This window comes from Amycolatopsis sp. NPDC059235 (genome assembly GCF_042754125.1).
GTDB classification, from domain to species: domain Bacteria; phylum Actinomycetota; class Actinomycetes; order Mycobacteriales; family Pseudonocardiaceae; genus Amycolatopsis; species Amycolatopsis albidoflava.
In genome coordinates, this window is sequence record NZ_JBHZAG010000018.1 from 1 (window position 1) to 57,671 (window position 57,671).

Below are 57,671 nucleotides of genomic sequence, written 5' to 3' on the forward strand. Positions count from 1 at the left end.
TTCGCGGGCCGGCGTGTTCACCGGGCTGGCCCCGGGCGCGCAGCCGGCCCCGGGCGCTCTCGCGCTCGGCGACGACGTCCCGCAGCCCGGGCAGCACCGGCCGGCAGCAACCGGCGCTGACTCGAAGGCCGAGCTGGCAGCACCGCCGGACGTGCCGGCCGCCGGTGTCAGTTCGTCGCGGTCGGGTGCCGGGAAGCGGCCCGCGGCCCGGCGGGAGAGCCCGCTGGCCGACGGTTCGGGATTGCCCGTGGTTCCGCGCCGGCGGCCCAGCGAGCAGATCCCACCCCTGGGCTCGGTGCCGGAGACGGCCGAACTGATGCACTACCCGCATCGGCCGGACGCCCCCGCTTCGCCGGATGCCCCTGCGGAGCCCGGTTCGGAAGGGACCGCCGAGCCGCCCGGCTGGGTCTCGCAGCTCCCGTCCTACTTGCGCGAAAACCTGACCGCGGGACCGTCAAAACAGGATGGACCAGTGGTCGGAGCCGACCTGTTGGACGGGCCGGCCGGCCTGTACTCGCTGGTGCCCGAACTGCGCGACAACGAGGTCGTGCTGGGCGCGCAGGAGGACATCATCAGCAACGTCACGGACCTCATCGGCAAGAACGCCACGGCTCCGTACCGGATCAGAGCCGGCAACGAGAACTACGAGCTGACGATCAAGGCGGAGTTCCGGTGGGACGACGCGACGATGCCGGACGCCGGAGCCGATCCGACCGCGGCGAAGGCGAAGGGGAAGACGAAGAGTTCGGTGACGGATGCGCAGAGCAGTTCGCGCGAACAGCATCTCGACCTCTCGGCCGCTATCGGGAGCATTCCGGTCGCGCCGCCGGTGTCGGTGTTCGTTACCGCGCAGCTTCCGATTGGGCCGAACAGCGCCGCCGAGGGCGGTACGGAGCGCGGAGTGGAGGTTGAGAACACCGTCGAGACCAAGTCCCTTCGCAAGGTGGAGGTGCCGGTCAAGATCACCTACGCGCTGACCGACTCCGGCGGGCGGAAGATCGAGCCGGTCGGCCGGTCCGGGGAAGAGATGTCGGTGATCGGACAGGTGCGGGTCAAGGTGCCGACCGGGTTCCGCGAGCCCGACGACGAGGCCAGTCCGCCGGTTCCGGTCACGCGGCCGTTGCCGAAGGACGCGCCGCCGGAAGCGGTGTACTCCCGCACTCCGGGCAGCAGTTTCTACGACCAGGTCGCCGAGGGTTTGCCCACGGCGTTGACCGAGGTCGGCGCGGCGGGCAGGGAGACCCTGCAGAACTTCTTCAGCGACGCGAACCTCAAAGCGCGGTGGCCGGAGATGGCGGTGTTCGTCGACCCTGGCGACCCGGATTCCGCCAACCTGGGGTGGGTGCGCTCGGACGACGTCGCGAAAGGCCCGTACAGCAAGCGCTGGTTCGGCCGGCCGACGAGGTTCGAGATGCGAGCTGTCGCACAGACTGTGCAGGTCGTCGAATCGCTGGCGGAAGCGGAGAGCACCACGACGAATACCGTCGAAGACACTGTGACGAAACAGACCTCGACGAAACGGCCGCTGGGCGGCACTGCCTTGATCGCGGCCACCCCGGCCAGCGGGCTGGGCGGGGTGGCCCTCGGCGTCGGTCCCGGCGTCGGGATGTCCTTCGCCGCTGAGCACGGGCAGGAGAACCGGCGCAAGATGTCCCTAGCCGACTCGGTCGTGACGACCGGGCAGGTCATTCGCTTCAAGACAGTGCACCGGCTGGAAGTCCGGCAGCTTGGGCACGAGCCGTTCACGCTGGACGGCTGGATCGAGGCATTCCAGACGGCACCCTGGCACAGCGTCGAGCGCGCCGGTCTCCAGAGCGGAACCGGCTCGCTCGCGGCTGGCGACGCGCAACCTGGCCTCGGAGGCGAGCACCGGGAAACCTTCTTGGATTCGTCGAGTGAGAGTTCTGGGGATGGGCCGACCTTCTTGGATTCGTCGAGTGAGAGTTCTGGGGATGGGCCGACCTTCTTGGATTCGTCGAGTGAGAGTTCTGGGGACGGGCCGGCTTTCTTGGACTCCAGTAAGGCTTCTGCCAATGGGCCCGCATTCCTGGACTCCAGTAAGGCTTCCGGAAATCAGTCGGCCTTCCACGGCTCTGCGAGCGAATCGACCGGTACCGGCGCACTGCGCGACGCGGATGGCGAAACGACGGAAACCGCTGCCCCACGCCAGGTCTACGCGCCACGCCACATCGAGGAACTCACTTCCGTCGGGGGTGCCTTCGTCGAAGATCTCGGGCTCCGCGACGCGCTCTACAACCGGATCGCCGATGTGCTGCGGCGCGTTCCCGGCCGGCGGTGGTACCACCTGACGCGCGGCGGCTTTCTCGTCGAGTTCGACGACCCGAAGCTCAGCGGAGGATTGAAGTCGACGGTCGAGGTATTGCTCAAACGTCGCGACTCCGCGAAGGCGCACCTGTCGGAGGAACAGCTGAGCCGTCTGGTCGACACCATGCTCACCGGCCGCGGACTGTCGTTCCGGCTGGTCAAGGACGGGACTTTCCGGGACTACGTGGCCACCGTGACGCTGAAGGCCACGATGGACGACCTGCGCGATTTGCCGGAGGCCCCGGCCGGCACCACGTTCAGCAGGAAGACGAAGTCCGCCGAACTCATCGGCTTGAGCTCCGCGAAGAAATGGGATACGAAGGTTGGTCCGAAGGCCTCGGCCTTTATGGTGAAATTCATCGGGGCGCTCCTCCCGGGATGGGAGTCGACGATCTCCCGAGGCTGGTCGTGGAGCAGGTCCACCGCGGTGCGCACCGAGACAGAGAGTTCCACGACCCGGACGCACGGCGACCGCCTCACCGACGCGGGCAAAGTCGGCTCTCAGGGCATGCAGCCGTTCTCGGCCAACCTGACGATCAAGGCCCGGGTGACCGCCTACCACCGCATGGCTGCCGGCGTCCGCCGCGGGTTGCCCGGCTCGCCGGGCAGGACCGTGCCCAAGCTGACCAGAATCGGCCGGGGCCGGCTGCGCCCGCTCACGGTGCCCATTCGGTTCGGCGTGCCCGAGCTGCTGACCTCGACGGTCCCGCCGGAGCCGTTGCCGTCGGCAGTACGGCAGAACGTGCGGATCATGCGGGAAGTGCCGGGCATCAACGAAGTGTCCCGGCGTGTGCCCGTGGAGCTGGACGAGGTGGAGGTGCTCGCGGTGCGGGGCGCCGACCAGTTGCGCGACGCAGTGGACACGTTCTTCCATGTCGCGTCCGGCGACCCGATCGACGCGGTGGACGAGCAGGACAGGGCGGTGTTCCCGCACGCGAGCGCGAGCCAGGACGAGCTCCAACTGACTCCGGACGCCCTCCGGCGCAATCCCACGCCGTTCGAGCCGATCCGGATCAACCGTCGGTGGGGACGGCGGCTGCGCGACCTGAACGACAATGCCGTTGTCCTGCTGACCCCGCGCAGCTGGACGCTCGCGTCATCCGACGAGTTCCAGCAGATCGAAAAGTCGTCCTCCACCCTGACCGGAATCGGCCGGTCGGCAGGAGCGGCTTCGGCATCGGCGCTGGAGATTAATCCGATGTTCTACCTGTTCGCCCCCGGGCCGGGCCCCGGTCCGGTGGTCCGTCAGCGGATCACCGGCACGGTCTCGGCCGAAGTGTTGTCCCGGCGCAAGGGCACGCAGTCCGAAGCAGAGCTCAGCCTGGCGGAGGAAGGAACCGTCAAGGACGCGGTCCCGGTAAAGGAGACGCTGGTCTGGGTGGATGCGGCCGCCGAGGTCGTCACCGAAGCCTCGACCGTCGGCAATATCGACAGGTTCGGCATTTTCCGCCGCCGGGCTCCCCGCCGGGCCGGAGTCGGCTTCGACGTGCCGCGCTTCTGGCTGATGTGGGCCACCGACGAGCAGCTGGCCGCGATGAGCCCGGCAGCCGGAGGGCGGGCCGCTTCGGACGCGGAGCCGGAGCCCGTCGGCACCGCCGAGCCGCCGGCGGTTCCGGGTGCGGACGAGATCAGGGTTGCGCTGACGACGTCGGCCGCGGTGCCGGCGTCGTCGGCTGGGGCGCAGGCCGCCGGGCCGGGATCGTCGGCCCCGCGTGCGCGGACGATGCCCGCACCCGCGGCGCTGACCCAGTCGACGGGGACGTCCCTGGGGCTCAGCGCGATCACCACCAGGATCGATCTCCGCGACCGGATTCCCGACCTGCGCCGCCAGCTGATCGACAGCCTGGGCGAACAGAAAGCGCTGCGGCTGCTGCCGGCGTCGCCTTCCGGCCATCCGCACGACAACTTCCGGCGGGTGGACGAGTTCCTTCGGGACGTCAGTGCCGCGGCGGGCGGGGCGCTGAACGGCGGGCAGGCCATCACGCTGCGGCTGGAGGGCTTCGTCGGCGAGACCTATCACCTCACGCTCGACGCGGCTCTCGTGGGCGAGCTGGCGTTCGCCGGTGTCGAACATGTCGACAAGTTGTCGGTCGGCCAGAAGATGGATGCCAAGGGCGCGAACTCCAAGACTTCAGGGCGCACACGTGCCGCGCTCAGCGCCTCGCTGAGCGCCGTCTGGCGCTTTGGCCAGATCGGCGGCAATGCGCCGCGCAGCCTCGCACCGAAGACCGGCGGCATCAACACGCCCGGGCTGCCGACCTTGTCGGTCAAGATGGCCAAGCTCGGCGAGCGAGACGTGAAGAGCACCGGTACCCGCAAACAGAAGTACAACCAGTCGGCGTCGGTCACCGGGCCGGTGGCCGCCTACGACGGCAGGGTCGGTTTCCACCTCAAGATCGAGCGGGAACTGGGACTGGACCAGCACGGCGGCGAGGCGGCCGGAACGGTCGCGGCGAGCGATTCTATGCCGTGGCGCGACGTCCGCCTCCTGCGGCTGAGCGAGGCGTCCTACCCCGCGCCGGCGGACGGGCGAGCCCGGCTGGGCGAAGCCGAACCGGACACGTTGTCGACCCGGCGGCGCAGACCGCGCCTGGTGCGCTGGAACACCCCGGCGCACCGGCGAGCCGACGCCGCGGAGTCCCGGGCCTGGCGCGAGCAGCCCGGGTACCTCAAGGTTTCGCCGAGAGGGACCGTGCCCGACCCGGCGGCAGTCGACCCGACGTATGAGGAAGGCGCGTTCCAGGCCGAGGACTACTTCGGTGCCGTGCGGGACCTTCGGGAGAGCGCGTCACGAGCGATCCGCGAGGCCGGTGCCGACGTGGACTCGACGGTCATTCTCGAGCTGAAGCAGACTCTGACGCTGCCGTCGGTGAAGATGCTGCAGTCGATGATGCGCGGCACCTTCGTGATCCCCATGGCGGACGTGGAACTGGAAGTACACGCCCGGGTGCCGGACACCGGACGGCTGGCGTATGTCAGCGCGGGGGTGGACCTTGAGTCGAAGTCCGAGGTCAAGCGTTCCGGCGAGGCGGGGCTCCTGCCAGGAGGCATCGGCAGGCCCGAGGCCAGTCCGGAGAAGGCCACCGACACCGAAGACAAGATCACTCAGGTCGACCTGCACGACGTCGAGTTCCGCTTCGTCGCCCGGCCGAAACGGGCGTTGCTGCGGAAGGTCGGTGCTTGGGCGAAGACCGGGATCGTCGACCGGGTCGTGCGCGACGCCTACGGGATCCGGCACCGGCCGACCGCCGCGCGCCCGCTTCCGCAAGCGCTGGTCGACGCCGCGAAGCAGCGCGAGGACGCTGCGAAAGCCTGGACCGCCGCGGTCAAGGCGGAAGCCGGCCTGCGGCACCAGACAGCCCCCCTGACCGAGACCGGACATCAAGCGCTGCTCGCGGCGCCGGCCGTCACTGCCGCCGCGGCCCGCAACTGGTGGGCGGCGAAGGACAGTTACGACCGGGAACTTGCGAGTGCGCGGTCGGCGGACTGGGAACTCGCCAGTGCGCGTCCGGCCGAGGCTGCGGACGAGCAAACGGCACCTGCAACGTACGGCCCGTACGGGCAGACGGCATCTGGAGGGGACGGTCCGTACGGCCCGTACGGGCAGACGGCATCTGGAGGGGACGGTCCGTACGGCCCGTACGGGCAGACGGCATCTGCAGAGGACGGTCCGTACGGGCACGTTGTTCCGGGCGCGAGCGGCCGCCGGGCCGTGAGTGTCCGTCCGGAGGGTTCCGCGCCTCGCTCCGTGTCGGGCGATGCGGTTCTCGAGCCGTCCGGGAGAGCCGCCGATGTCCTGGCGCAAGGCGCGCCCCTGCCAGACGCCGCCCGGTCGAGCCAGGAGTCGCGGCCGGGTTCGACTGGGGACCCGCTGCCCGAACGGCGAAGGGAGCTGCGGAGCGCTCGGGCAGTCCTCCAGGCACTTGCCCGGGAGGAGCGCCAGCTGCTTTACCGGCAGGCAACGCGGATCGTCGGCCGGGACGTTCCGGGTGGACTGTTGTCTTCCCCGGACCCCGAACGTGCGGCACAGATCCAGGCGATCCGTGACTTGGTAGCTGCTCAGCTCCGTACGGATGACGACCATCCGCGGCGGCGGCCGTTTGCCGAGCAGCTGGCTCGCGACGTGTGGGCCGAATTGATCGATCCGGTCGACCCGCTTCCGGGCCGAGCGGCAGAACTCGAGGAGGCACGGCGCTCGTTGTCGCGTCCGAAGGCACCCGCCGGGCGCGTGCGCGATGCGCGGCGGCTGGCCGCGGAAATGGTTGACGACGTACTGCAAACGCGCCCGCCGGTGACGTCCCCGGTCGCGCAGGCTCGGCGCGACATTCAGCGGCAGGCGATGGTCGACCTGGTAGCCGGCCGACTCCTGAGCGATGGGCCGGATCGTGCCGGTCGGCTGTCGCACGCCCGAAACCTGGCGGCGCTGCTGAGGGAGGAGGCCGGCGGCGGCAGCCGACCCGTTCCAGCCGGCACCCGGACGCGCGCCCGGTCTGGCGCGAGCGAGACGAGGCGACGCGGGGACTCGGCGAGCATCGCGACGAATCGGTCCGACACCAGCTCGATCACCTTCCCCCCGGTCGGCGGTGCATCCGGCGGGGTGACCTTCTCGAGAGAATCGCGCGCGCTCGCGGATCAGAGCGTGATTTATTCGGCGCTGTCGCCCAGCGCCGACGACGGACGGCCGCAGCCGTTCGTCGTGTTCGTCACGCTCTCAGACGACGGCCGCCCGGTCCTCGGGGGGGAAGCCCTCGACTGGGCGGACTACGGAAACCACCTTCTCGCCAGCGCCGGATATCAGCAGCACGTGGCCGGGCATCCCGACGCAACCGTCAAGATCGTCCCCGACCGATCCGTGCCCGCGGCGGTGTTCGACACCGACATTCGGAGCCTGGGCGAGCTATTGCGCAATGGCCAGGCGTTCCCCGCGATCGAGATCGCCGCGGCGGCCGCGGTGGACGAATCCGGCCGGGTCCGAATGGGCGGCGAAGTCCGCCAGCTGCCGGTCGGTGCCGCTGGCCGTTCCGGGCCGGGAGAGAACCGGACCAGCCTTCCGGAGATCCCGTCCGAGGGCACGACATTCGTAGCGGACCTGTTCGCCGATCTCGACCGGCGCCTGCGACCGGACCCGGGGCTGTGGCGCACCGGCGACACGACCCGCGCCACACCGGTGACCGCGGACGAAGCGGAGTCGGTGTGGCACATTCCGAAGGAGGACCAGCGTCTTCTCCAGTCGGCGCTGGACCGGTTCGGGTTCCGGCTGGAAGTGCGTCCGAGCGAGTGGGCTGCGGTGCGGTGGAGCCGGCGCGGTGCGATCCGGAAGCCGCCGGAGCTCCGGGCGACGACGATCGACGAGCTCGACTCGTACCTGGGCGTCCCCGCCGACTATCAAGGTCTGGTCGGGTTTTTCGCGCCGGTGCGGCCGGCTCGGGAGTCGGTGTCGGCGGACCGGTGGGAGGCGGTGCAGGCCCGATACCGGCAGCGTGCACAGGAACAGCGCGATCTCGCGGACAGCATGGGCGAACTGGCGGCGCAGGGGAAGATCCGGCTCGCCGGCGGACTGGTCGAATGGCGCACCGAGGACGGCGGGTTTGCCAAGGTCGCCGGGGCCGGCGACCCGTTCCGGCTGGTGACCGCGGACGGCGAACCGCTCGCGCCGGAGCAGGACGAGCTGTTCCGGCGGCTTATCCGGTACCGGACCGGAATCGCGCGTCCGGCGGGCCTCGGCGAGGAAACCCCGACTCTGGGCGGGCGGCGCGCGGACGATGCGATCGTGGCCCGGCATCGGGCCGCAGAGCCGGTTCTCTGGTTCCAGCCGGGAAGGCCGCCGGTCCTGGTGCGTTCCGGGGCCGGTTCCGAACCGGTGCGGCCGCTTTCGCCGCAGGGTGCCGGACCGGCGGAGACACATCCGCCGCTTGATCCGGCACTGGTCGGCGCGGGAGCGTCGGTGTCCCGTCCGGCGACGGGTTCCTTGACGGCGGAGGAGGCGTTGCGTTTGCCGCCGGGCTCGGTGGTGACGGGGGACGGGTTTGTTTCCGAGGCGGAGAGGCGGCGGTTCTACGCGGTGCATGTGCCGTGGGCGGTCGGGGTGAATCCGGAGGGGCTGTTAGACAATTGTCTAGAGACCCAGGTGCAGGGCGGGTTCTCGATTCTGGAGAAGCGGACGTATCGGGTGGGGGCGAGCGGCCGGACGAAGGTGCGGCAGGCCAACGAGCTGGCGCACACGCTCATGCGGCATGCGACGGCGGGGCAGATTTTCGAGCACATGCGGGCTCAGCCCGGCGGGGCGCAGGGATTGGTGTATCTGGGGGGCGGGCGCGAGGACGGGCATTATCTGCTGATACGCAAGGCTCCGGCGGAGGAGGGCGGTCTGATCACGCTGCTGGACGTGCAGTCGGAGACGGTGGGGTCCGTGTCGCGGCACACGCCGGTAGTCGGGTTTCTGCCGTTGCCTTGGACCGGCGCAGCCGCGATGGCCCCGCGGCGGGCGTTGAACCCCAACTTGACTGCACGCGGCAGTGACGGCGGCGACGGCGGCGACCATTTTGCTTATGTCATGAACCATCCGGTGTTGCGGCGGTGGCGGGAGGAGACCGGACCCGGTCCCGTCGTCCGTGCGCATGTCTCGCGCAAGGATCTGGCCGCGGCGCTGGAGGAAAACAGGTTCGTTTCGCGTATCAAGGGCATTTTCGGCAAAGCGAAGAACGAAGTGAAAATTTCGTTCTACGCGAAGGACGTGTGGAGCGCGCCGCTCAAGTGCAAGGGCATGCCGGTTGGCGTCGTCTTCAATTTCACGGATTTCCACGGGGATCAGGATTGGGCGATAGCTGAGGGCAATCGCGGCCAATACACCTGGCTGTCGCCCGGGCTGATGAGCTGGGAGCAGTACAAGGAAATGGACTCGATCCGACGGGAGTTTGGATACGTCGTACGGGTCGAGGCTCCGGGGTCGGAGGACTCCGCGCGCTATCGGAGCGGGCCGATCGAGGTGGGAGCGCATGGGGCCGAGGAGGGGGTGGCCGAGGCATGGTTGCCAGCGGGGACGCGGCTGGCCGACGGCCGCCGGCTCCGGAAACACCTGAGGATGCGGCTGCGTGGTGCTGAGTTCGTTCAGGCGCTCGACAATTCGGAGTCGTTCCGTTACGCGTATAGGTCCCGCCCGGGCGCGTCTCTGCGGTGGATCGTGTGCCATGCCGCGTCGTCCGGTCTGGGGCGCGAGTCAGCGGAAAAGCTCCGCAGCTTGGGTTACACGAATCGCAGCCATTTCCCGGACGGCGGGGTGACGCTTGGCCACGGCAAAGTTCACGGGGAGATCTTTGTAAATGGGGGCTTGGAGTGGGTGACGGATTCGCCGGGCGAGGACGGTGCTCTGGCGAGGGAGGCGCATGAGGAGACGGTCTATCCGCAGTTCGCGAAGCACGGGATATTCGCGTTGCATTCGTGGGGTGATGCGGTGGCGCGGCGGCAGGCGCAGCGGGATGCGCGGGCGGCGTTCGCGGCGCATGTGGACTATCGGCACGGGGTGGGGATCAACGGACCGGAGTTCGGCGGGGGTCGGAAGGGGCGGGTGCGGAACACATTCGCGTCGGTCATGGCGTTGTCGAGGTCGATTGTCGAAGGCCGGAGGGTACTGGCCGAGCCGGGTGGTCCGGTGACGGTGGGCGAGGTGGGGGCGGCTCTGGGGACGGCGTTGGTGGAGGCGTCGTTGGCGGAGATCACGGAGCACATGGAGGGGCAGCAGAACGGGGCGCAGGGGGTGGTGTTCCTCGACGGGAACTTGTTGCTGGTGCACAAGGACCGGTTCGGCAAAGTGAATTACCTGGATGCTCGCCGGGAGACGATGGCCGATCTGGAGGTCAGGCTGGGGCGGGCTGCGGACGGGACGCCGATCACGGGCACGTCCGGGTTCGCGCCGCTGACAGGCACGGGCGCGGCTCCGCTCGATCAGCGTCCGCCGCTTGATCCGGCGCTGGTCGGCGGGGCCTCGCCGGCCGCCTCGGCAGCTTCCGCGTCGTCGGAAGACCTCCCCCGGCCGAGCACGGCGCGTTCGTTCTTCCGTCGCCGCTCGACCGCCTCCGCGCAGCTGTCGGCCACGGATTCGTACAATCCGGCCCGCTTCGCAAGCGAAGCGGAGGCCATCTTGGAGGACTATCGCCAGGCCAGCGCCGGACTGAACCGTCTCGCGCTGCCGGAACCGGAGGTGCGCGGGTGGATCGCCGATGCGGTCGCTCTCGGCCAGCCTGGCGAGGCAGAGCGGCATGCGTTGCCGGCAGGCACTCGCGAGCGGCTCCAGGTCATCGACGACAACCTGAGCGCGGTGCACGATCCAGCGGCGCGCGAGCGGATTCGCGGGCTGGTCAACGACGCGGTCCTCGCCACGATGCTGGCGCCGGGCCGAGTGGACGCCGCCGGCCCCGGCACCGGCAGGCAGTCCATCCGGCCGATCGCTCCCGACCGGCTCACCCAGCTGCTCGACGACATCCGTGCCGACCTGCAGGCCGGGCGAAACCCGTTCGACCGCGAGGCGTCGATGGTGCATGGCGTCGACTGGACCTCCGGGCGGCCGCTCCCGGTCCGGCTGGCCGTTCTCGGAACCCTCAATCTGAGCGGCGAAGCTCGTGCCGGGCTGAGTTCCAGCGCGCTGTTCCGCACTCTGCTGGCCAACCCCGAGGCACTGGCCGAATCGCTGTTCGCCGGAACCGGGCAGATTGAGCAGTACTTCTTGTCGACCTGTGCCGTTGCGGCGGTCAACACCGGATTGCGTGGCGGGGTGCCGACGATCGCCTCGCTTCTCCACATTGGCCGCGCCGCTGCCGACGAGCTCGACAAGGTGTCCGAACACCTGGATCCGCGCACGCGTGCCCGGCGCAATCGGCCGTGGGGCCGGACCGCATACCAACGAGCTGCGGCGCGTGTGGCGTCCGCACGCGGGGAGTTCAACAATCTCGAACGGCGGGCCCTGGAGCTTGCTGGTGCGGACTCGCGGGATGCCGCTGCCTGGCGTGGCCTTACCGAGAGCTGGTCGCGAACGATGGAGAAACTGGGATCCGCCGATCCTCGCCAGCCTCGAATTTCAGTGCTCACGCCGATGCCCGTGCGACGGAACTGGCAGCTCAGTGTCGCACTGGTATCGCCGGTCCTGCTCAACCGGCCGGCCGCCCGGCTGCAGGATGTCGATATCGGGAACTACCTGAGCCTCCTCGAACGCCAGCTGGCGAAAGAACCGCACGGCACCCTGCTCGGCGCAGAGACGCCTGCGGTCGACGGTCCGAGAATCCGAGTGGCTCCGCGGATAGCCCGCAGGTCCGGTGCGCTGGCCCTGTGGGAGCGGCTGGCTCGGGGATCCGGCCGACTGCTCTTTCCGCTGCTCCACGTGGTGCACGTGCAGGCGACCAGAATTGCCGGGCAGCCCAGGTTCGTGGTCAGCGATTCCATTGCGGCGACATCCATCACTCAGACTCCGGACGAGTTCGCAAGGTGGGCTGCCCGGGTGAAGCTCACCGCCCCGGACGACCTGTTCGACGAGCCAGCCAGCGCGCCGGAGTCGCCGGATGTGGTGTCCTACTCGGCATTGCTGGTCAACGGCGAGCTGGATCTGACGGGTGTGCTGATGCGCCCGTGCGCGACCGGCGACGGCAGCCGGGTGGGAACCTTGTTCCCGTCGCCGGAGGACGTGCGGTCCGGGCGGGCTGACAAGGCGGTGGCCGGGTTCGCGGCGGGAGCGGCGCCAGCCGATTCGTATTCGATGCTGATGCACTCGGTGAAGGACGCCGCCGGGCGTGCCGCCGGGTTCACGCTGTGGCAGGAGAAACCCGGACTGCCCGGGCAGTATCGCCGGGTGCAGGTCGGCCCGTCCGGATGGCTGCGGTTGTTGTCGGCGGTGGCTGGCCCGGAGAACGCGCAGCGCGCGTTGCTGGTGGCGTGGTCGTGCGGTGTGGCGCCGGAGTCGGGTGGTTTGCTGCGGCAGTTGCAGGCGCTGGTTGACGGGGCAGGTCGCGGGCAGCGGGTGGTGGGTCCGGATACGCGGGTGAAGATCGAGCCGTCGGGTCGGGTGCTGTTCGATCCGGGTGGTTCGTTGCGGGAGATAGGGGAGGGTGGCAGGACAGTCCCGTCGGCGGTGCGGTTGCCGGATTCGGCGGTGTCGGATTCGCTTCTCGAGGGTCCTGGTCTGGTTTTGGAGCATCCGGTTGTTCGGCCGACGGTGGCGGCGCTTGACCGGATGGCGGACGAGCTGGCGGTGCCGGAGCCGGGGCAGGAGCTGCTCGGGCCGGATGTGCTGCAGGTGCGGAGGCGGAAGCCGCCGATGCCGGCGTTGCGCGGGTTGAACGTGCCGGGGTTGAGCGCCCGGCAGGGTGCCGGTCTTCTGCTGACGCTGGACATGTTGCGGGGTGCGGTTCCGAGGCCGGAGGAGACGACGCCGGAGGCGCTGGATCGCGCGGGTGCCGGGGTGGAGGTGCTGCGGGCGGAGTACCCGCCTGCGATCAGGCAGCACTGGGCGACCGTGCTCGGTGTTCCGGTCGATGCGATGCCGACGCACTGGGAGCTGCCGAAGACGGTGTACGGGATCTGGCTGGGCGGTTCGCTGCGTGCGGGGGAGTTCTGGGACAATTTCGGTGCTGCGGCCGACCGGTTCGACCGGGTTCCGTTCGTGTTGTTCACCGACGTTCCCCGCTGGCAGATCGAGGCGGTCCTGGCGGGGGACGAGGCGGACGAGTTGGCGGGCGTCCGCGAGATGGTCACGCATGCGAAAACGCACAATGTCAAATTGGTCAATATCGACGAGATTTCGCATTCCGAAATGCCGATGCCGTCGCATCCGCTCGTCGTGACCGAGCGGAGCAAGGAGTCTGGGCTTGGGTATGCGCCGTCGAGCGACATTCTCCGGGTTCAGCTCCTGCATCTGTTCGGTGGCGTTCATACCGACGGTGACAATGTCGTAGAGGATCTTTCTCAAGCGTGGGCTGTCGTGACCCGGCATGGATTCGCCGCCCTTGAGCGAATCATTCGGAACGGGACGGAGGAGCGCCGCACGCAAAACACCTCCGCTATTGTGATGACGAAGGGTAATCCGGCTGGCGCCGGTTGGCTGCATGCAATTGCTGAGAACTACCGAAAGACCAGAAGGGAACTGTTTTACCGCGCTCCTGCCCTGATGGATTTTGTGGAAGCGAATCTTGACACTCGGCAGGGGTATAATCGCCGTAATTCCACTATCTGGCGAACCAGTCCTGTTCCTATTGAGTTCGAACGATTTACAGGTTACAAGAATCTCCCCGCATTCGGGGGGATCAAGACCGGCTACGCGCAGAGTTGGGTTCCGTCCGGTGCGCCGGTGCGGCCGGATGTGGTGGTCGGTGTTGACGATCAGGCGGGGACGGTTGCGTTGACGGCGAAGGTGGTGCACACGCTGGTGTGGCAGTTGCACAACCGGGAGGGGGAGCTGGATCTGTTCGCGGTGGAGCGGGCGATCGTCAAGCACGAGGTTCCGGAGCTGGTTTTGACTGCGGCGGTGCGGTTCATCGCGGCGAGGCCGGGGTTGGCGTCGTTGGTGAAGTTCGTGACTGATCATCGCTATGAGAACGGTGCGATCCGGGCGTTCCCGATTCCGGATGCGGTGCGTGCGCTGCTGGCGTATGTGCCTGGTTCGCCGAGGTGGTTCCTGGGCGAGTGGTCGAGCCCGGTGCGGATGATCGCGCCTGGCGACGCGGCGGGCTTGCCCCGACCGGAAGTGGTGGCGCAGTCGGCGTTGATCGTGGGCGGGAAGGTGGATCTGACCGGTGTGCTGATGCGGCCGTGCGTGTCCGACGACGGTACGCGGTTGGGGACGTTGTTCCCGTCGCCGGAGGACATCCAGTCCGAGCGGGACGACGAAGCGGTGGCCGGGTTCGAGGCGGGTGCGGCGCCGGCGGGCTCGTATTCGATGGCGATGCATGCGGTGAAGGACGCCGGCGGGCGGGTGACCGGGTTCTCGATCTGGAAGGAGAAGCCGGGCTCGCCCGGACAGTATCGCCGGATTCTGCTGAGTCCGGGCGGGTGGTTCGCGGTGTTGTTGGCGGTGGCCGGTCCGGAGGGGGCGGCGAGGTCGTGGTTGATCGCGTTCTCGTGCGGCGTGGCGCCGGTGTCCGGCGGTCTGCTGCGGCAGTTGCAGGCGCTGGCCGACCGGGCGGGGCGCGGGCAGCGCGTGGTGGGTCCGGATACGCGGGTGAAGATCGAGCCGTCCGGACGGGTGCTGTTCGAGCCGGGCGGTTCGCTGCGGAAGATGAGCCAGGACCGCAAGACCCTCGAGTCTGCGGGCCGGCCGCCGAACAGCGCCGAATCCGCCACGCTCGAGGAAGGCCCGGGATTGGTCCTCGCCGACGGGGCCGCGCTGCCGGTCTGGGGCCTGTTCGGGAACCCCGCCGAGTGGAGCGGCGGAGTGCCGCCGGAACTGGTGAAGCGGGTGCTGTCCGCGCACCAGCGGCATCTGGACGACTGGATGCGCAGAGGTTACGGGTCGGCGGATCTGCAGGCGGAGTTCGAACGGCGGTGGCGCGACCCGAGGCTTGTCCGCCTGCGGGCTCAGCTGCAGCAAGCGGTGGACGTGGCGCGGGGCCGTGCTCCGGGAGAGTGGGCGACCGTCTCCGACGAGGCGATCGGGGCGATGCGGGATTGGTCGAGGTGGCGGCAGGAGCTGCGCGCGGCAGCTGAGCCGGAGGCCGCGCTGGACGAGTCGGACCTGGCAGTTATGGCGGCCACGGTGCTGCCCCCCGGTGTGCCGGCGCCGTTCGAGCTCTCGGCCGCTGAGCTGGAGTTGTTGCTGGACCTCCTCAAACTGATGGCGAGCCGGCACCCGGATTGGCACCGCGATCCGGCACCGGTGCGCGTTCTCGCCGGCCAGTTGTGGTCGGAGTTCGCGGCGTTGAGCCGCGAGGTCGACATCCCCGCGAGCGTCGCGCTGGACCGGGCGCTGCTGGAGCGATGGTCGGGCCTGATCGAGGGGACGGAGGACAGTGTCGCCGGTCTGAAAGCGAACGGGCAGGACTGGAACGCCGCTGAGCGAATGGCGGAGGCGGCGCTGGGCGAACCCGGCGAGTCCGCGTCGGCGAGGGCGATCTTCGACATCCACGCCGTGCTGGCGCATGCCTGGGCGGTCGGAGAGGGGGATTCCCCTTACCGTGCGGAGACCTTCGAGGCGTTGTGGGCCGTGCCGGTCATGGAGGAGATGCGGACGGCCCGCGCCGGGCGGGCAGCCGCGGCGGACGACTTCACGGTGTCGGTGTTCCGCGACCATTCGGCGCGCTGGGTTTCCCGTGTGCTCGAAATTGCGGCGGAAAGCGGACCCGGGACCGACAACGACGCCCACCGGTGGCGCGTCCTGGCCGCCCAGCGGCTTGGCTTTGACCAGCCGCCCGGAGCGAAGCTGACCGGGACCGCGGCGCGGCTGAGGATGCGCCTGTACCGGTCCTTGACCGAACGGATGGCTTACCACCTGGCGCGCCTGGACCATCTGAACGGCCTTGGTCAGGCCGACCGCGTCGCCTTTGAGGAAGACCGGATCGACGCCGTCGGCAGGGAAGCCGCGCGCCTGGCAGGCGAAAGCCAACTGGTGGAGCTGGCTCTGGAGACCGGCGGGGATATTGACGCCTGGCTGGCCGCATGGGCGGCGTGGGAAACCCGAGCCGAGCCTGCCCGGACAGTGGCGCAGCTCGGGCTGGAGACGCTCGCCGCATCGGACTGGCCCCAGATGCGGGAGCTATTGGACCACGAACTGGCGACTGTGGCACCGGGGACGCTCACGCCGGCCGAGGCACAACACGCGGACGACATGACGAGCCTGTTGGAAATCGCCCGGCGTCAGGGAACGCCGGCCTGGATTCTCGAAAACCTTGCCGAGACGCTCGCCGAGGATTTCGCGGAGCTGCGTCGTACCGGCAATCCCCCGGTTCCGGTTGCCATGGCACGGGTGGAGGAGGCCGCGCGCGCGGCTCGCACGCGGGCGTTGGCCTCGGGAGAATGGTCGTCGATCGGGGATGCCGAGCTGTCCTCGGAACCGGTCATACCGCAACTGAAGGAACGGCCGATCTTGTCGTCGGGCGAGGCGGCCCGGATCGACCGGTTCCGGGACCGGCATCGGGCGCGGCTGGATCGGTTGTGGAAGGCGGTGGGTTCGGCGGTCCCGGCAGCTTCCGCCGCTCAGTTCGACCTCGGCCAGCGGGTGGCCGGGTCCATCGACGGGCTGCGAGGCCCGGCGAGAGACCTCGCGGAAGACGTGCTCGTGGCGCACGTTTCGGTGATGACCGCCGAAGCGGCCGGCGCGCGAACCGATGAGTGGCTGCGCGCTGTGTGGAGCGATCCGCTGCTGAAGGAGCTGCGATCGCTGGCAGGCGAGGTTCTGGCCCCGAAGCTGCCCGCGTCCGAGCTGGCGCTCGAGCTGAGCCGTCAGGGCCGTCTCTGGGGGTCCGCGATCGCCGGTTTGGAGGCACAGCCGGCAGCGACTGCGGCGCAGTGGCATGCGGATTCCGCGAGCCTGCTGGGGCCGCCTTATCTCGACGGAGCGGCCGGTGCGCGGGCGAAGACACTGTATGACGAGCTGGTGGATGCGGTCGCGTTCGTGTCGTGGGAGCGAGACCGTCGGCCGGGATGGAACGCGGAGGCAGTGCCGGCGGCGTGGCTGCGGCAGGTCCGTCAGGATTTCGAGGAACTGTGGAAGTCCGGGGCATTCGAGACGGAGGCTGACCCTCGGGTGGCGCAGTTCCGGACCGACTTCGCCGCCGGATTCCGCGGTGCGTTCGATCGCGAGCCGCCGGGGCCGGGGGCTGGCCCCACCGCCGAGGACGTCTTGGCACGGTGGCTGGACCGGGGGCGGAAACTGGTGCGGGCCAACAATCCTGACCACTCGCACAGCGTTGCCGAGCTCGCGCATCTCGACCTCCTTGCGATCGCGGTCGCCCGTCAGGACGTCGTCGTGGCTGACATGCGGGACCGGGCTGTCGCAGCCGCCGGCGGATGGGTCGATGCGGGAGAAGGCGGACAGAATGATCCGCAGTGGCTGGAGCTCCACGCGAGCCTGCTGGCCGGCTGGGTCCTCGGCGGCGAGGAAATGCAGCGCTGGGATGCCGGGCAGCGGGAGCCCTTGCAGACTGCTCTGCGCGAGGATCCGGCGGTCGCGCAGTGGTTCAATGCTGTTGCCGGCAAGCGCGCGGCGGACGCCGGCGGGCACGAGGCGCTGGTCAAAGAAGTGCGGGAGCGGTTGGAACTGGCTGACGAACCGCAGTTGTCGCAGTGGCGGGCGGAAGGCCAGCGGCTGCTCGGCTCCGACGGCTGGGCGGCATTGGCGACCCCGTGGCTGCGGTGGCTGGGCCTGCGGCTGGACGATCAGCAGGCGGCGGAATGGCTGCTCAACGTCGTCGGCAACAAGGCGGAAGGGAACAAGCCAGAGCAGGAGAAACGCCTCGCCGAAGCGGTCAAAGCCGGATTGGCGGCGTTGGCCTCGACGGACGAGCGGCAGCGCGGGCGGTGGCTTCGCGAAGGGCGTCGGCTGCTGGACCTGCATCCCGGCGGCTCCGCCCAGTCGGACACGGTGGCCATGCTGGTCGGGCGCCGGGCCTTGAACTATCTCGGGTCGACGTGGGTCCCCGATCTGGCCCGACTGGCGCGAGCGACGATCGGCCAGCTCCGCACGTTGCGGTACGACCCGCCGCTCGGCATCGTGCGGGAGACGCTGCAGCAGTGGAGCCGGCAGCAGGCGCTGTCGCCCGCTGCGCCAGCGGAGTCCGGAGGCTCTGCGGCACTGCTGCCGGGACAGACGGGATCGGCTCCGACCGCGATGCCGCCGGCTGCCCAGCCCGCTGCGCCCGGGCCGGAACAGCCCGAGGCAGCGAAGGTCGCCGCGCCGGAGAATGTCGGCCTCCCCGCCTCGCCCGTCACGGAAAGCGCGGCCGCACCGCCGGTCCAGGACACCGAGACGGCGGATGCGGTCGAGGATTTCGAGGACATGTTCGAAACGGACTTAGCGGAGGGCGACGCGTACCTGCGCGATGGCGGCGGAGTCGCGTTGCCGAGCGCGCGGCGGCTCTTGGACGAGCGGCCTGCGCCGCTCGCCGAGCGGGGCCCCTCGCCGCGGGCGCAGGAGCTGCTGTGGCAGCGCGCGGAAGCAGCAGTCGCGGTTCGGATCGAGGAGGAAGCCCGGAATCAAGCGCAGCTGATCGGCCGCGGCGGCCCGGTCGCTGCCCTCGCCGGGCCGGAAGCCGTTGCGCGGCTTGGCATCGACGCGGACGAGACGGCGGCGGCGCTGGCCGAGATCGAGCGGCAGTATGGTGGCGAATTCGTGGCCGGGCTGCGCGACGCTGCGGCGAAGGCGGTGGCCGAGCTCACCGACACGTCCGATTTCGAGGCGGTTTCGCCGGTCGTGCGGGACGCGATCGCCGCGCGGACGAAGCTCGGCCCGGCGGAGAGACTGGCCCGGGTGATGGCGCGGCGTTTGAACAGGCTCCACCAGGCCGAGACCTCCTTCCACCGTCTGGTGCGCGCTTACGAGTCCTTCCAAAGCGAAATCCACACCGCGACCACCGTGACCTTGCCGGAGGCGGAGGCGCGCGAAGGGCTCGAAGCCGCAGACAGCCTTCGCCGCCATGCCAAAGCGCTGCTGGGCGAAATGCCGGAAGTCGTGCCGGGAGTCGGTCCCGATGAGACAGCACAGCGGCAGATGTACGCGGATCTGGTCGCAGTCCTGGCCGCCCGGCTGTATTCGGCGAACGACGCTACGACGGCATGGAATGAGACCCGGCCGTTGCGAGCGGCGGCGGAAGAGCTGCGCTCGTGGACTCGGAACGGGACCGTGCCCACGGCCCCGGGCGACGGGTGGGTCGCGCTGGGGTACCAGCGGATGGAAAGCATCGGGCTCACCGCGGCGGGCAGCGAGCTCCGCCGGACGCTGGCCGCGTTCACCGCCCGGTGGAACCCCCTCCTGCAGCCCGGCCTGGACGCTTTGGCCGGCTTGGACGACCCGACTCGCGACCGGGTGCTCGCCGAAGCCCGGCGTCTGGTCAGGGAGGAGCGGGAGCTGGAGAATCTCGCCCGCCCCGACTCCGCCTGGGACGACGAGGGAAACCCGATGCCGGGAGTGGCGTGGCGAACTGCGGACGGCGCACTGGAGCCGGTCCGGACGAAGGCCCAGGAACCCCGTGGCACGCGAGAGCTGGTGTGGGCGGTCGGCCAGCACGGCGAACCGGACCTGTGGATCGGCCTCCCCGACAGCCGGGTGCAGGAATTGCTGGACGAGATGGCTCACGTGCTGGTGCCCGATGTCATCGCTCTGCAACGGTTGCGCGACGAGGAGGCTCGGCTGAGCGCTGAGCTCGCCGAGCGCGCCCGGGAAGTGCTGAACGGCCGGGACAGCGCCCCTGGCACCGGGTTCCGCGACCTCGACCTGCACGACGCCGACGCGGTCCGGAGGTTTGCGCAGCAGTGGGCCGACAAGGCACGCACTGGCCGCGACGAGATGGAGCGGCTCCCCTCCGCCGAACAAGCCCGGCTCCTCGACAAGGCGTGGCAGCAACTCGGCCTCGGCAGCGAGGACCGGGCCCGGCTGACCGGCAAAGTCGACGAGACGTGGAAGCAGCCCGGCACCGCCCCGGAAGACCTGCTGCGCGACCCGGCCGGGGTTCTGTGGCACTCGATGGCGCACGCGCTCGTCCCGCTGCTGCGCAGCGTCGAGCCGGTCCGGGCCGACCTGGCGAACTTCCACGAGCGCCGGATCACCCGGACGGTCAACGACCTCTGGCAAGGCGGGGAAACCCAGCGGCTGGGCCCCTTCGGGGAAGTGGTGTACACGCGGTACCCCGGGCTCGGTCCGGACCTGGTCTCGCATTTGTACGAACATGGCGCCGAGACGGAGTTCCTTCGGTACGACGAGGACGGCCCTCGGTACGACGAGGAGGGCTGGGCGCTTCCGCGGTACACCGAGTCGAGCCGCAAGAGCGTGGCGGCGCCTGCGCTGCCGAAGTACCGAGACGACCGCGCGGAGACTCCGTCCGGTGGTTGGCTGTCGCTGTTCGCTGCCGCGGCAGAGTCGCTGGCGGAACGTCCGGAGTCGGCCGCGCAATGGCGGTCGAGAGCGAAGGAGATGCTGCGCTGGTGGCCGCTGGAGGCGTACGACGCGCCAGCGTCCGCGTCGTCGGCACAGCTGCTGACCTCGATCGTGGATCTGGTTGCCGATGCTGGGCAGTCGTCCGGTCAGGATGCCGCTGACGAAACGATGGCTCGCGTGTCCTTCGCAGCATTCGCTGCGGGGGCCATCCCGTTCCTCGCGGCCCCAGTGGTGGCGTGGTACGCGCAGGCATTGCGCGCGCTGCCGGCCGAGGATGTCTTGTTCTATCGGCACCGCGCGCTGTCCCGGATGATGCCGCCGGCCGCCGCCACCCGAGACGAGCTGGAGCTGCAGTGGCCGGTGCGGCACGCATATCTCGATGCGTTGGCGTTCCTGGCGTACGAAGACCGCAATCGTGCCGGCTCGCAGCTCGCGCTGGTGGGGCCGGAACACTTCGCGGATCCGGACACGGTCGCCCGGCTGGTGCCTGAGCCGGAATCCCGCGATGCTGCGCAGGAAGCTCTGGACAGTCTCTTCGGCAATGCGGTGAAGAATGCCGCGTTGGGCCGGCCCCGCGAAGGAATCGCCCGGCCCGGGCCGACTTCAGCCCAGAGCGCAGAGAGCGCCCGGAGCAGCGAGGCCGCGCCCGTTTCGAGTCGGAGCGCGGACCGCGCCCTACGCGACGAAGACCTGCCCGCTCCGTCGGCCGCTCGCCGGACAGCGGAGCGTCCGCCGATCCACTGGACGGAGCTCTTGGTCGGATCCTGGCTGGACCTGTCGCGGGTGCTGAAACGCCCGTTGCTGGACTCCGACCGTCCGGGCGGGATGCTGTTCCCGACTCCGGCCGAGGTGGCTTCCGGCGCGGCAGCCCACGTGCAGGACGCCTTCGCGGCCGGCCTGCGCCCGGCTGGTTCCTACACGGTGGCGATGCACTCCGACGCGGACAGCGGCGACTTCTCGATGTGGGTCGAGACCGGCCGGAACGCGGCGGGCGAGCCGGAGTACCAGCGGGTCCAGTTGGACGACGAAGGCTGGGCGCGGCTCGTGGTCAGCCTGGACGCGGTCGCGGGCCAAGGGGTGCTGCGGCATCCGAACGTGGTCGCACTGAGCTGCTCGACGAGCGACGAGCGGCTGGAGCGTCTCCGGCCGTTGCTGGACCGGGCTGGATACCAGGGCACGCTGCACGGCCCGGCCTCGCGCGCGGCCGTTCGCCCGGACGGCTTCCAGTTCGAGGGCGGCGGTTCCTTGCGGTCGATCAAGCCGGGCGGGCACGCCGAGGATTCGCCGCTGCCGGTGCACAGGTCGGCCTACCAGGGCGAGTTCGAGCACGGCCCGGGGATCGTGTTCTTCAGGAGCAGCCTGCCCGCCCAGCCGTTCGACGACTACACCCGGTCCGACGATCTGCTGAGGGACTTGAACACCGACACGATCCGCGCCAAGCCGGATCCGAAGCGGGAGCCGTTGCTCGGTCCGAAGCTGTTCGACAACCCCAAGCCGGAACCCGACTTCCTTAGCGGCTTCGACTCGTCGGCGCTGCCGGTGAACCGTGCGGCGAGCTTCTTCCGCGCACTGAACCTCGCGAGCGGCGCACGGCCCACCGCGGCGGAATTGGACCCGGACGCGCTGGCAGCCGAATCCGCTGTGCGCGGGCCACGCGGGGAAATGTCCAAGCTGGTGCATTCGATCTGGCTGGGCGGGCCGCTGACCGGAACGGGGCTTCGCGGGGCGATCCGCCGGAACGTGGAGCGGATCGGCAAGCTGGACGGCAAAGCCGGGAAATTCCAGGCAGTGGTGTGGACCGACATCCCGCGCAGCCGGTTCGAGCAGGCACTCTCGTCGTCTCCCGTGCTGAAAGACGACCAGCTGGCGGAAATCCGCGACATGGCGGAGTGGGCGCAGAAGAACGACGTGCTGCTGGCGAACGTCGACGAGGTGTTCCACGACCGGGCTCCCGGCAAACTGCAGGAGTTCACGGACATGGAACGGGCCAAGCGGTCCCGGCCCGGGTATGGGTCGGCGAGCGACATCCTGCGGCTGGAGATCATGCGCCGGTTCGGCGGGGTCTACAGCGACGGCGACAACACCGTCAAGTCGCTGGACCGCGCTGTGCGGGCCGCGCAATCCGAGCACGGTTACACCTTGTACGGAGTCCGGTTGAAGGACTTCCGGAGGCGGACGAAGCAGGCCAGCCCGGCCGAACGGGCAGCCGATGTTCTTCTGCGCCCGGCTCAGCATTTGCTGGACAGTCTTCGTCCGGGCCGTCGATTCGCTGACCTCGTGCCGGCCGAGAACAGCGACGAAGACTACGGCAGCGACTCCAGCGAGGACGACACCAGGTGGAATCAGAACAACTCGGCCATGGCGATGGTCAAGGGCAATCCGTACCCGGATGCCTACCTCGACGCGATCAGGGACCGATACCGCAAGACCCAGGCGAAGCTCTACGGAGGTACCTACACGACAGCCAGGTATCACTTCGAGCGGGACTTCGGATTCCGTCGCCGAAACTCCACCATCCTGCGCACCGGGCCCGATTTGCTCGACGCGGCGGCGAAGAACCTGGGGCTGGGCGGCGACCGCGCAGGGCTTCCCTCGGAGCAGCTGCAGTGGACATTGGATGGGATCGAGGAAGGCAACTTCGGGTCGTGGGAAGACCCCGAAGAGCCGCCGGCGGCGCGACCTTACACCGCCGAAGAAACGCTCGAACTGGCCAAGGACGCAGTGCGCACGCTGGTACGGGAGCTGTACAACCGAGAAGGGGACCTTAGGCTGACCAAGGTCGCCGACCCGCTCGCCACCCATCCGGCGCAGGGCCTCGTCTGGGACGCCGTGCTTGCCTACCTGGCCGCCCGGCCGGAATTGGCCGAAAAGGTCAGCTCGATCACCGACTTCCCGGTGCGCGCCGCCGTCGACGGCCAGCTTCGGCTGCCGGCGCGGGCGCGGTCGTTCCTCAAGTTCCCGAAGGGCGGCGTGTCGACCTACCGCCTGCAGGAACTGTCCACGAAGGGGAGCATGACCGGCGACCCGCTGCTCGCCGAGCCGTCGTTGTCGGAGAACGTGCCGGACATGCAGGACATCCTCGTGCCCGGCGTCCGCATCGACGACATCGTGGCCCAGCCGCTGTTCACCAAGAGCCGGCGGCTCGCCGCGGTCGGGTTCCCGCTGTCGGACGAGGAAAGCGAGGTGTTCGAGGAGGCGTTCCGCAACGGTGCTGCGCTGTCCGACGGGCACTCGGTTCTGCCGCACCACGGAAATGCGGGATTCCGGGTGGCGGCGAAGGACGGCCGAACCGTCCCGCTCGATGCATCGGCGATGCTGAGGTTGTTCCTTGCCGCCAGCCGGAAGTTCGGCATGGAGTGGCGGCAGGGCGCGACGCTGGAGTGGGTGACCTGTCCGCAGGCGACGCCCGAATCGCTCGACCGGCTCGGGCGGCTGCGCCGATCGATCGAGTCGCTTCGCTACCGCGGCAAGGTCTGGTTCCCGCCTGCGCCGCGCATCGAGGTGCTGCGCGACGGCCGCAAGCGGTTGCTGGCCAACGGGGAAGCTTCCACTCCGGGCGGGGTCGTCATGAGGACGCCCGGCCAGCCGACGCCAGGACTGGGCACGGTCGCGGCGAATCCGGTCGAGGCAGCTCCGAACACTGTGCTGAACATGGGCTTCGCGCCGGATTCGCTGGGGATGGCAGTCACTCCGGACCAGGCTGATTACGCGGTGTGGCAGGCGACTCGGCGGGCGATGCCGGCCAGCCTGGTGCCGCAGGTCTTCGACGATCCGTTCGTAGTGTTCGTGAAGGCCGACCACCGCGGCCTCGTGGTCACCGGCGCAGATCTGGCGCAGCGGGTGAAGCGGATGGCGAGCTACCAGGCAGCACTGGCGGTCCGTCCAGACCTGCCCGTGGCGGTGGTCGCGGCGGACGCGTCCGCCGCCGACTTTAGGCCGTTGCGCGAGACTTTCGCAGAGTTCGCGGAGGCGCTCCGCGGTGCTGGGCCGCACCAGGAGGTTGCCGCGGCCGCTGTTCCGGGATCCAAGCCGGCCCCGGCGACCTCGTTTGTCCGGGTCACGGCGCCGAATCCGGAGGATGTGAAGTTCGACGACCTGACCGATGCAGACGGCGGCTCTTTCGGGATTTCCTTCTCCCCGGAGGAACAGACCCGGCAATCGGACCGGTGGGCCGCGGAGGAATCCTCGAAGTTCGCCCAGCGGGTGCTCGCGGTACTCGACCCGTACGCGCCGGATGACGGCACCGAGAGCGACGGATACTTCGCGAGCTGGGCGGCCAGCACTGAGGACGGGCGTGCCCGGCCGCTGTTTTTGCTGTTCGAGGTCGACGGAGACGGCAACTACCTTGTCGAAAGCGTGCATCGCGGCACCTACTCGGTGCCCCCTCGGGCGATGGCTCGCTTGGTGGCCGGCACCGCGATGATGCAGCGAGCTGTCAACGTTCCGGTTCGTCGGAAGCTGGTAGTCGTCACGAAGTCCGCGGAGCCGGACACTCTGCCCAACCCGAACTCCGCGTTCATCGCCGAACTGACGAGGCTTCTCGGGCCGTGGGAGAACCCCGACTACTTCGGCCCTGCGAGGCTGCGGAGCCAGAACGGCGTGCTTGCTGTGGAACGCGGCCGCTCCTTCACCGAGCGGCGGTACGCGCTGAAGGACCTGGACTACGTTTCCGGCGGCTCGGTGTTCGGTTTCCTGGGCGGATCGGTCACCCCGGACGTCTTCGCCGCCGCCCAGCGCGCTACGGCGAATGGACAGTTCGACGTGAACGGCCTGGCAGGACCTCGCCGACCAGTGGTGGTTGTGCTGGACGGCAAGAGCGCCCATGCGTCCATCGGAATCAAGGGCCGCAACCAAGTAGCCGAGGTCAGCGGTGCCCTTTCCGCACGCGCGATGCTGGAGGATCCGGCGTTCGTGGCCGCTCTGAAGTCGGGCAGTCCGGTCGTCCTCATTTCAGGCAACGCCGCAGAACGAGTGAACATCGGCGATTTCGGGTTCGACTTCGCCGGTGTTCTCCGCACGAAAGGGTTCTTCCAGCCCGTCTCGGCACCGACCGGCGGGGTCCGCATGGCCGGTGGCCGGGTGGTTCTCGAACCTGGTTCGGCATTCGCACTGGTTTCGGTGCCGCGCGCCGGAGACTTCACGCTCTCGGCGCTGGAAGGGCTGCCCCACCGCGACCCGAACCAGGTGGTGCATGCGCGTGTCATCCGGTCGAAAGACGATCGGTTCGCCGTCGGCCAGCTTGAAGCCTGGCTGGCACAGGCGACTGCGCAGTCGATGACGAAGTTCCGTCGTGCCGACGGAAGCGTACGCACGACGCCGTTCCGGGCGACACCCGTGATCATTGCGCTTCGACGCGCCGCCGACGGCCGTTGCCTCGCAATGCGCAGCGACGGGCGGGAACTGGCCGGGTCGCTCGCGGACGTGCTGTCGGGTCTGCGGGACGACCGCGTGCTGCGGGGGATCGCGGGCACCGACGTCGACAAGCCGTTGCTCGTGCTGAGCTTGGACGGCGCGCCGCTGGATCCGAAGGCAGTCGCGCGGGCGCTCAGCCCGGGCGGATTTGCGCGACAAGTGTTCACTGCCTACGGGCTTGACCTGACGCGACAGGGCATTTTGGGCGCGGAAGGGTTCTACCAGGCGAGCCGGATCATGCCGGCTTCCGACGCACTGCTGACTGAGTCGAACGTCATGCACAACGGCAAGTCGGTGGGCCTGATAGCGCCGAAGGATCCGCTGCAGGCAGTCGTCGACTACCAGTCGGCGCGGGCACGGCTGGAATCCGGGCTGCGGCACTATAGCCGTAGCAAAGGCGTTTTCGACGCGAATGGGAATCCGGTAACCGAAGACATTCCGATTCCCTGGCACCCCGACGTGTGGAAGATCGACGGACACGGCTCGCCGGGCGAGGTCTATTTCTCGATGCGTACCGGAGATCCCTATGTCTACGGGGATTACGTTCCGCTTGACGGCGGCGCGGCGGCGAAAGCCGTCTTCTTGAGCGACGCCTTCCTACAGGCATCACCTCGTCCGGAGTTCGGCATTCTGCTGGGTCAGTGTCTGACGGCCGTTGCCGAACCTGGAGCGCGGTCGGTCGTGTACGAGTTCGCCCGGACTTGGCAGAGCCTTCGCCCGGACGAGGTGTACGGTGCCACGGCAGCAATCGGGCAGGCGTACGACGGAAGCACCACTGTCCTGGACGGTGGTTCATTCGAGAAGGCACGCCTGGATCCGGCGGACAAGCTCGCGGTGCCCGGCGTGGTCGCGCTTTCCGACCTTCTCGTCGACGATATCCGGATTTCCGACGTCGACTGGATCCCGTTGACCCGCTCCAGCGGCGAATTCGGGATCGGTTTCCCGTTGAACGACTATGCGAAGTCGGTGATGGCCGCCTTCGATCCGGACTCGCATCCGGTTTCGAAGGACGCCTATTCGCTGATGCTGGAGCACGGGACTGGCGGCTTCCGAGTGAAGGCGAAGGGCCGGGTGGTGACCCTCGACAGCTTCGCGGCCGCGAAGCTGTTCATCGGGCTCGGCGTGTTCACGAGCCAGGCTTCGCAGCGGTCACGGGGGCTCGCCTTGCTGACCTGCCCGTGGTGGAGCCCAGCGGCCGCACGGCGGATGCGGCGGCTGCCGGCGATCCTGCGTGCGCGCGGCTACGACCGACTCCTCGAACCGCCGAAATCGCCGCGGCTCGAGCTGCTTCCCGACGGCACCCTGCGCGATCTGCCGGACGGGGCGACACCCGCGAAGGGGAGTATCGTGCTCGGACCGCCTAGCCAGGCGAGCGCGATGCTGGCACCTTCGCCGAGGTCGCTCCCGGCCGCGCGAAACTTCGCCCATGCCGAGAACCAGGTGCTGAACCTGGACTTCGGGCCTGGGCCACTGGGCGCAGCGGTCACTCCGGACCTGGCGGACTTCGTCGGCTGGCGAGCGGTGCGCGCGGCGATGGCGCCAAAACTGATTCCGGGTCTGATCGAGAACCCGTACGTCGTCTTCGTCAAAGCGGACGCAAGCGGTCTCGCCGTGGCTGGCAGGGATCTGGCTGAACGTGTATGGCGGATGCGGAGCTATCGGTCGGAGATCGCCGCGCGCCCTGATCTGCCGGTGGCTCTTGTCGTAGTCGGCTCCGCGATCACTGAGGAGATCAACGAGGCTGTTGGGGAATTCATCGCCGCGCTGCGGGGTGCCGGTCCCTATCAAGAAGTCGCGGTGACAGGCATTCCGCAGACACCACCCGGGGTGCCGTCCGAGTTCCAGCGGGTCGTCGTTCCTCGGCTGGAGGACATGGAGTTCGACGACCTTACCGATGCCGATGGTGCCGATTTCGGGCTCATCCTCGTCGCCGAAAAGACCGTCCGTGCAATGGCTGTCAAGGCGGCGGCGCGGTCTACACAGTATTCGCAGCGCGTGATCGCCGAGTTCGAGCCGGCTGTCCCCACCGACCTGCTGGATCACCGTGCTGGGCGTTTTGCTGATTGGGCAGCCAGAACCGAGGACGGGCGGGCGCGCCCATTGCTTTTGTTCTTGGCGGCAGCTGCCGACGGCCGTTACGTGATCGGGAACAAGCACGGCCCTGGCTATTGCTCGGTCGCACCCGAGGTGCTGGCACGCCTGGTAGCCGGGACCGCGATGATCCGGCGTGCGCTGCTCAGCCCGGTGCGTCGGCCGCTCATCGTGCTTACCGCACCGATGGATCCGGGTTCCGCGATCGACCCGACTCCGGCTTTCCTGGCCGAGCTGTGCCGGCTCACCGGCCCGTGGCAATACGTCCCCTATTTCGGTCCGGCGGTGCTGCGATGGCACGACGGAGTGCTCGGTGTCAAACCCGGGACGGAGCTGGTCGAGCGCCCGTACCGGTTGGCGGACTTGGAATACCTGTCACAGGACCTGGTGTTCGGCTTCGCCGGTGGATCGGTTACGCCAGCCGCGTTCCACGAGGTAGCGAAGGCGTCGGCGGCCGGGAAATTCGACCTGCCGGGGGGTGGTTCGCCGGTGGTCCTGCTGCTGGACGGTTCGAGCACGCATGCGGTGGCAGAAGTGCGGGGCACCGGCCAAGTCGCCGAGCTCAGCGGACGGCACATCATCAAGCCGATGCTGGAGGATCCGGCTTTCGTCGCGGCGGTGGTCGCGGCAGTGCGGTCGTACCGGCCGCTGCTCGTGCTGTCCCCCGGCAGCGCGGAACGGGTCGACTTCGGCGGTTTCGCATTCGACCTGGTGGGTGCGTTGCACGCGGAAGGGTATTTCCCGGACGCCTACGCACCGACCGGCGGGTTCCGGGCAGACGCGCGCGGGCTGCTCCTGGGACGGGATTCGGCACTCGAGCAGGTGTCGCGCCTGCGGTCCGGCGACCTCAGGGTCTCGTCGCTGGAGGGCCCTCCCAGCCAAGATCCGAATCAGATCGTACGGGCTCGCCTGGTGCGTGCCAAGGGCGACGATCAGTTCGCCGCGGTCTTCGCGAAGTGGATGGCCAAGGCGACCGGTCGATCGCTGAAACGCTTCCGGCGGCCGGACGGAAGCACGGAACAGACTCCGTTCAGCCACACACCGGTGATCATCGCGCTCCAGAGCGCGGCCAACGGCAACTACCTCGCCGTGCGCAGCGACGGCGAAGCGATCGAGGGGCCGGCGGAAGCAGTACTGAGCCTGATCCGGGACGATCGTCCGCTGCGAACGATGGCGGGAATCGAGGTATGGAAGCCGCTGCTGGTTCTCAGCCAGAGCCGGATGCTGATCGACCCTCACGCGGTGGTGCGGGCGCTCCAGGCGGGCGGGTACGCACGAGTTGTCTATACGGCGATGGGCCTCGACTTGAGCAAACCCGGGCTGCTGATCGCCGAGGGGTTCCTTAAGGACGACCCGACCATGCCGTCGTCCGACGCACTGATCAGCCATCCGCACGTCGACAAGAACGGCACCAGCCGGGGCCAGTTCTTCCCGCAATACCCGCTGATGGCCGCGATGGACTCGACGGCTGTGCAAACGGCCCTGGAATCCGGGGACGCGAACTACTCCCAGCCCACGGGGCGTTTCGACGCCGCCGGGAATCTGGTCAAGATCGACGTGCCCGTGCCATGGGACCCTGACGCATGGCTGGTCGACGGGCACGGCCTGCCCGGCGAGCTCTTCTTCACGATGCGCACGGGTGACCCCTACACGTACGGAGACTACGTTCCGCACGACGGTGCGGCGGCGGCGAAAGCGATCTTCCTCAGCGATCTTTTCCTGTCCGCGCAGCCAGATCCCAGGATTGGCTTGGTGCTGGGCCAGTGCTTCGGTAATGCCGCCAAGCCGGGCGGCGTTTCGGCCGGATACCGCCTGTTGGAGGCATGGGAGAAGCACGTCAGCAGAGGCCGGGTCTACGGAGCGGACACGGAGGCCATACTGTCGTCGGTCGGTCGCCGGGGAGTGGCCTCAGGCGGATCGTTCGCGGAGGTGAAGCTCGACCCGGCCGACCGGCCGCCGGTCGCGGGTGCGGTCGCCTTGTCCGACATCCTGGTGGACGGCATCCGGTTCGGCGACGTGGACCGGATCGTGCTGGCCGATACCGCCGGTCCGTACGCGACCGCGTTCCCGGTGAACGCCGCGCAGGATTCGGTGATGAGGCGGTTCGTTCCGCCGCGGCGCGATGTCTATTACACCCTGTTCGAGCATTCCCGGGACGGGTTCCTGGTCAAGGCCAAGGGGCGGGTCTGGACGCTGGGCGAGTACGACAAGGCTCGGCTGTTCGTCGCGTTGGGGTTGTGCTCGGATCCGGCATGGCAGCGGCCGGGCGGGCTCGTGCTGCTGACGTGTCCGCTGTGGACGGCGGCCGCGAAACGTCGGATGCGGCGGCTGCCCGCGATCGTGAAACTGCTCGGCTACCGCGGGCCGGTCACCCATCCGGACACGCCGTGGGTCGAGATGCGGAGCGACGGGACCATTCGTGAGCTCTCTCACGGAGAGAGTCCCGGCCCGGGCAGCATTGTGCTGGGCTCGGCATTGGCGGGCAAGCGATACGAGGAGCTGCTTGCGGACGGCCGGGATTACGGGCTGATCGTTCCTCCGGGGGCCGCACCGGGGATCAGCGCAAATGCAAAGAGGATGGCGGAGGCTTCCGTCAAGTTCTCGCGGCGGCTGGTCGCCCGGTACGACCTGAGGCTGGGGCCGCATCGCGTCGGCAACCAGGACCGGCGCGAGCTGGAGGTCGCGGCCTGGGCGGCGTGGACGGAGGACGGGCGGGCGCAGCCGGTGCATCTGTTGCTGCACTTGGCCGACGACGGGTCGTTCAGCGTGTTCGACGAGACCGCGGGCGCGCCGTCGACGGTCGAGCCGGTCGAGATGGCCCGGGGCGTCGCGGACACCGGTGTGATGCGGCGCGCGGCGGCCGCCGACGTGCGAGGGCCGTTGATCGTGGTGCTCGGCAAGACACTCGCGGCGGGGGTCGTGCCGGACCGGTCCAGGGAGTTCCTGGCGGAGCTGGAGAAGCTGACCGGGCCGTGGCAGGTCCACCTGTTCGACGGATTGCCGTTGTTCTGGGACGACCTCGGGCTGATCGGGCATGCGCCGTGGGAGGAATTCCGGGAGATCGGGCTGCAGCCGAAGGATGTTGCCGTGTCGGTGTCGCGGGACGTGTTCGGGCTGGAGTCGGCGGCATTGTCGGCGGCGGATGTCCGGGCGGTCGGGGACGCGGTGCGGGCGGGCGGGTTCGCGCGGGCCGGGCTGGCGGGTGTCGTGGACCCGTTCGTGGTGGTGCTGGACGGCGCGGCGACCCATGCCAAAGCCTGGCTGGCACCGGGGTCGCAGGTCCCCGCTGGCCGGCACGCAGAGCTGAGCGGGGCCGAAGTCGCGAATCTGCTGGTAGCGACGGCGCAGGTGCTGGCGGCGATCCGGCTGGGGCGTCCGTTGGTGCTGTGGTCGGCCGCAGCGGGGGCGCGGCCGAAAGCGGGTCAGTTCGGGCAGGATCTTGTCGGGCAATTGCAGCGGTCCGGACATTTCCCGGAGGTGTTCGCGATGACCCGCGAGTGGCGGATGGCAGGCGGGGCGCCGGTGCTGGCGCAGGGGTCGGCGATCGTCCGGCTGCCGGGGATGCACGCAGGCGCACTGGTGGTGGCGAGCCTGACGGGCGGAGATCCGTCTCTGCGAGGAATGCTCGTCGATCCAGGCCCGGGCGCGGCGGTGCCGGCTGCGGTTTTCAGCACGTGGTTCTCGTCCACGACCCCGGCGTCGTTGCGCCGGTACACGAAGCCGGACGGGACGGTCGCCCCGACTCCGTTCGACGTGGGGCCTCTTCCGGTCGTCTTGGCGGTCTGGCGCGAACCGAATGGGAAGTATCGCGTCCTCCGGAGCGACAAGACCGTGGACCGCGGATCGCTGTCGGAATTGGTGGCCAGAGCGCTGAGACAGGACAAGGACTTGCGGCGGATGGCGGGAAGGGCGAGGAACGTCGGGCTGCTCGTGGTCACGCTCGGCGGGGACGCGTCGCTGGACGAGCTGGGCGAGTTCGCGCGGGAACTGGCTTCGGGCGGCTACTCCCGCAACGTCTACGCGACGCGCGGCGCGGTCCTGCTGCCCAACAGCGCGTTGGGTGCGACCGGATTCGACTGGGTTCCCGCGGAAGAGCCAACCGCGTTCATCTCCTATGCGCTCGAGCGGCAGGGCCGCGCAGTCGGGCAGTTCTTCCCACTGGACCTGCTGCAGACTATCGAGCGCTCTCGGTTCGGCCGAGTGTTCGCCGGCCCGATGCAGGACCGCTATTCCCGTTACGTCGAGGTCCAGGGCACGGGAGGCAACACGGTCAAGAAACGACTCGGGAAGGTCCCGGCCGGGTGGGGACGGGACCCGTGGCTGCTCCTCGGCCACGGCTTCCCTGGGTTGTTCTGCACGACGATGGAAACCGGCGTGCCGTACCTGCTGGGCGACGTCGCAGACCCTGACGGGACTCTGCTGGCGCAGGCCGTGTTCCTCAGCGACATTTTTCTGGACGCCGCACCAGGGCCGCAGACGCAGAATCTGCTGATCCACTGCTTTGCCGACGCACCGGACCCGCACGTCGGCAGGTCGTCGGCATACCTGTTCAAGCTGAGCTGGGAACGGCTGCTTCGCCCGGGGACGGTCCACGCCGCTCCGACGGAGACTGTGACGAACTGGTTGACTGGCGAGCTCTTGGTCGACAATGAGTTCTTCCGGGAGATCGCGCTGGATCCGGCGGATCGGATCCGGCTGCCGGGCACAGTGCTGCCCGGCGACCTGATGGTCGAGGGGGTGACGTTCGGGGCAGTGTCGGCAATGCCGCTGATGCAGGGGCCGGCGCGGCGGGGGACGGGGTTCCCGACTTCGGCTGGTGAGGAGTCGGTGTTGCGGGATGCGTACGGGAACGGCGCGGGCGGGGCTGGCGTGCATGCGTGGGTGGTGCACCTGGAGGAGGGCGGGTTCCCTGCCCCGTGGAGCGGGGGCGTGGTAGAGGTGGACGAGTTCGCGCAGGCGCGGTTGATGGTGATGCTGGGGCGGCGGCCTGACGGGACGTGGCATTGGCCTTTGCGTCTCGTGGTGCTCAGCTGTCGGCGAGGGACGGTCGACGGGGACGAGCGGTTCCGGCGGTTGTTCGCGTTGTTGCGGGCGTTCGGGTATCCGGGTTCGATCGAGTTCCCGACGCTTCCCCGGGTGGAGATCAACCGGGACGGCCGGGTGCGAGAGCTGGCGGATGACGACGTCCCGACCCCGGGAAGCATGGTAACCGGGTCCGAGGACCAAACCGGGTCCGAACCCGTGAGCCTCGTCGATGCTCACGCCGCCTCGCCGGATCGTGCACCCCAGCGGCCGGAGGAGCTGCTGGTCGAGGATCTGTTCGAACAGTCGGCCGACAGGGCCGGCGGGGACCACGCGGAGCTGACCGGGCGAGTGCTGGCCGCGCACGCGGCCGCGCTGCGCGAATGGACGGCTGCCCCGCTGGGGACGACGGAGGTCCGGGCGGAGTTCGAGCGGGTTTGGACGGCTCCGGAGCTGGTGGCATTGCGGGCCGAACTGCAGCGGCAACTCGACGAGGCCCGGCACCAGGCCGGCGAGACGCCGCCGGCCGCGTCGGCCGATGCGCTGGCGGCGATGCGGGACTGGTCCGCCTGGCGGCTGGAGCTGGCACGGGCCTCGGCGGCGCCGTCGCGGATGGACGAGCAAGAACTCAGCCGGATGGCGGCCGTGTTGCTGCCGGGCGTCGTGCTGGCGGACAGCGCGACCGCTTGTTCCGCGGAGGGCGCGCGGCTGCTGACCGATCTGATGAGCGTCGTCGCGGCGCGATATCCGCAATGGCAGACGGATCCGGCGGCACGGCAGCTGGCCGACAGGATGTGGCAGGAGTTTACCGCGCTGGGCCGGGAGGTGGACTTCCCGGCGAGTCTTGCCCTGGACCGGGCGCTCGCTTCCCGGTGGGCGGAAGCGTATTCGCTGGCATCAGACGACATCACCCGGGCGTCGGCGGATCCGCGGACGTGGGATGCCGTCCTGACGACAATCGGGGCGGTGCTCGGCGCGTCGGGAGCGTCGTTGTCCGCGCGGATGGTCACCGCGATGCACGGCGTCGAGGCAGACGATTGGCTGTTGACCTACGGGGACGATACCGCCCGGGAGGACGGTTTCGAGCATTGGTGGGACAAGCCGTTCCTGGTCGAAATGCGGGCGGCCTGGGCAGTGGCGCTGCCGTTCGCGCCGGTCCCGGTGCTGCGGGTGTTCCACGAGGTTTTCCCGGATTGGCAGTCCTTGCTGGCCGAGACGTTCGAGGCCGCGCCTCCGGTGACGGCGGAACAAGCGCGGTGGCTGGCGCGGGCCGCGCACGAGATGGCCCGCCCGGCTCCGATAGCAGGGTCGCCAGCGGTGCAGCAGATGCGATTGCGACGGTCGTTAATCGACCGGCTGGCGTATCACCTGGCGGTGCACGCGGCGGCTCAGGCCAGCGGCCGAACTGACCGGGTAGCGGCGGAGAACATCGAAATCGAGACGTTGCGCCTCAGGAAGCTGGCACTGATGCGCGCGAGCTTTGAGCTCAGCGCACAGCTGGCACGGCTGCGCGATGTCAGGGCTGAGTTGGCGGCTTGGGAGAAGCAGACAGTTCAGGCCGATCAGGCTCGGGTGGTTCCCCGCCTAGTGCTGCCGATGCTCTCGCATCCGTCGTGGGCACTGTTGCGGAACCGGTTGATCGGCGAACTGGCCGGGTACACGCACGGCTCCTACTCGCCGGCTGAGGAGCGGCTTCTGGACGAGGTTGCCGGTGTGCTCGCGGCGGCCGAACAGCAGGAGATCTTCACACCCGCGGAAACCACGGAGGCGGTGCAGAACTTCGTCGAGCGGTTCGCGGCGTTGCGACGGACCGGAGACGTTCCGCACCAGGTGGCCAGAAGGCTGATGGAGCAAACCGCGCGCGGCCTGCATCAGATGGCCGGGAGGACGGGGCTTCCGTCGCCGTTCCCGGTCAGCGGGGACTTCCTCCCGGAGGAACCACCGAAGAACCGGCCAGCCCTGACCGCAGACGATGAGGACCGGATCGAGCGGGTGCAGGCGCGCGTCGCCGGCGAGATCTCCCGGATGCAGATCTGGCTCGGCACATTGTCTGCCGAGCAGATCGACGGGCAGCTGCGGGCCGCCCAGACTGTATTCGGGTCCATTGAGGGTCTTCAAGGCGTGTCGCAGGCATTCGCGGAAACGGTTCTGCTGGTGCATATGTATCAGTTCGCGGAAGCCCGGAGATCGGGGTACGGCGGGTGGGCGCGAGCGTACTTTCTGGAGCGGACATGGGCCCGCTCGCGGCTGACGGAGCTGCGCGCGGTGGCGGGTACGGTACTGGGTCCGGAACTTGCAGCCACCCCGCTGGCGATCGAGACGAGCCGCTGGAAATGGCGCGAGGTGATCGAGTCAGCGCGGGCAGAGGCGCCTGAGGCGGCGGCGCAGTGGCGGCGGGATGCGGCGCTGGCGCTGCGCCCGTTGCTCGGCGTGCTCGGGGAAGGGCCTGAGACTGCCGTCCAGGGTAGAGCGCGCGCGCTCTACGAGGAGCTGGTCGAAGCGGTCGCCGCAGCGACCTGGCAGCTGGACGAGCGGCCTGGGTGGGAGTGGAGCCGGGACTTGGCCCAGTGGGCGAAGCGGCTGGCTATCCAGTTCGAGAAGCTGTCGGCGGCTGGGGCGTTCGAGACGGCCGGCGACCTGCGGGTGCGAAGGTTCCGCAGGCGGTTCGCGGCCGTGTTCCGGGATCGATTCGGCACCCGCCCGCCCGCGCCGGGAACCGGGGTGACCGAGGAGATGGTGCGCCGGCGCTGGATCGAGCGGGGCGTTCAGCTGCTGGGGAAGCAGACATTCGAGGATCGCCGTGGCGAGGAACTGCGGCATCTGGAGGAGCTGGCGTTGGTCGTGGGCAGGCACGACGCCGCGGTGGCGACCGTGCGGGAACGCGCCGAGGCTGCGGCGCGCGACTGGGTATCGGCTGGCCGGAATGCCCAGCCCGGCGGATGGCAGCTGGAACGTGCGGCGCACCGGCTGGCGGGCCGGATGCTGGGCGATGCGGTCCGGAAGGGAACGGATGCCGCATCTTTGGAGCAGGTGGCGACCGAGGTGCGGACCACCAGGGCCGCAGCGGAGTGGCTGGCCCGTGTCGGCGGGCCGTCCAGCGACGGTGCCGAGTTCGAGAAACAGGTCGAGCTGGCGCGGAAGAAGCTGTGGCCGGCGGATCTGGTCGCGGCGGTGTACCCCGGTGCGGACTTGGCGAAGAAGGGGCAGGCGGAGGACGGCCCCGAGCCGAGCCCAGAGCAGCGGGCGCGATGGCTCGCCGAGGGCAAGCAGATTCTGGGCGATCCAGGTTTTTCCCGGCTCATGGCGCCGTGGCGGTACTGGCTGGCCGGGCGGTTGGACGATCCGGCTGCGGCGGACTGGCTGCTCACCGTTCTCGCCGAACAGCCCGGGACGCTGAACGAGGCGGAGGCCGCGCTCGAGGCGACGTCCTCGGCGGAGCCGGGGACGTCGCACAGCACGGATCAGCTCGAATCGTGGAAGCGGATCGGACAGCGGCTGGCCGGAGGCGGGCTGAACCCGGGTGCGTCCCTGCTGGCGGGCTACCGGGCGACGCACTACCTGTCCTCGACGCGGCTCGACGACGCGATCGCGCAATTCTCCCGCGCCATCGAGCAGCTCCGCCACGGCAGGTTCGACCCGCCCCCGGTGCGGGCGATTTCCGCGCTGGACCCGGACATGGACCGGCATTTGGCGGACTTCAACGACTCTTACCGCTGGGAAACCACGATCTGGGACCTCGGCGAGGTGGATACGCTCTGGGTCCTCGGTGAGGGAGAATCGGATGACGACGACTCCGACAGTTCGGATGGCTCCGACAGCTTGGCTGGTTCCGGCAGCTCGGACGATGCCCGCACCGTCTCCGGTTCCGTCAGCGGTCCCGGCTCCGGTCCGGGACACAGCGCCGGGCCCGCCAGTCCGAGACCGTCCAGCCCGGGCAGCGACGCCGGGTCGCTGCCGTCGGAAGCCGAATTCGAGGGAATGCCGCAGGACGCGCTGGAACGCGGCGACGAGTATCTGCGCGACCACGACGGGGCCGGGATGGACGTCGCCCGGTCGGTGCTGGGCGAGCGTCCCGTGCCGGCGGCCGATCGGGGTCCGGCGCCGCGGGTGCAGGAGTCGTTGTGGGACCGGGTGACGGCGGCGGTGGCGGCGAACTACGAGGAAGCGGTCTGGGCTGAGGCCGCACGGCTGGGCCTTCCGGACGCGCTGAGCCGGCTGGACGGGCTGGGCAGCCCCGACGAGCAGGGCCGGCTGGCCGGCCAGGCGCAGGTGACGGAGTCCGCCGTGCTGCGGGATCTCGGCCTGGACCGTGCGGACATCGGTGTGGCATTGGCGCGGATCGAGGAGAGAGCGGGCACCGGATATGTGGACGAGCTGCGCTACCTGGCGAACGAACTGCTGCTGAGTGAACTTGAAGGTGCGGTGGAGGCGCGGGTTCGCGCGCCCTCGTTGTGGGACACGGTAGTGTCCGGAGTAGTCGCGGCGATGACCGTCCTTCCGATCGAGGAGGAGGCACGCGCGCTGCGCCGTGCGTTCACCGCGGTTCGTGATGCGGATGGTCCGTTACAGGATCTCATGCGGGAGTTCTGGGCGGAGCGGCGCGCGATGTCGTCGCGGTCGACGAGCGAGCCGTCCGCCGAGTCCCAAAGTCCGGAGCAGATCGAGAGCCTCCGTCGTGCTGCGGTGGTCCTGCTGGGCGAGATGCCGGACACGGTCGCCGGGGTGGGACCGGATGCGGCAGTGCAGCGGCTCATGTACGCGGAACTGGTCACGCTCCTCGCCGCAGAGCTCTCCCGGCGTAATTGGCGCGACGCTTGGCACGCGGTCGAGCCACTGCGCGAGGCAGCGGAACGGGCGCGAACCTGGACGCGGAACGGGCCGGTGCCCGCGCCCGACGGCGAGGGATGGAACGTGCCCGAGTCAGTGGCCGTGTCGCGGTGGCAGAGCGTGGCACTCGACGCGATCACCCGGGACCGGCAGGACTACTTCGAGTGGTACCAGAGGCGATGGAGGCGCTACGTCAAGTCGGGTACCCAGGAACTCGCTGGCATGGCCGAGGAGAAACGCGATCGGGTTCTGGCGGAGGCGCAGGATCTGCTGTTGGCTGCGGAGCCGTTGCTCGCCAGCAGTGCCGTGCCGCCCGGATCCGCGTGGGACGAGGCGGGCGATCCGACGCCGGGTGCGGCGTGGCGGCTGGCGGACGGCACGCTCGTGCCGGTGCGGGTGCGGCGGCTGGATCCCTATCGGCAGCCGGAGCTGGTGTGGGCAGTGGGAAAGCAGGGCGAAAGCCGGCTGCCGGTCGGGCTGGCCGGCGAAGACCGGGTGAAGCTGCTTTCGACCATGATGAAAGCGCTGGCACCCGCCATCGGCCAGCGAATGGACGCACGGAAATCCGAGGAGCGGATCACCGCCCAGATCAACTTCCGGATCGACCTTCTGCTGAACAGCATGCCAGGGCTGCCGGGCACCGGTTTCCGCGACCTCGACCTGACCGATCCGGTCAGGGTCGGTCAGGTCGAACTGCGATGGCAGGCCGAAACCGGCGTCTGGGCGGGCCAATCGGGACGGTATTCCATCGCCGAGCGACGCAGGCTGACGGAGAAAGCGCTGGAGCTGCTCGGCACGACCAGCGCGCAGGTGAGCCTCGCTCCGCCGCTGGAGGCCCGCGCTTGGGACGTGATGGCAAGGGCGCTGCTGCCGCTGGTGGCCCAGCGAGACCAGATCCGCTTCGACATGAGCGGGATGGAACGCTTGATCAACGACACGGTCAGGCGCCTCCTGACGGACGCGGTCCGGCTCATGGATCATCGGGCGGGCAGCGGCACGGCGGCGGAGTTCGAGCGGTATCTGGCTCCTCAGCGCGATGGCCTTCCTGAATATTTGGCCGCGTATCACGCGCTGGCTCCGGGCTATCAGGAGTCCGCTGCCGAGATTTCGACGGGCACGCTGGCGGATCGGGCGCGGGCAGCGACCCGATCGCTGGAACGAGACCCAGCGGGGGCGGTGTGGCGGTCGCGGGCGCGGGCGATGCTGCAGTGGTGGCCGCTGGAGTTCGCCAATGCTCGGCGGGCGCGGCGGGCGGCGGACTGGCACGGGTGGGCGGTGGAGCTGGTGGGGGAGGCGGGGCGGTCGGGAGGGGTGAAGGGGGCGGAGGAGGCGTTGGCGCGGTTGTCGTTGGATGCGTTGGACGCGGGTGTGTTGTCGGTGCATGAGCCGCGGGTGGTGGGCTGGTTCGCGCGGGCGTTGCGGGGGATGTCGGCCGGGGATGCTTTGTTCTGGCGGTATCGGGTGTTGGGGCGGGTGGTGCCGCCGGTGACGGCGTCGCGGGAGGAGTTGTGGCGGTTGGAGCCGGCGCATCAGGTGTATTTGGACGCGTTGGCGTTCATTGCGTCGCAGGACCGCTATCGGCAGGTCCATGCGCAGGTGGCGGCGTTTGTGCCGGCGTGGATCGCCGATCCCGAAGCGGTCGTTTCGCAGGTCCCGGCGACGGATCCGCAGTCGCGCGATGCCGCTCAGCGGGCGTTGGCCGGGTTGTTCGAGACGGCGATCGACAACGCGCCTGAGGAGGGTTCGGCGGCGGTCCCGGTTCATCCGGGGGGTTCCGGGGCGTGGTTGTGGCAGTTCGGGGTGGTGCGGGAGTCGTTGAACGGGCATCCGCGGGAGGCGTCGGTGTGGCGGGCGCGGGCAAGGCAGCTGTTGTCGGTGCGGCCGTTGGCGGAGGGCGATCCGGCGGCGGGGTTGTCGGCTCGGTTGTACGCGGGGTTGGTGGACCGGGTGGCGGAGGCTGGCCGGGTGTCGGGCGAGGCGGCCGCTGAGGAGATGCTGGCGCGGTTGTGGGTGGACGTGGTGGCGGCTGGTGCGGATTGGTATTTGGAGGGGACTCCGGAGCCGCGGGTGGTGGGGTGGCTCGCGTCGGCGTTGCGGGCGCTGCCGGTAGCGGAGCAGGAGCGGTGGCGGCGCGAGGTCGTGGAGTGGGTGCGGCCTCCGGAGGTGGCGTCGGCGGAAGAGCTGGTGCGGTTGGCGCCGGCGCACCAGGCGTATCTGGATGCGCTCGCTTTTGTTGCCTCGCAAGAAGGTTCGGGCGGGAGTTCGCTGGTGGCCCGGTTTGCGCCGGTGCGGATCGAGGACCCGGAGGAGGTCGCGGCGCAGGTGCCGGGCGTTGCTCCCGAGTCGAGGGATACCGCGCAGCGGGCGCTGGACGCGTTGTTCGCGGACGCTGTCGCCGCTCGCCGGGTGGGGAGTTCGGGCGACGCGGACCTGGTCGCGATGAACGACCTGCTGGTGGACGACATCCGGGTGAGCGACGTGGACTGGGTTCCGCTCGGTTCTGGCGGGGGATCGTTCGGGATGGCTTTCCCGCTCGACGGCGATGAAGAAAAAGTGATGCGGCGCTACGTTCCGGATCCGGGCGAGGACCGGTATTCCGTGGTGGCGCACCGCGGCGAGGCGGGCTACCGGGTCAAGGCCAAAGGCCGTGTGGTGGTGCTGGACAACGCGGCGCTGGGGAGGCTGTTCGCCGGGCTGGGCGTGCTGGCGGCGCAGGGGGCGCAGGCGGGTGTGGTGCTGGTGACGTGCCCGCGGTGGGCACGGCCGGAGATCGGCGTTCTGGAATCGAAGGTGCGCGAGTTGGGCTACCGCGGACCGGTCGGGCTGCGCGGGGCAGGCCCCCGGGCGGAGCTGTTGCCGGACGGGCGGGTCCGGGATCTGGCCGAGGACGGGACCCCGACTCCTGGCGGTGTCGTGCTCGGCGACCGTGCGCGGGGCTCGAGAACGAGAAAGGCGAGGGGCAGCGTCCGGTCGGGTGACAACGGCGGGGAGGGCTCGTCGCGGACGGGAGCCGGGTCGAAGCGAGACGCCGGCGCGGTGGGGCGTTCCGCGGCAGGTGCGCACAAGCGGACGCGCAGCGGCGTGGCGGCCGGACCGGAGGGTGGCGGCGCCGGCACAGCTGAGCCTGCGAGTTCCAGCGGCGGCGCGGCTGAGCCTGCGGCCGCCGAGGCGAGTGCGATCGAGTTTCGGCAGGTGTGGCGGGCCGACGCGAAGCCGGGCAAGGCGGGTCCGAACACAGTGGCGGGCGATGCCGCGTTGGCAGCGGCTATCGACGCGCTGGCCGTCCGGTTGATCGAAAGCGACCGGGACGGGTTGGCGTCTCCGCCGGTGCGCGCGGCGTTCCACGGCAAGGCGTCGAGTCTCACCGGCGGCATCCACGAGGCGTGGCAGGAGTTTTTCGCGGGAAGGATCGATGCGGCGCTGGAGACGAAGGGTTCGGCGTTGACGGTGGCCGGGCTGGGGCTGGTGGTCGATCTGGTGCGCCGTGCGAGCGGGAATGTCCAGTCGCCGTGGGTGGAATTGCTGGTGGACGGCAATCCGGGGGAGCCGATCGACCGGCTGCGGGCTGCGTCGTCGGTGGTGATGGAGCTGAATCCGGAGGCCCGGGTCCAGAGAGTGTGGTCGTCGTCCTGGGCGCGGTTGGTGCGGGCGGTGGAGGGGGCCGGGTATGAGGCGTTGGCCGTGTTGGCCTCGGGGGGTGATCCGCGGCTGGGGGAGGTGTCGGCGGTCGCGATGCGCTCCAACGGGCTGACGGCCGAGGCGAAAGCGCAGATGGAGGGCCAGCTGGGGGCGAAGGTGCGGTGGGGGCTGGAGAGGGTGCTGGCGGCGGCGCGGGAGGGGCGCGGGTTGCCAGGCGGGTTGTCGGCGGACCAGCTGCCGACCGTGGACGAGATGATGCCGTCTGTGCGGCTCTCGGTCAGGGCCACGAGGAAGGCCCGGGCCGCCGGCAGGGCCGTGCCGGACGAACGGGTGACGGTGGCGCTCTCCCGGAACGACCCGCCGGGCGAGGCCGATCCGGATGCCGAGGCGAGGGCGCTGGAGGAATTCTTCGCCGGGATGGCTGGCATGAGCTTGCTGGACAGCTCGCCCGCGGACCAGGGACCGTCTGCGGACCGGACCGGCGCGGGTTCCGGTTTGTGGGAAGGCGAGGTCAAGTACCAGGCGGTACGGGTTGCGGACACGGCCATCGCGAGCTTGCGGACGGCGGCGGGCCGGATCGCGGATCTAGTGGTCGACGCACGTGGGAAGGGACTGGAAGCGCCGGTGGTGCGTGCGGTGTTCTACGGCCCGGCGACCCAGCTGCATCACTCCATGCCGGCCGATTGGCGGACAGTGCTGACCGAGTTGGTGGACCAGGCGCTGGCGGAACGGTCGCCGGGACTGTCGGCTGCGGCGGCCGGGCTGGTGATCGAGTTGGCGAAGGCGGAGGGCAAGGACCACCCGGGTCCGGCACGGCTGGTGCTGGAAGCGGAGACGGGGTCGGCAAAACCGGTCGCGGGCCTCCGGGTGGCGTCGCCGGTGATACTGGAGGTCTTGTCCTCGACGTCGATGGAGGTCCGGGGGCTGTCGCTGGGGCGGGTGTTCTGGCGGTCAGAGGGGGCGGGGGCGGAGACCCTGGAGGCGTTTGCGGCCGGCGATGCCGAGGAGGCTCGGATGCCGGCGCTGACGGTGACGGTGATCCGGAATTACGACTTGACCGACAAGAAGCGGGCGGCGCTGATCGCACTGGCAGGTGCGCAGGTGCGGATGGGCGCGGCGCGGGCGCTGGCGGCGGCGCGGGCGCGGGCCGAGAGGGATCCGTCGTGGCTCTCGGCGGACAGGTTGCCCTCGCTGGACGATTTCGTTTCCGAGATCGAGACGAAATTCGTGCACCACTGGTCGAAGGCCGAGATGCACGCGGAGTTCGCTGAGGTGCCTGGCTCGAGCGATGCCGCGCCGGCCGCGGACCGGGAGCGGGCGGTCGAGGCGTTCTTCGGCGCAGCGCGCGACGCCGGCCTGACGGATACGGCTCTGGCGGAGGCGGGTGCAATTGCGGGCCGGAGCGACACGGAGCCGGCCAAGGCGGTTTTGAAGTCTTTCCCGTCCGAGGAGCCGGGCGCGGCGGCTCGGAACGCGGCAGCGGTGGCCAGGGACCCGGTAGCCATCGCCGCACACGCGGCGGCGATGGCCGAGCCGGAAGTGGTGTGGCAAGAGGTGTGGCGGGCAACGGCTCAGCCGATCAAGTCGGGGATGAAGTCGGTGGCCGACAACGAGGAGCTGGCGGCGGCGATCGACGCGCTGGCGGACGAGCTGATCGAGCGGGAGCAGGAGCAGCGGGAGCTGCCGCTGGTGAGTGTGGTGTGCTACGCCGCCAACGGAGTCCTGCTGAATGCGGACCTGCGGTGGCGGGGCTGGGTGGAGGGGATGATCGATGCGGCGTTGGTGCGGAAAGGACATCCGAGGCTGAGCGTGGCGGGCCTGGGGCTCTGGGTGGATTTGCGACGGGTGCCGCAGGACGACGGGCCGTCGCAAATGGCGCTGGAAGTCGGGGAGGCTCCACGGGAGTTGCTCGCGGCTCGGCGGACGACGACGTCGGTGCCATTGGGACGGGCTCCGGGGACACAGATCCGGATGTCGGCGTTTGCCTGGGTACGGTTGCTGCGGCGCGGAGAGGGCGCGGCGGTGGAGGGGCTGGCGGCGCTCTCGGAAACCGGAGACGCGCGGATGTCGCCGGTCAAGGTGACGATCACCCGCGGCGAGCCGTTCCCGGCAGCACGTGAGGCGGAGGTGGAGGCGCATTTCCGTAACGAGGTGCTCGGGCAAATGCGGTGGAGCGCGGAGCGGGTGCTGTCGGCCGCGAGGGTGAAGGCGGCGCGCGGCGACCTCGGGCCGGACCGGTCCGCGAGCTGGCTGCCCTCGGTCGAGGACATGCTGCCCGAGGTGCACATCCAGTTTGAGGTTGTCCCGGGCGTGGGGCGGACTGGAGTCCTGGCGGATATCCCACTGCGGGAAGGAACGCCGGCGAGGGTGGTGGAGGGGTTCTTCGCCGGGTTGGCGCCGAAGGATTTGCTGGGCGGGCGGCGGCCTGGTCTTCCGAAGGTGGTCCGGCGCGGTCTGCCGGGTGCGAAGGCGGCGGGGTTGGATCCGGCGGCCGATCGGCTGGCGGGGGAGTTCGAAGTGCGTTATCGGGAAGACGGTGGCCCGTGGTTGGGCGAGGACACGGTGGCGAGGGTGCGGGCGTTCGCTGTGCGGTGGGCGGCGCGGATGAAGGAGTTCGCGTTGCAAGAGAAGGAATTTCCGCAGACGCGGTTGCATGTTGACCAGCGGGGCGGGACAGCCGCGGACGGGGCCCGGTTGTTCGCGGAGGTCGAGGGCATTCTTATGGACGAGGCCGGGCGGCTGCTGAGGGAGATCCGGGCGGGACTGGGCCGTCCTGCGGTGACGCTGGCTGATCTCGGGCTGGGGATCACGCGAGGCTGGCGGCAGAGCCGGAGGACGAGCGAGACCAATATCGATAACGACGTCGAGGCGGCGTCGTTCCGGATCGCGACCTTCGCGGCGTCCGGGCTGACACACGCGGACCTGGCGGAGTTGCGGGAAACCCCGCTGTACACGGGGTACGGCGCCGGCATCCGGTCCGAGCTGACGCCGTTCGAGCTGTTCCGGGTGCGGCGGATGGCGTCGGGGTTCGCACGCCGGCTCTACCGGGACGGCCAGATGGACCGTTTGGTGCTCGAGCAGAAGGCAGGGGCGGCGGCGAACTGGGCGACCTCGCGGCGCCGGATCGCGGTGCTGAGGGTGGTCGAGGAGGAGGTCCGGGAGGCGTATCGGGAGTTCGGGCGACGGGTGCCGTCGAGTGTGCGGGTGCCGGTGGCCACTGTCATGCGGGATCACGTGCGGTTCGCTACGACCGTCTTCGAGGGACCGGGGTCCGCACGGATGCTGGTGGTATCCCCGGACGTGCCCGGTAGCCCGGAGGCGGCCCCGGACGCGCCTGGCTCTCCGGAGACGGCCCCGGACGCGCCTGGCTCGCCGGAAGCGCCGGACGAGCAGCCGCTCGCCTTGGACGACGCGGAGTTCGAGGAGTTGCTGCGCGCTGGTCTGGCTGCCGGCGGTGGGATGGCGGAAGAGGACCGCGATGTAGGGATGTCGGGGACAGACGCCCCAGCGCTGGCGCCGTACTGGGAGGGCCAGGAGCTGGACTGGGATGTCGTGCACGGGACAGGCGCGGATTCGTCGGCGGAGTTGTTCGGACCGGCCGACCGGGTGTCGTACGAGGAGTTCCTGGCTGACGAGCTCCCGGTCGACGAGTTTCTGGCTGGTACGGAGGATCTCTACGGGGCTGACGGGTTCGAGTGGGATCAGTGGGATATGCCGGGTGATCCGTTGGCGGAGCCGGGCCGGCTGGGGGACGAGCCAGCGGACGAGCCTGGCGTGCACGGGTTGGCGGAGCTGCTGGCGGGGCGGGAGTGGCGTGGTGCGCAGACGGTGGAGACGGAGGTGGACGGGGCGGGGGTGGTGCGGGTGGTGAAGGTGGATTTGACAGACGGTGCGGGGGTGGTGCGGGGAGTGTTCTTCCCTGCGTGGCAGGAGGTGGTGTCGGGCAGGGCACAGAAGGCGGCGGAGTGGTTCCGGCGGTTCGTGCCGGGGGGCGCTGATTTCACGGTGGCGCTGCATCCGTTTACCGATGTGTGGGGCTCGGCGACGGGTTATGCGGTGACGGATGTCTCGAGCGGTGCGCCGGTGTCGGTCGATGTGCGGGAGCAAGGCGTGTTCGCGTTGAAGGACGCGGCGGACACGATGAGCCTGGCGGCGCAGGGGACGCGGCCGTTGGTGTTGCTGGCGATGTGCGGGGCGGTGCAGGGCGAGGAGCCGTTGCTGGCGCGCCTGCAGAGGTTCGCTGACGGCCCGGGTGGCGGGGAACGGGTGGCGGGGGTGAGCGGGTTGCTGAAGCTGGGGCCGCGGGGATGGCGGTCGCAGCCGCGTGGTCCGGTGCTGGAGACCCGCCCGGACGGCGGGCTGGCCGGGTCCGCTGTGCGGTTGCCGGGTCCGCCGGACGACGGGATGTCGTTCGAGGACGAGGACGGCGTCACGCTCGGCGACGACCGGGTGGCCGGTGGCGGCGGGGGGAAGCGAGAAGCGGGCGCAGCGGGGCCTTCTGAGGACGAAAGTCCGATTCCGAGGTCGCCGTCCGATGACGGAACGCTGGCTTCGGAGTCTTCGGAGGAGGAGGGGCTGCTGCCGGAGGAGGCTCTGGTGCGGTCATTGTTCGGGCCGTTGGCTGAGGGGGGCCGGTCCGAGCTGGCCGGGCGCGTGATGACGGCGCATGCGGAAGCGTTGCGCGAGTGGGCGGGGGCGCCGCTGGGAGAGGGGGAAGGACGGGCGGAGTTCGAGCGGATCTGGGGCGGTTCGGTCCTGGCGGGGTTGCGTGCTGAGCTGCAAGAGGAGGTCGATGTCGAGCGCGTCCGGAGCGGGCAGGCACCGCCGCGGGCGTCGGAGAACGCGGCGGCGGCGATGCGGGACTGGTCGGTGTGGCGGCTGGACCTGGCGCGGGTCGCGGAGTCGGTGTCGCCGATGAGCGGGCAGGAGCTGGCTCGGATGACCGACATCATGTTGCCGGGCATGGTTCCGGCGGACAGCGCGGACGTGTTCTCGGCGGGGGAGGCGCGACTGCTGGCGGACCTGATGAGCGTGGTCGCGGCGCGCTACCCGGAGCGGCTGGCGGATCCGGCGGAGGCCAGGCAGCTGGCCGGCCGGATGTGGGAGGAGTTTTCGGCGCTGGGACGGGAAGCGGATTTCCCGGCGAGCGTTGCGCTGGACCGGGCGTTCGCGTCTCGGTGGACCGAAGCGTACGAGCTGTCATCGCACGACATCGGTCTCGCGTCGGCGGAGACGGAGGCGTGGCAGGCCGCCACGGAGGTGGTGCGGGCCGCGCTGGGTTCGGACGCGGCGTCGAAGTCCGCCGGGATGTTGATCTCGTTGCACGCTGTCGAGGCGGACAATTGGCTGCTGACCTACGGCGAAGACGACGATGCCCAGCGTGCGGACCGGTTCGAGGCATGGTGGTCCAAGCCGGAGCTGGTCGAGATGCGGGAGGCATGGGAGGTGGCGCTGCCGTTCGCGCCGGCTTCGACGCTGCGGATGTTCCATGAACTGTTCCCGATGTGGCGATTGTATCTGGACGGGACAGCACGGAACCTGCTGCCGGGCACGGTGGTCCCAGCCGCGCCCCTGCGAGCGAAAGCGTCTGACGCGCTGGGCACGCCTGTCGAGCTGAAGGGGCAGGCCATGCTGTTGCAGATGCGGCTGCGGCAGGCTCTGCTGGATCGGATCGCGTATCACGAGGCGCTGCGGTCGGAGGCAGAGGCGCGCGGCGATGGTGCCCGGTCGGCGGTGGAGAAGGACGACATCGATGCTGCGCAGCGTGCGTCGAGGGAGCTGGTGCGGGACGCCGACCGGATCCGCACGCTGCAGGAACAGGGACATGAATTCGAGGATGAGCTGGAGGATGAGCTGGCGGCCTGGCAAGAACGGGTTCGCCAGGCGGAACGGGCCCGGATCGTGCCGCGTCTGGTGCTGCGGACCTTGGCGCATCCGCAGCGGGCCCGGATACGGGAGCTGCTGATCGGCGAACTGGCCGGACTGGCCCCTGGCCCGTATTCGCCGGTCGAGGACCGGCTGATCGACGACGCGGTCGGGGTGTTCTCGGCGGCCTGCGGCCAAAAGGATGCCCTGCCGCCGAGCATCGAGGGGGCGGCGTGGCGATTTGCTGCGGAATTCGCCGCGTTGCGGCAGGCGGGTGACCCGCCGCCAGAGCTGGCCCGGGTGCTGGCGGAGCGGGCCGCGCATGCGCAGCACCAGCGTGCTGAGAAGGCAGGGACGCCGTCGCCGTTCGGGACCAGCGACGACTTCCTTCCTCCCGCGCCTCGAAGGGACTGGCCGAGTCAGACGGCAGACCGCACGGACAAGATCGAACGAGTGCGCAAGCGGGCGGGGGACAGGTTGAGCGTCTGGCTCGGTCAGTTGTCTGCGGATGCGGTTGCCGAGCAACTGGGGCGGGCCGAGACGGTGTTCGGGTCGGTCGAGGGGTTGCGGGGCCTGCCGCGGGACTTCGCCGAAGAGGTGCTGCTGGCGCATATGGCGGTCGTCGACGCCGAGCGGCGGCACAGCCCGAGCGCGTTGATCCAGCAGTTCCTGATCGAGAACGCCTGGGCTGACCCGTTCCTGACGGATCTGCGCACGGTGGCGGGCCAGACGTTGGGCCCGGACCTGGCGGCCACGGACCTGGCGATCGAGACGAGCCGCTGGATATGGCGCCATGAAATCGAGGCTGCGCGAGCAGAGGCGGCTGTTGCGGCGGCGCAGTGGCGGCGGGACGCGGCCCACCAGGCGCTGGGCTGGCCGCTCGGGATGATCGGGGAGGGCGTAGAGACCGCCGCGGCGGCGCGGGCGCGGGCGTTGTACGAGGAGCTGGTCGATGCAGTCGCGGCCGGGACATGGCTGCGGAAGGAGCGGCCGGGATGGGAGCGGAGTCAATACCAGGCCCAGTGGACGGCGTGGCTGATGGCCGGGTTCAAGGGGCTGTTGTCGGCGCGGGCGTTCGAGGCTTCCGAGGATCAGCGGGTCAGTGATTTCCGCGCACGGGTCGCGGGCGATTTCCGGCAGCGGTTCGGGGCCGAGCCGCCCGCGCCGGGACAGGGAGTGACCGCAGAGAAGATGCGGCAGGCATGGGTCATGCGAGGCCGGAAGCTCTTGGGGAACGGGTTGTTCGCCGGCCGTCACGGTGCCGAGTTGGATCATCTGGATGAGCTGGCCCTGGTGGCTGGGCGCTACGACGCCGGGGTGTCGACGGTGCGGGCCCGAGCCGAGTCCGCGGCGCGCGAATGGGCGCAGGCCGGTCAGGCGGCGGTTCAGCCGGACCGGCTGCGGCTGGAGCGCGAAGCGTTGCGGTTGGCGGACAGGATGCTGGGCGAGGCGGGCCGGAGTGCTGTGGATGCTGGGCGACTGGGGCGAGTGGCGAGGGCGGTGAGCGAGAGCACTGCGGCTGCGCAGTGGCTGGCGAGGGTTGCGGGGGAGGAGGGCAGCGGGGCTGGGCTCGCGAAACAGATCAAACTGGCGAGGGCGAGGCTGTGGCCTGCCGAGCTGACGGCCGCCGCGGACGATCAGGCCACGAGCGGCTCGATGCCGGACCAGGCGCTGCAGGCGCAGTGGATCGCAGAGGGCGAGCGCGTGCTGGGCGATCTAGAGATGGCAGAGCTGCTGACTCCGTGGCGGTATTGGCTGGCGTCGCGGCTGGACGACCTTCCCGGCGCGGATTGGCTGCTGACGGTCCTGGCGCAGCTGCCCGATGCACTCTCGGAGGCGGTGGCAGCTCTGGAAGCGCTTGAAGCGGCCTCGACCGGCACGGAAGAGGACGTGGAACTGAGCCAGTTTTGGGAGGCGACCGGACAGCGCGCGGCCGGGGGCGGGCTGAGCCGGGGAGCGGCCCGGCTGACCGGATACCGGGCTGTGCACTATCTCGCATCGGCACGGCCCGCCGAGATGGTCGAGAAGCTCGCCGACGCCGCTTCCCGGCTCCGGAAAGGCCGGTTCGACCCGCCGCCGAAACGGGTGATCACCATGCTGAACCCGCCTCCGGCTGAGGATCTGCCGGAGCTTGCCGACTCCTACCGCTGGAACAGCACAGTCTGGGACCTCCAGGCGGAGTCCGATGATGATGATGACTTCGATCTCGGCTTGGCGAACTCCGAGTCGGATTTGAGCGTCGACGAGTCCACTAGCTCGGACGATTCCGGCAGCCTCGCGGGTTCAGCCGATGGTTCCGGCTCCGATCCGCGGAACAGTGCCCGGCCGGCCAGCCCCGAATCGATACGATCGGAAGCCAGCGATTACAGTGCCGCCCCAGCGCAGTCGCAGACAGACGACGAATACGCGGGGATTCCGCAGGCCACGCTGGAACTGGGCGACGACTATCTGCGAGCCGGGGGCGGGGCCGGGATGGACGTGGCGCGGTCGGTGCTGGGGCCGCGGCCGGTGCCGATGCCTGACCGGGGACCGGCACCGCAGGAACAGGAGCGGTTGTGGGACCGGCTGGCGGCCGCGGTGGCGGACCGGTTCGAGGACGCGATCATGGAGGCTTCGGAGCGACTCGGTCTCGAGGACGCGCTGGCGACAGTGGGCGGTCCGGGTCTCTCGGATAAGCACGGCCGGCCTCGCGGGCGGACACCGGCCGAGGAGTTCGAGATGCTGCGAGCGCTCGGGCTGGACGGCCGCGCGACTTCGGCGGCGCTGGAGCGGCTCGTGGAGCGGGAGAGCCCGGAGTACGTGCTGGAGCTGCGCCATGCGGCGAACGAGGTGTTGCTGAGCGGTTTCGAGCATGCGTCGGCGGTGCGGGTGATGTCTCCCTCGGTGTGGGAGGCGGTGGTGTCCGGCGTCGTCGCGGAGATGGACGTCCACTCCATCGAGGAGCAGGCGCGCGCGCTGCGCCGCGGCTTCGACGCGGTGCACACGGCTGATGGCCCGCTGCAGGAGCTGGTGCGGAAGTTCGAAGCGGACCGGGATCTGATCGAGGCGTCCAAGACGGCGTTGTCTGAGGTGGAGGCGCAGCAGGGCTTGGAGCTGGCGGCGGGGCTGCGCCATGCGGCGGTGGCGCTGTTGGGCGAGATGCCGGATGTGATCCCGGGCGTGGGCGCGGACGCGGCGACGCAGCGGAAGATGTATTCCGATCTGGTCGCGGTCGTGGGGGCGCGCCTGGCTGCGGGAGACAGCCGGGATTCGGCGTGGCGATTCAGCGAGGAGGTCCGCGCCGCAGCGGAACGAGTTCGGACCTGGACGAGGAACGGGCCGGTGCCCACGCCGCCCGGCGAGGGATGGGACGTGTCCGAGGCGGTGGCGCAGTCGCGGTGGGCGAGCGTGGGGTTCGCCCGGATCGCCGAGGATTTGTTGGGGAGGTTCCATATCCAGCGGTCGCGTTGGCGCAAGAGGATCGCCCGCAGAGAGGCGGAACTGCGAGGCGTGGCCGAGGAAACCCGCGATCGGGCCCTGGCGGAGGCGCGGAGCATGTTGCTGGCGGCGGAGCCGCGGTTGGCGGGCGCGGCGGTCGCGCCTTCCTTGCCGTGGGACCGCAAGGGCAATCCGGTGCCGGGGGTGGCGTGGCGGTTGACGGACGGCACGCTGGCTCCGGTGCTGGCGCGGGGGCTGGATCCCCATCTGCCGCCGCTGGCATGGGCGGACGAGGCAGGGGAGGACACCGGCAGCGCCGGGCTGCTCGAACGACCCAAGCCGCCGGCGTGGCCGTGGGACCGCGACGGGAATCCGGTGCCGGGGGTGGCGTGGCGGTTGGCAGACGGCACGCTGGCTCCGGTGCTGGCGCGGGGGCTGGATCCGCATCAGCCGCCGGAGACGGTGTGGGCGCTGGGCGAGCGGGGCGAGAGCCGGCTACCGGTCGGGCTGGACGGCGAGAACCTGGAACAGCTGCTCTCGGACATGGCGAAGATGATCCAGCGCGGCGTCGTCCAGTTGATGAATGCGCGCGAGACAGAGGAGCGGCTCACCGCGGAGATCGACGAGCGGGTCCGGCAGTTGCTCGAAGGCCGCGACGGGCAGCGGGGCACCGGATTCCGCGACATCGATTTGACCGACAAGGCCGACGTCGCCCGTTTCGAGCAGGAATGGCAGGCCGAACGCAGTGACTTCCCCGACGTGGCTAGCAGGCTCTCCGAGGACGAGCAGGACGAACTGGTGGACCAGGCGCTGGGCCTGCTCGGCACGACCCGCAGTGCCGCGGAGAATGCTACGCCGCTGGCTGCGCAGGCATGGATCGGGACGGCGGCCGCGCTGGCACCACTGCTGGCGAAGAGAAATCAAATCCGCTTCGACCAGCGCGGGATGACCAGCTCGACTGCCGGGACGGTCAGCAAACTTCTGCGGGACGCTGCGCCGCTGCTCGATCATCGTGCCGGGTCGGGCACGGAAGCGGAGTTCGTGCGCTATCTCTTTGCCAGGCACAGCGGCCTGCCGGAATATGTGGAGACGGAGCGGTCGCGGGTTCCGGGTTATCGGGAGTCTGTCGCCGGGGTTTCGTCGGGTGCGCTGGCGGATCGGGCGGGGGCGGCGGGTCGGTTGTTGGACGGGGATCCGGTGCGGGCGGCGGTGTGGCGGTCGCGGGCGCGGGGAATGTTGGGGTGGTGGCCGTTGGAGTTCGGGGATCGCCGGCAGGCGGCGCTGGCGGCGCAGTGGCATGGGTGGGCTGTCGAGCTGGTGGCTGAGGCGGGGCGGTCGGCGGGGGAGAAGGGGGCGGAGGAGGCGTTGGCGCGGTTGTCATTGGATGCGTTGGACGCGGGTGTGTTGTCGGTGCACGAGCCGCGGGTGGTGGGCTGGTTCGCTCGGGCGTTGCGGGTGTTGCCGGCCGAGGACGCGTTGTTCTGGCGGTTTCGGGTGCTGGGGCGGGTGATGCCGCCGGCGGCGGCGCGGGAAGAGTTCTGGCGGCTAGAGCCGGCGTATCAGGTGTATTTGGACGCGTTGGCGTTCATTGCGTCCCAGGACCGGTACCAGCAGGTGCATGCGCAGGTGGCGGCATTCGTTCCGGCACGGATCGCCGATCCCGATGCGATCGCCGCGGAGGTGCCGGCGACGCATCCGGGCTCGCGTGACGCCGCTCAGTGGGCGTTGGCCGGGGCGATGAGCGATCTGCTGGTGGGCGACGTTCGGGTGGGCGACGTGGACTGGGTTCCGCTGGGTCTTGCCGGGGCGTCGTACGGGATGGCTTTCCCGCTGGACGAGGACGAAAGAAAGGCGATGCGGCGTTACGTTCCGGGGCCCGGGGAGGTCCGGTATTCGGTGGTGTTGCACCGCGGCCGGGCGGGCTATCGGGTGAAGGCGAAGGGCCGTGTCGTGGTGCTGGACGAGGCGGGCTTGGGGAAGCTGCTCGTGGGGCTGGGTGCGATGGCGGGGCAGCGTGCGCAAGAGGGCGTGGTGTTGGTGACTTGTCCGGGGTGGGCGCGGTCTGGGATGGGTGCGCTGGAGTCGAGTGTGCGGGAGTTGGGCTACGACGGTCCGGTTGGGCTGTACGGGACGGGATTGCGGGCGGAACTGCTGCCGAGCGGGCAGGTCCGGGACCTCGCCGTCGATGACACCCCGACCCCGGGCAGCATCGTGCTCGGCGACAACCCGGCAGGCAGCGGCACGACAAGGGCCGCAGCCGGTGCCGGCGGGGAGGGTTCGGCGAGGTTGGGTGGCGGGCCGAAACGGGACGCGAGCACGCTGGGGGATTCTGCCGGGGCTGGCGTGCACAAGCGGTCGCGCACTGACGCGGTGCGCGGCGACGGTGGGGTCGGTGCGGCACGCTTGGCGGATGTTGGCGCGGGCGGGCTGCGGCAGATGTGGCGGGCTGAGGCGAAGCCGGGCAAAAAGGGCTCGAACGCGGTGGCAGGCGACGAAAGGCTGGCAAGGAAGATCGACGTGCTGGCGGACGAGCTGATCGAGCGAGACGAGCAGGGGCGGGAGTCGCCGCCGGTGCGCGCGGTGTTCCACGCCAAGGAGTCGAGCCTGACCCGCGGTGTCCAGGAGGAGTGGCGGACGTTCTTCGAGGGCAGGATCGATGCGGCGCTGAAGGCGAAGGGTTCGGGGTTGCGGGTTGCGGGGTTGGGGGTGGCGGTCGATCTGGTGCGGAGGGCGAGCGCGGATGTCGCGGAGCCGTGGGTGGAGTTGTTGGCGGGGGACGGCCCGGGCGAGCGGATTGCCGGGTTGCGGGCGGCGTCGTCGGTGGTGATGGAGATGGAGCTGGAGTCCAGGGTCGGGCGGGTGTGGTCGTCGTCGTGGGCGCGGTTGATCCGGGCGGTGGAGGGTGCCGGGTACGAGGCATTGGCGGCGTTGGCGGCGGGCGGCGATCCTCGGCTGCCGGACATATCCGCAGTCGCCGTGCGGTCCAACGGAATGACTGCCGAGGTGAAAACGCAGTTGCAGGGCCAGTTGGAGACCCGGGTGCGGTGGGGTCTGGAGCGGGTGCTGGCGGCTGCGCGGGAGGCAATACGGGCGGGGAGGCCGTTGCCGGGCGGGTTGTCGGCGGACCGGCTGCCCAGCGTGGAGCAGATGATGCCGACGGCGCAGATCACCGCCAAGTTCATCAGTAAGGCCAGGGCCAAGGCAGGCGAGGTTGTCGACGGCGCGCGGGTGACGGTGGCGTTGCCCTGGCGCGGTGCCCCCCGGACGGCTGTCCCCGCCGCGGACGGACGAGCGCTGGAGGAGTTCTTCGCAGGGGTAGCCGGGATGGGCTTGCTGGAGGGGACGGCCTCGGCTGCTGCAGCGCAGCAGAGACGGCAGGCTGCCCGGACTGCCGGGGGTTCTGTCGTGTGGGAAGGCAAGGTCAAGCTTGGGACGGCGAGTGTTGTCGGCAAAGACAGGGCAGGTTCGCGGTCGGCGGCGGACCGGATCGCGGGGATGGTGATCGATGCGCGAGGGAAGGGACGGGAGGCACCGGTTCTGCGTGCGGTGTTCCACGGCACGCAGAACCAGCTGAAGCACCTCATGGCGGGGAGCTGGCGTGAGGCGCTGACAGAGCTGACGGAGCTTCTGGATGCTGCGCTGAGGGAGCGGTCGCCGGGATTGACGGCCGGGTCGGCGGGGCTGGTGATCGATCTGGTCAAGGCGGAGGAGAAGGGCCGTGAGGGGCCGCTGCGGCTGACAGTGGAGGCGGAGGCGGGGCCGGGGGAGCGGGTGGCGGGGTTGCGGGTGTCGTCGCGGGTGGCGTTGGAGACGGTGTCCGACGTGACGATGCAGGTGCGGGGATTGTCGTTGGGGCGGATGATGTGGCGGTCGGAGGGGGCGGGAGCGGAGGTGCTGGAGGCGTTCGCGGCCGGTCGTGTCGGGGAGGCGCGGATGCCGGCGTTGACGGTGATGGTGGTGCGGCGCAACGACCTGCCCGAGAAGCGGCGGGAAGCGTTGGCGGCGGAGGTGGGGCGGCAGGTGCGGTTGGGTGCGGCGCGGGCGCTGGCGGCGGCGCGGGCGCGGGCGGAGCAGGACCCGTCCTGGCTGTCGGCAGACCGGCTGCCCTCGCTGGAGGCTTTCGTGCCCGAGGTCAGGCTGGACTTCGTGCCGGTGAAGGCGAAGGCTGCGACATGGGCGGAGTTCGCCGAGCTGCCGGGCGCGGGCGGCGCGGAGGAGGGCGTGGTGTCGGTCGCGGATCGGGAACAGGCGGTGGCGGCGTTCTTTGCGGCGGCGCGCGCCGCTGGGCTGACGGACGCGATGCTGGCAGAGGCAGGCGCGGATCCGGCCAGAGCGGGTTTGACGTCGTTCACACCTGGAGAGCCGGTGATTCGTGACGAGGTGATGCGGCGGGACGAGCGGCGGGAGCTGTGGCGAGCGGAGGCGGAACCGACCAAGGCGGGGGTGAAGTCGGTTGCGGGCAGCGCGGAGCTGACGAAGGCGATCGGCGCGCTGGCGGCCGAGTTGATCGAGCGAGACGAGCAGGGGCGGGAGTCGCCGCCGGTGAGCCTGGTGTGCCACGGCACCGGGGCCGTGGTGAAGAAGGCGGTCGAGGCGTGGCAGGACCTGGTGGAGGAGATGCTCGATGTGGCGCTGGCGGCGAAGGGGCGTCCGGGGCTGAGCGTCGCAGGTCTGGGGTTGTGGGTCGAGTTGCGGCGGGAACTGCGAGGCGGTGCGTCGGAGATGGGGTTGGAGGTCGGCGAGGGGCGGCGGGAGCTGCTGGCAGACCTGCGGATGGTGCCGTCGGCGCCGTTGCGGCTGGTGCCGGGGAATCTGATCCGGGTGTCGGCGTTTTCCTGGGCGCGGTTGCTGCGGCGGGGGGAGGGCGCTGCGGCGGAGGCGCTGGCGGCGTTCGCGGCCGGCGGGACCGCGCGGATGGAGCCGGTGACGGTTACGGTCACGGTGACCCGCAGTGCGCAGTCGGCGGTGCGCGTGGCCGGGGTGGAGGCGGAGCTGCGCCGCGAGGTGCTGGAGCAGTTGCGGTGGAGCGCGGAGCGGGTGCTGGCGGGGGCGAAGGCCCGGGCGGGGCGCGGGGACCGGTGGCAGGGCCTGTCCGCGGACCGGCTGCCCTCGGTGGAGGACATGCTGCCGGAGGTGGAGGTCCGGTACGAGACCCACTCGGACAGGGGCACAGCCAGAGTGCGGGCGGATATCCCAGGGCTGGGCGGAACTCCTGCGGGAGCGGCGCGGGGGGTTGTGGAGGATTTCTTCGCCGGGTTGAGGGCGGGGGATCTGTTGTGCGGGGGGCGTCCCGGCCTGCCGGCGGGGGTCCGGCCGGTCTCCCGGCTGGAGGTGTCGGGTTCGAGGCCGGTGGGGTTGGATCCGGTGGGTGAGGTGCGGGGGGTGTTCGCTGCGGATTATCGCGGGGACAGTGATCCGTGGTTGGAGGGCGAGACGCTGGCGCGGGTGCGGGGGTATGCGGTGAGGTGGGCGGTGCGGATGAAGGAGTTCGCGGTGCGGGGCGAGGAGTTCCCGCAGACGCGGTTGCACGTCCGGCAGAAGGGCGGGACGAAGGCGGACGGCGGGCGGTTGTTCGCGGCGGTGGAGGGGATCTTGTGGGAGGAGGCAGAGCGCGAGCTGGGGGAGTTCCGGCGGGCGTTGCGCGGGCAGGCGGGGCTGGGCCAGCGGGAGGTGACACTGGCGGATCTGGGGCTGGGGATTACCCGGGCCTGGGGTCCGGACAGGAGCCGGAGCGAGTTCAATTTCGAGAATCGCGTGGAGGCGGCGTCGTTCCGGATCGCGACGCTGGCGGCGTCGGGGTACACGCTCGAGGAGCTGGCGGCGCTGCGGGAGACGCCGCTCTACACAGGGGTCGGGGCCAGTCTCCGGTCGGCGTTGACGCCGTTCGATCTGTTCCGGGTGCAGCGGATGGCGGCGGGGTTCGCGGACCGGCTCTACCGGGACGGCCAGGTCGACAGCTTGCTGCTCGAGTCGAAGCGCGGGGCGGCGTCGAAACGGGCGGCCCCACTGAGGTGGGCGGTGGTGCACAAGGTGGTCGAGGCGGAGGTTCGGCGGGCGTTCTCGGAGTTCGGGAGACGGGTGCCGTCGAGTGAGCGGGTGCCGGTGGATGTCGTCATGAGACGCTATGTGCGCTCCGCGGTGGCTGCGTTCGAAGGGCCGGAGTCTGCGCGGTTGCGGGTGGTGCCGGAGGATGCGCCCGGTTCCCCGGCGACGCTGGACGAGCACCCGCTGGACCGGGGCGGCCCCGGGCCGTCGAGCCGGGTCGAGGAGCTGGTGGAGGACGGCGACAAGAAGATGGGCGGGACGGACGCGCTGGCAACGTACGGGGAAGGCCAGAACCTGGATACGGATCTGCTGAACGAGGGGCAGTGGCTGGACTGGCATGCGCTGGGGGGGTTGCCTGGCCAGGGCGAGGCGGGGCCGGCGGAGGGGATGCCGTACGAGGAGTTCCCGGCCGGCGAGTTCCTGGCTGGTGCGGACGATCTCTACGGCGCTGACGGGTTCGACTTCATGGCCGCGGACGGGTTTGACTGGGATCAGTGGGCAGGGCCGGATGATCCGATGCTCAGTCTGGAGGAGCTCGGCTGGGACCGGACCGGTCTCACTCCGCCTCGCGGAGAGGACTCTGACGACGCGGAAGCCGACGCCGATCCTCCCCCTGTTCGCTGAACAGCTCCCGGAACTGGGCCGCCAGCAGGGTCCCGGCGGATCGCTCGGCCAGCCGGTCGCCGGAGCCGCTCCGCAGGTTCGGCCCGATGATGACCGAGCTGCGCGCTGCGGGCGTCGGGGACCACGGCATGGTGTTCTCGAGCGGCGCCCGCCCGGCTGCTGTACGCATAACGGCTATGCACCCGAGCTGAGGCGCCGTCGCAGCGAGGGCACCGCGCACTTCGCGTCGCCGAGCAGGCCCGGATGCAGACCTGGTCTGCCTCACGCTCCATCTTCTCAACAATCACCTCGGTCAGATGCGGCATCAAGACCGCAATGACATCACGATTCATTGTCGCAT

1 protein-coding gene is annotated in these 57,671 nt (G+C 70.0%); it reads left to right on the top strand.

All coding sequences use genetic code 11. The annotated features are described in order from the left end of the window. Positions 1–13: 13 nt before the first annotated feature. Entirely contained in the window at positions 14–57,331 is a 57,318-nt protein-coding gene (locus ACFXI3_RS14830; protein ID WP_378399910.1) for a hypothetical protein, read from the top strand. The last annotated feature ends 340 nt before the right edge of the window (positions 57,332–57,671 follow it).